This window comes from Streptomyces sp. NPDC007863, assembly GCF_040633895.1.
Taxonomy (GTDB): Bacteria; Actinomycetota; Actinomycetes; order Streptomycetales; family Streptomycetaceae; genus Streptomyces.
This window is the reverse complement of the sequence record NZ_JBEYEI010000008.1, coordinates 273,275-320,044: the sequence shown is the minus strand read 5'-3', so window position 1 is coordinate 320,044 and position 46,770 is coordinate 273,275. Positions and strand designations below refer to the sequence as shown.

The window sequence follows — 46,770 nt, the reverse complement described above, 5'->3', positions numbered from 1 at the left end:
GGGCCCTTCCGGCGTTTCCGACTCTATCAGATCCTTTCGGCGTCTGATTCCCAGTCAGCGGGGTTTGTCTTCCCGGCTGTTGGGCCGTTCCGACGTCTCAAACCTTAGCGGATTCCTTCGGCGACTCATAATCGAGTCGTTCGAATTGAATTTCGGCATGCCGGAATTCATCCCGTGAGGGAGATCGTGCTGGGTTGAGGTGCCGCTATCGCGGCGGGATGGCTGTCGCAGAACCGTTCCGGCTCCGTGACAACTCGGAGAACACTACGCGTCCCCCAGGGGGGTGTCAACCCCCCTCCGGTGACGTCCTCAGTCCAGGTCGGAGAGCCTGCCGCCGGCGTCCGGCTGGGTCAGCTCCACCCTGCGCAGGAGGCGGATCAGGGCGTCGCCGAGGAGGCCCCGCTCCTCGGGTTCGAGGTCCTGGAGGAGCTTCTCCTCGAAGTCCGTGGCCATGCGCATCGCCTCCAGCCACTTCGTACGGCCCTCGTCCGTGAGCTCGACGATCACGCGGACGCGGTTGTTCTCGTCGCGGTCGCGGGTCACCAGGCCCTCGCCGGCCATGCGGTCGATGCGGTGGGTCATGGCGGCCGGGGTGAGGCCGAGGCGCTTGGCGAGCTCGCCGGGGCCCAGTCGGTAGGGGGCGCCGGAGAGGACGAGGGTCTTGAGGACCTCCCACTCGGCGTTGCTGATGCCGAGGTCGGCGAGCTGGCGGCCGTACGCCACGTTCATCCGGCGGTTCAGCCGGCCGAGCGCGGAGACCACCTTCTCCACCTGGGGGTCCAGGTCGCGGTACTCGCGCTGATACGCGGCGATCTGCTCGTCGAGCGTCGGCTCCTGCGGCTCTTGCGAGGCGGACCGCTCCGGGGTGTCGGACATGGGGGCGAGTATTCCACGGTCCTCGTTGGCGTTGAAGTCCTTCTATGTGTACTGTTAAGGATCGAACTTTAGGATTTAAGTCTTCAGGGTTCAGGCGTACAGGGGTGAACCCGGGCCGGACCCGCGACCGAAGTGGGTGAGTGTGACCAAGGCGAGGGGCGCTGCGATGCGCCGGATTCAGGCAGGCAGCGCGCTGAGCGCGTTCGGACTCGGCTTCACCGTGCCGTACCTCTATGTGTACGTGGCGCAGGTGCGGGATCTGGGCGCGACGACCGCAGGTGTGGTGCTGGCCGTCTTCGCCATGGCCGCACTCGTGGTGCTGCCGTTCAGCGGGCGGGCGATCGACCGGCGCGGGCCCGTGCCCGTGCTGCTCGTCGCCTCCGGTCTCGCCGCGGTCGGCGCCGTGGGGATGGGGCTCGCGTCGAACGTGCCGGCGGCGGTGGGTGCCGCCGCGCTGCTCGGCGCGGGGACCGCGGTGCTCCAGCCGGCGCTCGCCACGATGATCGTGTGGTGCTCCGAGCCCGCCGGGCGGACCCGTGCCTTCGCGCTCCAGTTCTTCCTGCAGAACCTCGGTCTGGGTGTCGGCGGTCTGATCGGCGGCCAGCTCGTCGACGTGAGCCGGCCCGACAGCTTCCTGCTGCTGTTCTCGATCGAGGCCGTGATGTTCCTGGTCCTCGCCGCGGTCGTCGGCACCGTGCGGATGGCCGGTTCGCCGGCCTTCCAGGGCGCGCGGCCCGCCGAGGGCGGCAAGGGCGGCGGGGTCCGGGCGCTGCTCGGCCACAAGGCGATGGTCCAGCTGTGCGTGCTCGGCTTCGTCCTCTTCTTCGCCTGCTACGGACAGTTCGAGTCGGGTCTGGCCGCGTACGGCACCGAGGCCGCGGGCATCGCGCCATCGACGCTCGGCATCGCGCTCGCCGCCAACACGGCGGTGATCGTGCTGGCGCAGTTCCTGGTGCTGAAGTTCGTGGAGCGTCGCAAGCGCACCCGGGTGATCGCGGCCGTGGGTCTGATCTGGGCGGTGGCGTGGCTCATCGCCGGGTACGCGGGCCTCGGGCACGGCAGCCAGGCGATGGCGACGGCGGCGTTCGTGTCCACGTACGCGCTGTTCGGGCTCGGCGAGGCGATGCTGTCGCCGACCGTGGCCCCGCTGGTCGCGGATCTGGCGCCGGAGTCGATGGTGGGCTCGTACAACTCGGCCTTCGCCCTGGTGAAGCAGCTGGCGCTGGCGGTCGGTCCGGCGGTGGGCGGTCCGATGGGGGCGTCGCTGCACGGCCCGTACATCGTGACCTTCGTGCTCTTCTCGCTCCTCGTCACGGTCCTCGCGGTGCGGCTCGGCAAGCAGCTCACGCCGGTGCAGAACCAGCCCGCCCTGGCCGCCAAGCCGTCCCGGATCGTGGTGCGGCACGAGCCGGAGAAGGAGACCGCCGCCGCCTAGGCGCGCACCCGTCGCGTACGGGTCGCGTATCTACTCGCGGAGGGCGAATTCGCACCACACCGCTTTGCCGCCGCCGGGAGTGCGGCGGCTGCCCCAGGACGAGGCGATCGTCGCGATGATGGAGATCCCGCGACCCGCCTCGTCCTCCGTTTCCGCCCTGCGGCGGCGCGGGAGGTGGTCGTCGCCGTCGGTGACCTCGATGATCAGGCGGCGGTCCGTGCGGCGCAGCCGCAGGCGCATGGGCGGGGTGCCGTGCTGGAGGCTGTTGGCGACGAGCTCGCTGGTGGCGAGGACGCCGAGGTCGCGGAGTTCGACGGGGAAGCGCCAGGAGGAGAGGACTCCGGAGGCGAAGGCACGCGCGCGTGGGGCGGCCTCGACGCCGCCGAGGAGTTCCAGGGCGGCGTTGTGGAAGAGCTCGGCGTCGGCGCCGTCGCGGGCGGGGTGCTGGACGACGAGGACGGCGACGTCGTCGTCGTGCTCGGCGGTGACGCCGAGGGCGCGGAGGAGCCGGCCGCAGATCACCTGGGGGGTGCCGCTGGCGCCGGCGAGCGCGCGGGCGAGGGCGTCGACGCCCTCGTCGATGTCCTCGCGGCGGCGCTCGACCAGGCCGTCGGTGTAGAGGACGGCGGTGGAGCCGGGGGGCAGGGCGATGGAGCCGGAGGCGTGCAGCCAGCCGCCGGTGCCGAGCGGGGGTCCGGTGGGGTCGCCGGCCTTGCGGACGGTGCCGTCCTCGTCGCGGACGAGGATCGGGAGGTGGCCGGCGGAGGCGTAGACGAGCTTGCCCTCGTTGGGGTCGTGGACGGCGTAGACGCAGGTGGCGATCTGGCTGGCGTCGATCTCGGCGGCGAGGCCGTCGAGGAGCTGGAGGACCTCGTGCGGGGGCAGGTCCAGGCGGGCGTAGGCGCGGACGGCGGTGCGGAGCTGGCCCATGACGGCGGCGGCGCGGACGCCGCGGCCCATGACGTCGCCGATGACGAGGGCGGTGCGGCCGGCGCCGAGGGTGATGACGTCGTACCAGTCGCCGCCGACGGCGGCGTCGGCGACGCCGGGCTGGTAGGTGGCGGCGATCCGCAGGTCGTCGGGCTGTTCCAGCTCCTGCGGGAGGAGCGAGCGCTGGAGGGTGACGGCGGTCTCGCGGTGACGGCGCTCGCTGGCGCGGAGCCGCTCGGCGGCCTCGGCGTGGTCGGTGACGTCGGCGGCGTGGACGAGGACGCCGGCGCCGTCGAGGTGCGGGCTGTCGACGGGGAGGCAGGTGACGGTGTACGAGCCGCCGCTCTCGGTGCGGCGGGACTTCACGGTGCGGGGCTTGCCGCTGCGCAGGACCTGGTCGAGGAGGGGCAGCAGGCCGAGCTCCTCGGCCTCGGGGCAGGTGGCGGCGACGGTGGCGCCCGGGGTGCGGGGGCCGAAGGCGGAGGCGTACGCCTCGTTGACGTACGCGATGCGGTGCTCGGGGCCGTACACGAGGGCGACGAGACCGGGGAGGCGGCCGAGGAGGTCCCGTACGGAGAAGTCCTCCAGGGCGGGGACCTCGGTGTCCACGGTGGACTCCGCGTCGGCGGCGGTGCCCTCGGCGGGGTGCTCCGACCGGGGACCGTACTCACCGCGGGCTGCGGGCACGGAGCCTTCGGTCCCCCGGGCCGCGCGGCGCTGCGTGCCGGGGAGCCGGGCGCTCCAACGGGTGAAGTTCACGGATCTGTATGCCTCGTGGTGTCGGTGCCGTGCGGAGTCACGCTGTGCAGGTGTGAGCCCACCTATGGTCACACGTCCAGTGTGGACGAGTGCACTGACAGTGATGTCAGGAGGACGCCCCGTCGTTCCCTTCGGGGCGGGGTCCGGGGGGTGGGGGCGGGGGTGGTGCGGCCGCGAGTTCGAATTCGGCCCTGGGGTGTTCCAGGGAGCCGAGGGAGACGATCTCGCGCTTGAAGAGGCCGGAGAGGGTCCATTCGGCGAGGACGCGGGCCTTGCGGTTCGCGGTGGGCATCCGGCTGAGGTGGTAGGCGCGGTGCATGAGCCAGGCCGGGTATCCCTTGAGTTTGCGGCCGTACACGTGGGCGACGCCCTTGTGGAGGCCGAGGGAGGCGACGGAGCCCGCGTACGCGTGCGCGTACTCCTTGAGCGGGCGGCCGCGGAGGGAGGCGGCGAGGTTCTCGGCGAGGACCTTGGCCTGGCGGACGGCGTGCTGGGCGTTGGGCGCGCAGGGGGTGCCGGGTTCCTTCGCGGTGAGGTCGGGGACGGTGGCGGCGTCGCCGGCCGCCCACGCGTGGGGGGTGTCCGCGACGGTGAGGTGGGCGGTGCAGCGGATCCGGCCGCGTTCGTCGCGGGGGAGGTCGGTGGCGGCGAGGACGGGGGCGGGCTTGACCCCGGCGGTCCAGACGACGGTGCGGGTGGGCAGGCGGGTGCCGTCGCTGAGGACGGCGACGCGGTCCTCGCAGCCGTCGAGGCGGGTGTTGAGGCGGACGTCGATGTTCCGGCCGCGGAGCTCGCGGATCGCGTAGCCGCCCATCTCGTCGCCGACCTCCGGGAGGATCCGGCCGGCGGCTTCGACGAGGACCCATCTCAGGTCCTCGGGCTTGACGTTGTGGTAGTAGCGGGTGGCGTAGCGGGCCATGTCCTCCAGCTCGGCGAGGGCCTCCACGCCCGCGTACCCGCCGCCGACGAAGACGAACGTGAGGGCGGCGTCGCGGAGGGCCGGGTCGCGGGTGGAGGAGGCGATGTCGAGCTGTTCCAGGACGTGGTTGCGCAGGCCGATCGCCTCCTCGACGGTCTTGAATCCGATGCCGTGCTCGGCGAGGCCGGGGACCGGGAGGGTGCGGGAGACCGAGCCGGGGGCGAGGACGAGTTCGTCGTAGGTGAGGGCGACCGGGCCCGCGCCCTCCTCGTCGGTGGCGAGGGTGGTGAGGATCGCGGTGCGCTTGGCGTGGTCGATGGACTCGACCTCGCCGATGAGGAGGCGGCAGCGGTCCAGGACGCGGCGGAGCGGGACGACGACGTGGCGCGGCGAGAGCGAGCCGGCGGCGGCCTCGGGGAGGAACGGCTGGTACGTCATGTACGGGTCGGGGGTGACCACCACGATCTCGGCCGTGCCGCCACCGAGCTCGGCCCTGAGCTGCCGCTGGAGGCGCAGCGCGGTGTACATGCCGACGTAGCCACCGCCGACCACGAGAATGCGCGCAGGTTCGGTCACCGTCCCATGAGGCATCGCCGTCCGGGGTTTGTCCACAGGCCCGGCGAATTGTGTGACCGGAGGGGTGCGGAGGCGCGGGGTGGCGCGCGCGAGGCGTCCGCGTGCAACGGCGCAGGTCACGGCGGGCGTGGGTGGTGAGCAGGGTGGTGCGAAACGGGCGGCTCCGGCGCCTTGCTCCGATCGGGGGGCGCACCATCCGGAGCTGCCCCTTCTGAATTGACCCGGACTCAACTATGTTCGTAGTTCGTCGGGGTGTCGGGTCGGCGTGCGCGCGGACCGCTTGCGCACATCGGCCGGGAGCCCCGTATCAGGGCGGGGAGTCTCCGGGGGGAGACATCATGAGCGGGGGAACGCTTATGCAGATTCAGGATTCTCGTTGGCAGTCCGTCGTCGGCGCCGAGCGCGACGACAGGGTTGCGGGGGCCGTGGCCTCCGTGCCGGCGGCCGGTGGCGCGCTGACCGGCGGCACCGTCGCGGGCGCGGGCACGGTCGTGAACGGCGCGGCCGCCGGTGGCCGCGCGGCGCCGCTGCGGGTGGACGCGCAGCGCAATCTGGAGCACGTGCTCCGCGCGGCGCGCGAGGTCTTCGGCGAACTCGGTTACGGGGCGCCGATGGAGGACGTGGCGCGGCGGGCCCGCGTGGGCGTGGGCACGGTGTACCGGCGCTTCCCCAGCAAGGACGTGCTGGTGCGGCGGATAGCCGAGGAGGAGACCGCGCGGCTGACCGAGCAGGCGCGGGCCGCCCTTGGCCAGGAGGACGAGCCGTGGTCGGCGCTCTCGCGCTTCCTGCGGACGTCGGTGGCCTCGGGTGCCGGGCGGCTGCTGCCGCCGCAGGTGCTGCGGGTCGGCGCGGACGAGCCGGTGCCGCCGGTGGACGACACCGAGGGCGGGGCCCGGGTGCCGTACCAGCGGGGGCTCGGCGAGCAGGCCGACGCGCGCGTGGTGGCGCCCCGGGCGGTTCCGTCGGGCGAGCGGGACGACGCCGGCGCGGCGGAGCTCCTGGAGGTCGTCGGCCGGCTGGTCGACCGGGCCCGTGAGGCGGGTGAGCTGCGGACGGACGTGACCGTGGCCGACGTCCTGCTGGTCATCGCCACCTCGGCCCCGGCGCTGCCGGACGCGGCCCAGCAGGCTGCGGCCTCGGCCCGGCTCCTGGACATCCTCCTGGAGGGTCTGCGCTCGCGGTAGCGGCCGGCCGGCCGCCGGTCTCGCCTGCCGGTCCGCCGGGCCTCTGGGCCGGGCGGACCAAGGAGCATGACACGAACGCGTGAGCGGTTACGCCGGGATGCGGGAAGTCGCCCCGGACGGGTGGTATGTGGACGCGGCGCTTCGGCATGCCCGCGTCGTGTGGCACTCTTGCCCGGTGTTCGGGTCTGCGCAGGCGTACGGGGGCTTCCGCGATGAGCGGTGACGGTCGGGACGATCCGCTGAACGGCGGCGGCGCCACGGAGACCCCGGGCCCGGCGGCCGGGCACGTACCGAGCCAGGGAGGCCCCGGCGGCTCCCCTGGAGCACCGCACGGCCCGGGCGAACCGAGCGTGCCGCAGCAGCGCGAGGCGTCCTCCGCGGGCGCCGCACCCGTCGCCGTACCCGCGCCCGTCGGCCCGTCCGGCGGGGACCTGACGGATGACGACGGCGAGGGCGAGGGCGAGGGCGTGCTGCCGCCGCCCCGGGAGCTCGCGCCGTCCGACGCCGATCTGATCCGGCGCATGCGGGACGGCGACGACTCCGCGTACGAGGAGCTGTTCCGCCGCCACTCGGAGGCCGTACGCCGCTACGCCAGGACCTGCTGCCGGGACGCGCACACCGCCGACGACCTCACCGCCGAGGTCTTCGCCCGCACCCTCCAGGCCGTGCGCGGCGGCGCCGGGCCCGAACAGGCCGTCCGCGCCTACCTGATGACCACCGTCCGGCGGGTCGGCGCCGCCTGGGCCAAGACCCAGAAGCGCGAGCACCTCGTCGAGGACTTCGCCGTCTTCGCCGCCGACGCCGCCCGCTCCTCCGAGGTCTCCGACCAGACGGTGTCTTTCGGAGCGGGCATGGACCTCGGCGCCGAGGTCCGGGCCATGCAGGAGGCCGAACAGTCGCTGGCCATGCAGGCGTTCCGCTCGCTGCCCGAGCGCTGGCAGGCCGTCCTGTGGCACACCACCGTCGAGGAGGAGTCGCCCAGCGAGGTCGCCCCCCTCTTCGGGCTCACCGCCAACGCCACCGCCGTGCTCGCCAGCCGCGCCCGCGAGGGCCTCAAGCAGGCCTACCTGCAGGCGCACGTCAGCCAGGCGCTCACGGCCGGCGGCGACTGCGCGCAGTACGCCGACCGGCTCGGCGCCTACGCGCGCGGCGGGCTGCGGATGCGGGCCGAGCGCGGCCTGCGCAAGCACCTCGACGAGTGCGCCAAGTGCCGGGTCGCCGCCGGCGAACTCGCCCACGTCAACGCCGGGATCCCGGCGCTCCTCCCGGTCGCGGTCATCGGCTGGTTCGCCGCCGGGTACTCCCTCAAGGCCGCCGGCATCGTCGCCGGAGGCGCGGTGGGCGCGGCCGGCGCGGGCGCCGCGGCGGCCGCCACCGGCGGGACGACGTCCGGCGCCGCCTCCGGCGGGGCCGCCGCCGAGGGGCTCGGCGCGCCCGCGAAGGCCGGGATCGCCGCCGCCGCGGCGGTCGCCGCCGCGGCCGGGCTCGTCTGGGCGATGACCGGCGACCCGCAGCCCGTCGCCGCGCCGAAGCCGCTGCCGACGACCGCCGCCCCCACGACTCCGGCCCCTCCCCCGCCGCCGAAGCCCGCGCCCAAGCCCGAGCCCGTGGTTCCTCCCGCGCCGAAGCCGAAGCCGGTCGTGACGACGCCCCCGCCGGCGCCCGAGCCCGTCGTGAAGCCGAAGCCCAAGCCGAAGCCGGTGGTGAAGCCGGTGGTCAAGCCCTCGCCGACCCCGACGCCGAAGCCGACGCCCCCGCCGCCCAGCCCCACGACGCCGACCCCCACCCCGCCGCCGACGACGCCTCCCCCGCCGCCCCCGCCCGCCTTCTACCAGGTCGACGAGCTGGAGTACGAGGCCTTCGGCGACGGCAGCAAGCCCGAGGTCGTCCAGGAGGGCGGCACCTGGATGTGGACGCGCAACGGCATGTCGATCAGCGACAGCACCTACGCGTACGGCGTCAGCGTCCACGCCCCGTCCTCGCTGCTCATCCGCCTCAACCGGCAGTGCACCGGCTACGACGCGATGGTCGGCGTCGACGACCTCAGCGCCCCGCTCGGCCCCGGCGGCGTCCGCTTCTCCGTCTACGGGGACGGGGAGCGGCTCTGGCGCTCCCCCGTGCTCCGGCCGGGCGACCCGGCGCTCCCGGTCCACGTCGACATCGCCGGCCGCTCCACGATGCGGCTCGTGGTGGAGGAGCACACGCCCTTCGGGCGGGCCGCCGTCGCCGACTGGGCGGAGTCCCGGATCAGCTGCTCCTGACCGGGCCCCCGGCACCGGCGGCGTACGGTTCGAGCAGGGCCAGTACGGCCTCGGGGCCGAGGTCCGCGCCGGCCGCGCGGGCGGCGGCGAGTCCTTCCTCGCCGAGCGCGGTCCGGCAGGCGGCGGCGATCTCCTCGGCCTCGCGCCGTTCGGGCACCGAGCGGGGGACGTCCTGCCGCCAGGTGCCGACGGCGGCGGCCACACGCGCGCACCGGGCGGCGTCGCCGGCCCGGTGCAGGGCGTAGACGAGCCCCTCGCCGAGGCTGATCACGATGATGTCCGCGCAGTGGCCGGTGAGGGCGGCGCGCAGGACCTCGGCGGCGGTGGTGACGGCCGCCGCGCCCGCGCCCTCCTGGGCCTCGATGCGGGCGACGAAGCCGTCCAGGGCGATGGTGAAGTGCGGCGGCGGGGTGCCGCCGCGGACATGGGCGCCGGCCGAGGAGATCGCGGCACGCGCGCGTGCGGGGTCGTTCCGGTCGAGGGCGAGGACCGCGCGCATGAAGTCCACGTAGGCGAGGGCGTCCTGGAGCCGCAGCCGCTCGGACTCCCGGGCGGCCTCTTCGAGGCCGCGCTCGGCGGCGGCCGAGTCGCCGTCGCGGTAGGCCAGTTCGGCGAGCCGGGCGACGAGGAACGGGGCCTCGGCGTGGGCGCCGACCTCGCGGGCGAGCGCCAGGGCCTCCTCGTACGCCTGCCTGGCCTCCTCGCGGCGGCCCCGCATCATGTTGGCCTCGGCGGCGGCGGAGGCGACCTGGGCGCCCATCCAGCGGTCGCCGACCTTGCGGGTGAGGACGCGGAGTTCGGCGAGGTCCTCGTCGACGCCCTGCATGCCGCCGGGCATGTCCACGATCATGTGGGTGCGGAACATCAGGCTCACCCCGACCTCCCAGTCGCCGCCGTACCGACGGCAGACCTCGACGCCGGTGTCGAGGAGGGCGCGGACCGTCGCCGGCTCCTCGGTGAGGTACGCGGTGAACGGCCAGAGCAGGCCGGGGAAGCGGGCGGACTCGGGGCCGGGGTCCTCGCCGAAGGCGTCCCGGACGCGGCGGACCAGCGCGAGCGCCTCCGCGTCCTCGCGGAGGTCGCCGGTGTACATGTGCTCGTCCTCCATGCCGAGGAAGAACGACAGCATCCGCAGGTGCATGCGCGGCCAGTGGCGGGGGTCGGCCCGGTCGTCCGGGTCCTCCCCGAGGGCGAGGGCGCGCCGGGTCCAGGCCAGGCCCTCCGGGCGGTAGTTGCGCAGCCACCAGAACCAGCCCATGGCGAAGACCAGCCGGAGTCCGGCGGCCTCGTCGGGGGTCGCGAGGAGGGTGCGGTGGAGGGCGGCCCTGATGTTGTCGAGGTCCCGCTCGATCCGGTCGATCCAGGGCAGCTGCTCACCGGAGCGCAGCTTCGGCTCGGCCTCCTCCGCGAGGGCCGTGAAGTGCGCGGTGTGGGCGGCCTCGGCGGCGGCGAGCAGCTCCGGGGTCTCGGCGGCGCGCTCGGCGGCGTACTCGTGGATGGTCTCCAGGAGGCGGTAGCGCATGGCGCCGTCGTCGGTGGGTGCGGCGACGACGAGGGACTTGTCGACCAGGGCGCCGAGGGTGGTGAGGGTGGTGGTCCCCGGGGCGGGGTCGTCGACGGCCTCGGCCGCGGGGAGGTCCCAGCCTCCGGTGAGGACGGAGACCCGGCGGAGCAGGGCGCGCTCGGCCGGGTCGAGGAGGTCCCAGGACCAGTCGACGACCGCGCGGAGGGTCTGTTGCCGGGGCAGCAGGGTGCGGGCGCCGGAGCTGAGGAGCCGGAAGCGGTCGTCGAGCCGGTCCGCGATCTGGCGCGGGGTGAGCAGCCGCAGCCGTGCGGCGGCCAGTTCGATGGCGAGGGGCAGGCCGTCGAGGCGGCGGCAGATCTCCGCGACGGCCTCGGCGGCGCCCGCCTCGCGCGCGTGGTCCCGGTCGAAGGCGGGGTGGACGGCCCGGGCCCGCTCGGCGAAGAGCCGGTGCGCGGGGGCGGGCGGCAGGGGCTCGACCGGGCGGACGGTCTCGCCGGGGACGCCGAGCGGTTCGCGGCTGGTGGCGAGGATCCGCAGGTCAGGGCAGTGCGCGAGGAGCGTCTCGGTGAGGGCCGCGGCGGCGTCGACGACGTGCTCGCAGTTGTCGAGGACGAGGAGGAGGCCGGGGCGGCGGGCGAGGTGCTCGACGAGGTGGGCGGTGGGGTCGTCCTGGAGCGCGGTGCCGTCGCGCGTGATCAGGTTGATCTCGCGGAGGCGGAGCGCGGAGAGGACGGCGCCGGGCAGCGCGCCCGGGTCGTCGAGCGGCGCGAGCTCCGCGATCCACGCGTCGGGCCCGGCGGCCCGCCGGGCGACCTCCTCGGCGAGCCGCGTCTTCCCGGAGCCGCCGGGCCCGGTGAGCGTGACGAGCCGGAACCGCCCGAGGTCGTCCCGGAGCGCCGCGAGCTCGGGCTCGCGCCCGACGAAGGAGGTGAGCCGGGGCCGGATGTTGCCGTGCGCGGCGGGCGGTGACTGGGGGGCGGGTCCGGGGCCCGGGCCGGGGCCGGGGTAAGCGGCGGGGCCGGGGTAAGCGGCGGGGCGCGGGGGCTCTGTGGGTGCGGTGGGGGCGGTGTGGGTGGCGGGGGCCGTGGGGGTGGCGGGGGCCGTGGAGACGGTGGGTTCGGCGGGGGCCGGGTGCCCGGGGTGCTCCGGGGTGAGGAGTTCGCGGTGGAGGGCGGTCAGTTCCGGGCCCGGGTCGGTGCCGAGGGCGTCCGCGAGGATGCGGCGGGCCGACTCGTACGCGGCGAGCGCGTCCGCGTGGCGGCCCTCGGCGCGCAGGGCACGGACGAGCTGGGCGTGGAAGCCCTCGTCGTACGGGTGCGCGGCGGTGAGTCCGGACAGTTCCGGTACCAGTCCGTCGACGGCGCCGCGCCGCAGGTCGGCCTCGACGCGCCGGCGCAGGGCGGCAAGGCGCTGCGCCTCGGGGCGGATGCCCGCCGGTCCCCGCAGGTCGGCGAGGGCGGGCCCGCGGAAGAGCCCCAGGGCTTCCCTGAGGAGCGCGGCGGCCGACTCGGGGTCGCCCGCGTCGAGCCGGGCGCCGGCCTCCGCGGCGCGGCGCTCGAACACGTACAGGTCGATGTCCTCGGGGCCGGCGACGAGACGGTACCCGGGTCCGGGCGTGGCGGCGACGGCCTCCCGGCCGAGGACCCGGCGCAGCCGGCCGACGAGCGCCTGGAGCGCGGCGGGCGCGTCGAGCGGCGGCTCGTCCCCGTACACGTCGTCGACGAGCTCCCCGACCGGGACGGCCCGTCCGGCGCGCAGCGCGAGCGCGGCGAGCAGCGCGCGCAGCCGGGCACCACCCAGGGGCAGGGGGGTGCCGTCGGGGCCGAGGACCTCGGTGGTGCCGAGGAGGAGATACCGCACCGGCCCATTCTTGCCGCAGCGCACGGCGGGCGCCTCGGGGTTTCCCCGGGCGGGTCCCGGAGCCCTGAGGCGGTCAGAACGCGGCGGTGTCCAGGGTGAAGCCGAGGGGCGCGGGGAGCGGGACGTCGGTCCCCAGCTTGTGGATGGACTTGTGGGTGTAGTCGTCGCCGTCGGGCTCGGAACAGACGACGGCCTCGTGGGCCTCGCGGTCGATCATCAGATAGACGGGGATGCCGGCGCGGGCGTAGGCGCGGATCTTCAGCACGCGGTCGCGGCTCGCGGTGGACGGGGAGGCGACCTCGGCGACGAGGAGGACGGGGTCGGGGGCGTGCCACTCCTGCGGGGCGTCGAAGGAATCGCGGGGCGCGATCACAAGGTCCGGAACGACACGCACCGTGCCGTTAACCCCGGGGAGGGAGAGACCGATGCCCGTGGAATTCCGCAGGCCCTTGTCCGTCCGATGAGCGATGACCTGCTCGACCAGTTCGGTCACGATCTTCTCGTGAGGACCCTTCGCCGGAGGCACCACGTAGATCTCCCCTTCGATCAGCTCCACACGCCAGCCCTTGGGGGCCTGCGCACTGAACAGCTCGAAGGTCTCCTCGACGGTCGCGCCTTCGCGGTCGTCCGGTGCCCCGGACACGGTGTCCTCCGGAACGGGCAGCGGCATGGCCATGCTCGACCTCCTTCGCTCGGTGCGACGCTCCCAGCTTAGGACGGGCGTCGGGACCGGGTCAGGAACACGTTCACTCGAACGGGCGTGCTGTGACGTTTCACCGCGCCGGCAGCGACCGGGACGCCGGGATCAGGGGCCCCTGGACGGCGCGGGGCGCGCGCGGGGTGGCCGTGTCGGTCCAGCAGGAGCCGCGGCGGGCAAGGAGGCGGCGGAGCCAGAGTTCGGTGGAGACGAGGTCGGCGAGGCCGTCGAGGGGGACCCGCGCGCCGTCGGCGGCGGCGCGCAGCGCCTCGCGGACCGTGCCGGCCTCGATGAGCCCCGCGTCGGCGAGGAGGGGTGCCTCGAAGAGGGCCAGGAGGGTCGGGAGGGCGGCGCGCAGGCCCGCGCGCGCGGTGCCGGCGGGGACCGCGGGGTACGGGGCGCCCCAGCCCGGCGGCAGGTCGCGGATCCCGGTGTCGGCGAGGACCGTGCGCAGGACGCCGGCGCGGGCGTCGGGCTGGACGCGGAGCGCTTCGGGGAGGTCGCGGCAGGCGCGGACGACCTGGTTGTCGAGGAACGGCGCGTGCAGCCGCTGGCCGCGGATCTCGGCTGCCTGTTCCAGGACCCGGTGGTCGGCCGCCGCGCGCGCGAGGGCGGCACGCGCGCGTGCCTCGCCCGGACGCTGCACGGTCGGCGGCAGGGTGGCCGCCCGGTTGAGGCGCGCGGACACCTCGGCGAGCGCCTCGCCCGTCAGCCAGCGGGCCGCGGGACCCGGCCGGGACCAGGCGAGCGCGGAGAGCGAGGCGGCCAGCGGGCCATGGGTGTCGGCGGGGTCGCGGTTGGCGTCGAGGACGTGCCGGGCGGCGGTCTCCAGACCGGCCCGGTAGGGCGTACGGGCGAGCCTGCGCGCCGCGCGGTACACGGTGACCGGCACCAGGAAGGCGCCCGCCGACGGACCGCTCGCCTTGGCGAGGGCCGTCACCGGACGCACCAGGGAGCGGCGCCGGCGGTCCATCAGCAGGTCGGCGAGGCGCGCCGGGTGGGCGTCCAGGACCTGCCGGGCGCCGAGCCCGGTGAAGTGGTCGGCGCTGCCTCCGGCGAGGCGCCTGCGGTGCCGTTCGGCGGTGACGAGCGCGGGCCCCGGCTCGTCGGTGAGCGGTCCGTCGAGGGCTGCGTACGGGAGGGCCTCCTCGCCCGCCGCGACGACCACGTGGCGCAGCCGGGGGTCGGCCGCCAGCTCGCGGGCCCGCTCCAGTTCGGCCGTCCTGCCCGGGCCCGCCTTGGCCGCCAGGTCGTTGAAGGTGACCGCGAGCAGCCGCTCCCCCGCGTCCGCGCCGTGTCCGAGGATCGTGCCGGGTACCCCGGGCAGTCCCGCGGCGAGCAGGGCGAGGGTGGCGGAGGCGCTGCCGCCGGACAGGTCCGCGCCGATGCCGGGCACCGGGCCGGCGCCGCGGGCCGCCCGCCGGTCCGCGGGCCCCATCCCGGGGACCGGTCCGGGATCCGGCAGGGGCGCCTCGGGGGCGTGCCGGGGGGCAGTGAGCCGGGCCCGTACGGACTCCACCAGCGCGTCCCTGACCGCCTCGACGGCCTGCCGGGGCTCGGCCTGCGGCGCGGCGACGGCGAGCGAGGCCACCGTCTCGTACCCGGCGATCTCGCGGGAGCCCTCGCGCAGGATCAGCGCGTGGCCCGGCGGGACGCGGCGGACGCCCTCGTACGGGGTCGAGTCGCGCAGCGCCTCCGGGGACTCGGGGCAGGCGAGCAGGGCGGCGAGGTGGCCGATGTCGAGCTGGGCCTCCACGAGGTCGGCGAGCGGCAGGGCGGCGGTGGCGTAGGCGGTGCCGCCCTCCCAGGGGGTGTGGAAGACGGGCCGGGCGCCCGCGAGGTCGCCGGTGACCGTGACCCGGCGGCCGGCCTTGACGACGGCGGTGTAGCTGCCGGGCCAGGCCGTCAGGTGGCGCAGGGCGCCACCGCGCGCGGTGACGAGGCCGCGGCGGAGTTCGTCGTCGCCGGCGGCGCAGCAGCCGAGGACGGCGAGCCGGGTGCCGTCGTCGAGGGAGACCACCCGGACCTCGTCGGGGCGCCAGTCGCCGACCGCCCACAGCGGGTCGGGGTCTCCCCACAGGAGCTGTGCGCCCACCGGCTGCACCGTGCGCCCCCCGACGTGCCCGCCGCTCTCGGCGTAGGGGCGCGCCTGGGGCGGGATCTGGGGGTCGTACGCGCCGGGCGCGCCGTACGCACCGCGGGCGCCGTCGCTCGCTCCGGCGCGCGCCCCGGCCGGCGTGGCGTACCCCGCGGCGACACTGCTCCAGCCCACCAGCCATCGCATCGGCGCCTCCACGTCCGTTTCGGTGGGGCCATGCTGCCATGACAACGGCGCACGGGGCGGGGTCCGGGCGCACGCGCCCGAAAGCCGAATGCGCCCCTGGCATGCGCCAGTTGACCACCGGGGGAACGCGGGGTGGCGCGGGGCGCGGGGCTCCGGAGGCGGGCGGCGGCGAGCGCGCGGCGCGAAGGGTCCCGGAGGAAGGGAGGAGCCCGCCGCGGGGAGGGAGGGGGTCCGCCGTGGGGAACCGGACGGTCGCATCGGGGGCCGGACTCGGCGAAATCGGCCGATTCTCGTCCCTGTAAAGAAGTTTGACCTGTCGTCAGGCGCAGAAGGGATCACGGAAACGGCGGCCCGGCGTCTCGCCGCCCGCCCGTCCGCACCCTCGCCGGCGGATCGGCTCCCGGCAGTCCGGGAGGCGACCCGCCCCCCGGCGCCGTCCGCCGCCCGCGGGGAATGGGGCGGCGGTGTCCCCCAGCCCACCGGTGCGGGAACCGGAACATCAGGTGTTCCGTCTCCCGGCCGGACGGGCCGACCCACGCAGGACTCATCGAAGCGGCACCGCCCCCGGGCGGCGAGAGCGCACGGCCGGGCGCACGGCGCCACGGGCGGAGCACGGAGCGGCCGGCGGCCGCTTCCGGTCGGCTGGTCACACAACAATCTCGCCATACGGAACTCTGCCCCTTAACGGTGGGGATGCGGCGAACTACGCTGTGTTTACGAATGCCGCCTGCCTATGCCCGGCGTCGCGGCGGCCGTCTGGATGTCGAGGGGTGGCGTCATGTCCAGGGAGCAACGCGGGCCGAACGAGAAGCTCGGCGCCGTTCTCGCCCTCGCGGGAATCAGCAACGCCGGCCTCGCCCGGCGCGTCAACGACCTCGGTGCGCAGCGTGGACTGACCCTTCGCTATGACAAGACCTCGGTGGCCCGCTGGGTCTCCAAGGGGATGGTGCCGCAGGGCGCCGCGCCGCACCTGATCGCCGCCGCGATCGGCCAGAAGCTGGGCCGGCCCGTGCCGCTGCACGAGATCGGGCTCGCGGACGCCGACCCGGCGCCCGAGGTGGGACTCGCCTTCCCCCGGGACGTCGGGGAGGCGGTCCGCGCCGCCACCGACCTCTACCGGCTGGATCTCGCCGGCCGGCGGGCCGGCGGGGGCGGGATCTGGCAGTCGCTGGCCGGCTCGTTCTCGGTCAGCGCCTACGCGACCCCGGCCTCCCGCTGGCTGATCACCCCCGCCGACCCGTCGGTGGAGCGGAAGGCGGGCCGGCGCGGCGCCGGCGGCGGGAGCGGACACGGACCCGCCGATTCCGGGGAGCACGTGCGCGTGGGGCACAGCGACGTCGCCAAGCTCCGCGAGGCTGCGGAGGACGCGCGCAAGTGGGACTCCAAATACGGGGGCGGCGACTGGCGGTCCTCGATGGTGCCCGAGTGCTTAAGGGTGGACGCGGCGCCGCTGCTGCTCGGCTCGTACTCGGACGAGGTCGGCAGGGCGCTCTTCGGCGCGACCTCCGAACTGACCCGGCTGGCCGGGTGGATGGCCTTCGACACCGGGCAGCAGGAGGCCGCCCAGCGGTACTACATCCAGGCGCTGCGGCTCGCCCGGGCCGCCGCCGACGTGCCGCTCGGCGGGTACGTCCTCGCCTCGATGTCGCTCCAGGCCACCTACCGGGGCTTCGCCGACGAGGGCGTCGACCTCGCCCAGGCGGCGCTGGAGCGGAACCGGGGGCTCGCCACCGCCCGCACCATGTCCTTCTTCCGCCTCGTCGAGGCCCGCGCGCACGCCAAGGCCGGCGACGGGCCCGCGGCGGCGGCGGCGCTGAAGTCCGCCGAGGGGTGGCTGGAGCGCTCCCGGGACGGCGACGCCGACCCGACGTGGCTGGGCTTCTACTCGTACGACCGGTTCTGCGCGGACGCCGCCGAGTGCTACCGGGACCTCAGGATGCCGCGCGAGGTGCGGCGCTTCACCGAGCAGGCGCTGTCCCGGCCGACGGAGGAGTTCGTCCGCTCGCACGGGCTGCGGCTCGTCGTCTCGGCCGTCGCCGAGCTGGAGTCCGGCAACCTCGACGCGGCCTGCGCGGCGGGCACGCGCGCGGTGGAGGTGGCCGGCCGGATCTCCTCGGCGCGGACCACGGAGTACGTACGGGACCTGCTCCACCGCCTGGAGCCGTACGGGCACGAGCCGAGGGTCATGGAGCTGCGGGAACGGGCCAGGCCGCTGCTGGTCGCCCCGGCGTGACGGAGCGCGCGGGGGCGCGCGCGAAAGCGTGACGCGCATCCCACGACGTGGGCGTTTAGCGGGATTGTCAGTGGGCCAGTGCACTATCAGGGGTGGGAGGTGGCGCTGGTGTTTGACTGTGACGTGCTGGTGATCGGCGGCGGGATCGTCGGTCTGTCGACGGCGTACGCGCTGCAGCGCGCCGCTCCCGGCACCCGCGTCGCCGTCCTGGAGAAGGAGGACGGCCCCGCGCGCCACCAGACCGGGCGCAACAGCGGGGTCATCCACAGCGGGCTCTACTACCGGCCCGGGTCCCTGAAGGCGCGGTTCGCCGTCGAGGGCGCGGCCGAGATGGTCAAGTTCTGCGCGGAATGGGACATTCCGCACCAGGTGACCGGCAAGCTCGTCGTCGCCACCGAGCGCGAGGAGCTGCCCCGGCTGCACGCGCTGGTCCAGCGCGGGCGGGAGAACGGCATCCCGGTGCGCGAGCTCGGGCCCTCGCAGATCACCGAGTACGAGCCCCGGGTGCGGGGGCTCGCCGCGATCCACGTCGGCACGACCGGCATCGTCGACTACAAGGCGGTCGCGCGGCGGCTCGCCGAGTCCTCCGGCGCGGAGATCCTCTACGGCGCGGAGGTCACCGCGATCGACCGGCGCCCGTGGGGCGTCGCCGTGCGCACCGCCGACCAGCGGATCCTGCGCGGCAAGGTCCTGGTGAACTGCGCGGGGCTGCACTGCGACCGGATCGCGCGGCTCGCCGGGGACGACCCGGGCATGCGGATCGTCCCCTTCCGGGGCGAGTACTACGAACTGGCCGACCCCTCGCTCGTGCGGGGCCTGGTCTATCCCGTACCGGACCCCGCCTTCCCGTTCCTCGGGGTGCACCTCACGCGGGGCATCGACGGCAGCGTCCACGTCGGGCCGAACGCGGTGCCGGCGCTCGCCCGCGAGGGGTACGACTGGGGGGTCGTCCGGCCCGGCGAGCTCGGCGGCACGCTCGCGTGGCCCGGCTCCTGGAGCATCGCGCGCCGCCACTGGCGGTACGGCGCGGGCGAACTGCGCCGCTCCCTGTCCAAGCGGGCCTTCACCGAGTCGGTGCGGCGGCTGCTGCCGGGTGTGGACGAGTCCGACCTGCGGCCCACGGCGGCGGGGGTGCGGGCGCAGGCGGTGCTGCGGGACGGGACGCTGGTGGACGACTTCCTGATCCGCGAGGGTGTGCGCACGGTGCACGTCCTCAACGCGCCCTCGCCCGCGGCGACCGCGTCCCTCCCCATCGGCCGGGAAATAGCCCACCGCACGCTGAAGCTGCTGTAACCAGCCGCTCCTGTCGGCCGGCCTCCCGCCAGGACGACACCGTCGCCGCAGCCCCCCGTGTGGGCGAAGCCCGCGGTGGCGCGGGCGCGGGTCGTACCATGGGCCGCATTGTGTCTGAGCAGCGTGAGAACCACAGCGAGTCCGTCGCCCGCAGGGGCAGTCGTATGTTCGCGCCCGGAGAGGGCCCCAGCCCCGACCCCGCCGGCGCACACTTCGAGCGCCGGATCCGGAGCTTCCAGCCGCGCCGCAGCCGGGTGACGGCCGGCCAGGCCGAGGCGATGCTGAAGCGGTGGCCCGACTGGGGTCTGGACATCGACGGCAAGCGGGTGCTCGACCTCCACGAGATGTTCGGCGGACTGCCCGTCGTCCTGGAGATCGGCTTCGGGATGGGCGAGGCGACCGCGCAGATGGCCGCCGCCGACCCCGGCACCGGCATCCTCGCCGTGGACGTGCACACCCCGGGCCAGGGAAATCTGCTCGGCCTCGCCGACCGCAACGGCCTCACCAACGTCCGCGTCGCCAACGGCGACGCGATCATCCTGCTGCGCGAGATGCTCGACCCCGCCGCCCTCGACGGCTGCCGCGTCTACTTCCCGGACCCGTGGCCGAAGAAGCGGCACCACAAGCGCCGGCTGATCCAGCCCGAGTTCCTGACGCTGCTCGCGACCCGGCTGAAGCCCGGCGGGGTCCTGCACTGCGCGACGGACTGGGAGCCGTACGCGGAGCAGATGCTGGAGGTGCTCTCCGCGCACCCGGACTTCGAGAACACCGCCCCCGACGGCGGTTACGCGCCGCGCCCCGGCTTCCGGCCGCTCACCCGCTTCGAGGGCCAGGGCCTGGACAAGGGCCACGTCGTGCACGACCTGCTCTTCCGCCGGAAGTAGGAGAGCCCCCTCTCCCAACTCCGTCGCCCGTGTCGGTGGCGGTCGCTAGGGTCGAAGCGTGTCGTCACCCCTGCCGCCGTCCCCACCCCCGTCCACGCCCCCGTCCACCCCGCCCTCCACACCGCCCGAGTCCTCCTCGCCACCGGCGACCGGTCTCCTGCCCGCGCAGGCCGGGGCTCCGGCGGTCGAGAGCGACGTCCACGGCCACGTCCCCGTCCGCGAGGGGGACGAGCCGTCGTTCGCCGTGGCCGCCGACCGGCGCCAGTGGCGGTACCGGCCGCGGCGGGCCTTCTGGCGGAGCCGGATCGTCCGGGCCGTCGCCCTCATCACGCTGCTCGCGCTCTGCGCCCTGGTGATCCTGGCGCTGGTGCGCGAGCAGACCGGCACCGAGGGCTTCCTCGTCGGCCTGGGACTCGCGGTGTTCCCCGTACCGCTGCTCATGGCGGCGTTCCGCTGGCTCGACCGGGTCGAGCCGGGGCCGTGGAAGAACCTGCTGTTCGCCTTCGCGTGGGGCGCGTTCGCCGCCGCCCTGGTCGCGATCCTCGCGAACTCCTTCGCCGTCCGCTGGATCGCCACGGCGACCGCCGATCCGCGCTCGGCCGACGACCTGGGCGCCACCGTGATCGCCCCGGTGGTGGAGGAGTCCGCGAAGGCCGCCGCGATCCTGCTGCTCTTCCTCTTCCGGCGGCGGGACTTCCGGAGCCTGGTCGACGGGGTGGTGATCGCCGGTTTCACCGCGACCGGCTTCGCGTTCACCGAGAACATCCTCTACCTCGGCACCGCCTTCGGCGAGGACCAGGACCTCGGCGACGGCGGCATCGGCGCCGTCACCGCCGGCACCTTCTTCGTCCGGGTCGTGATGTCGCCGTTCGCGCACCCGCTCTTCACCGTGCTCACCGGCATCGGCTTCGGCCTGGCCGCGCTCGCCCCGCGCGGCAAGGTGCGCCGACCGCGCAAGGTGCTGCTGCCGCTCGCGGGGCTGCTGCTCGCGATGGGCGTCCACGCCCTGTGGAACGGCTCGGCGACCTTCGGCGGCCCGCTGGCCTTCTACGCGGTCTACGGCGTCTTCATGGTCCCGGCCTTCGGGCTGCTGACCTGGCTCGCCGTGTGGAGCCGGCAGAAGGAGCTGCGGACGATAGCCGGGGTGCTCCCGGCGTACGCGGCGGCCGGCTGGCTCTCCCCTGAGGAGCCGCTGGCGCTCTCCTCGATGCGGGCCCGCCGCACCGCGCGCGCGGTGGCGTCCCGTACGTACGGCAAGGCGGGCGCGCGGGCGGTCGGCGAGTACGAGTCCTTCGCGACGACCCTCGCCTTCCTGCGCGAGCGGGCCCGCCGGGGCACGGTCCCGGTGCCGGACTTCGCGGCCCGCGAGCAGGAGCTGCTGCACCACCTGTGGGCGCGCCGGACGACGGCCGCGCCGGCGCTCTCGTACGCGGCGCGGGCCACCGGCCGGGTGTGGGTGCCGCCGCAGTACCTCGACTACGGCGGCTACAACCCCTACAAGGGTTAGCCCTCGGGCGTCTCGGAGGCGGCCGTCAGGCGGGCCAGTTCCGCGTCGGTCAGCTTGAGGCCGGCGACCGCCACGAGCGCGGGGACCTGCTCGACCGTGCGGGCCGAGGCGATCGGCGCGGTGACGGTGGGGCGGGAGGCGAGCCAGGCGAGGGCGACGGTCGCGGGCTCGGCGCCGTGGGCCTCGGCGACCTCGTCGAGCGCGGCGAGCACGGCCCGGCCGCGAGCGGTCTCGGCGTGGGCGGAGGCGCCGCGGGCGCGGACGCTCTCGACGGTCCGGCCCGGCCGGTACTTGCCGGTGAGGAAGCCGGCGGCGAGACCGTAGTACGGGACGGCGGCGAGGCCGGTCTCGGCGGCGGTGTCGAGGAGCGGGCCCTCGTACTTCTCGCGGGCGACGAGGTTGTACTCGGGCTGGAGCGCCACGTACCGGGTGAGCCCCTCGGCCTCGGCGAAGTCGAGGGAGGCGCGCAGCCGCTCGGCGGAGATGTTGGAGGCGGCGACGGCCCGCACCTTGCCGTCCTTCACGAGCTGGTCGAGGGCGGTGACGATCTCCTCCACCGGCACGGACTCGTCGTCGAAGTGCGTGTAGTAGAGGTCGATGTGGTCGGTGCCGAGGCGGCGCAGGGACTCCTCCGCGCCGGCCTTGATGGTGGTGGCGGCCAGGCCCTTGAGGCGGGAGTGGTGGCCGACCTTGGTGGCGACGACGATGTCGGAGCGGTTGCCGCGGGCGGCCATCCAGCGGCCGATGATGGTCTCGGACTCCCCGCCCTCGTTGCCCTCGACCCACTCGGAGTAGACGTCGGCGGTGTCCAGGAAGTTGCCGCCCGCGGCGGCGTAGGCGTCGAGGACGGCGAAGGAGCGCTCCTCGTCGGCGCTCCACCCGAAGACGTTGCCGCCGAGGGCGAGCGGGAAGACGTTCAGGTCGGAGGTGCCCAGCGGGCGCAGGGGTGAGGACATGACGTACTCAACCCCCTGCGCCGCCGGGCGTATTCCGGTCGAGGAGCCTGAACCCCGGCCGGAACGCTCACGCGTCGGGGTCAGACCGACAGGCCCTTGGAGCGCAGCCACTCCGCCGGGTCGATGCCCGAACCGTCGGGGGTGTGAACCTCCATGTGGAGGTGGGGACCCGTGACGTTGCCGGTGGCGCCGACGCGGCCGATGGTCTCGCCGGTGGTGACGGTCTGGCCGGCGGCCACGGTCATCGAGGAGAGGTGGCAGTACCAGACCTCGGTGCCGTCCTCCAGCTCCAGGACGATCCGGTAGCCGTACGAGCCGGACCAGCCGGCCGACTTGATGGTGCCGCCGTGCACCGCCTTGAGCGGGGTGCCGGTGGGGGCGGCGAAGTCGAGGCCGGTGTGGTAGCCGGAGGACCACATCGAGCCGGACTGCATGTAGGTGGAGGTGAGCGTGTAGGAGGAGAGCGGCATGGAGTAGCTGGCGGCCAGCTGGGCGAGCCGCTCGGCCTCCGCCTTCTCGGCGGCGATGCGCTCGGCCTCGGCCTTCTCCGCGGCGAGCCGCTCCGCCTCCGCCTTGGCCTTCTCGGCGGCGATGCGGTCGGCCTCGGCCTTCGCGGCGGCCTCGGCCTGGGCCTGGGCGTCGGCGGCGGCCTTCTCCGCGGCGGCCTTCTCGGCGGCGAGCTTCTCGGCGTCGAGGGCGGCCTGCTGCTGCTGTTCGGCCTGCTGGAGGATGCGGGCGCGCAGGGCCTCGCCGGCGTCGGCGGTGGTGGCGGTGCGCTCTTCGGCCTCGGTGCCGGCGGTGGTGTCGGCCGGGGCGGTGTACGTGACCGAGGTGAGCGGCTTCGCGGCGACGCCGCCGGCCGGGGCCGGCGCGGACTCGCGGACCGGGGCGGTCTTCTCCTCCTCGCCGCCGGGCAGGAGGTCGCCGACGCCGGGAAGGTCGTGGGCGTCCGGCAGGCCCAGGTCGGGCAGGTCGGGGAGGGAGATGGCGACGGGGGCCTTCTCCTGCGCGGTGGCGAGGCCGCCCGCGCCGACGGCGGCGATGACGCCGACGCCCAGGACGGTGGAGGAGCGGGCGAAGTTGGACCGCTGCTTCACGACCCGGTGCCGGCCGCCGGAGCGGCTCTCGGCGCGCAGGGAGCCCTCGGTCGGGTTCCACTCGCCGGGGGCGGGGGTGAAGGAGGCCGTCTCGTACGCGCCGGGCGCGAAGCCGTCCGGGTCGTCCGCGCCGACGGCACCCGGGCCGCCGAAGGGTTCGAAGGGGGCTTCGGGTACGGGGGTGTTGGACGCCACGGAGGCGCGCTCCTTTCCTTCCTTCTCGCCTACCGGGTTAGCTGACGGGTTCGGAGCAGGAAGGTCTCCTACGGGCTCTTCGCACGGGGGAGGTGCGAGGGGCCCGATTCACCCCAAGGGTTGGTTCCCCGGTTCCCTTACGGGATTCGGCACGTGCGCACGGAGCCGTCTCTTGCGACGGCTGGGACGACCGCGCTGCGTTATCGAACGTTAATAGACACGGCACTCCTATTCCAAGCCGTTCCCCTTGATCATTCATTGAATTGGCAGGGAATCGCCCGAGTTGAGCGCCCTTCAGTGAGGCCTTGCCAAACCCTTGAAATCTGACGTTGTGTCAATTGTTATCTCTGAGGCACCTGCTGACCACGGACGGTGACACGCGGGTCAGCGGGGCGCCGGTCCCGGCGGCACCACCGGCATCGTCCGCCGCCGCTCCGGCGCGCCCGCCGCCGGCCGGGTCACCGCGAGCAGCGCCATGTCGTCCGTCGAGCGCCCGCCGGTGTGCCGCCGCACGTCGTCCACGAGCGCGTCGAGGAGCTCTTCGGGCCCCGGGAAGACCGCCCCCGCGAGCCGCGCCGCCGGATCGTAGAAGACCCCCTGCGCGTCCCGCGCCTCCGACAGCCCGTCCGTGTGGAACAGCAGCGTCGTGCCCGGCGGGTACGGCCACTCGTCGGCCCGGTCCGGCCCCACCGCCAGCTCCCCCATCCCGAGCGGCAGCGCCGCCTCGGCCGGCTCCAGCGGCTCCAGGCGCCCGTCCCCGTACAGCAGCAGCGGCGGCGGATGCCCCCGGTTCACGATCCGTACGACCCCGCCCTCGCGCGGGATCTCGGCGAGCACCGCCGTGGTGAACCCCTCGAAGGCGTCGAGGCCCTCGCGCCGCGTCCCCTCCCGGGTCAGCGCCCGTTCGAGCCGCGCCGCCACCCCCTCCAGGGCCGCCTCCTGCTCGGCCGCCTCCCGGAAGGCGCCGATCACCACGGCCACCGCCTCCACCGCGTCCATCCCCTTGCCCCGCACGTCCCCGACCACGAGCCGCACCCCGTGCGGGGTGTCCTGCACGGCGAAGAGGTCGCCGCCGATGAACGCGTCCGCCTGCGCCGCCTCGTACCGCGCCGCGCACTGGAGCCCCGCGATCCGCTCCGCCGGCATCGGCAGCACCGCCCGCTGCGCCGCCTCCGCGATCACCCGCGCCGACGCCAGCCGCTCGCCGCTGCGCCGCACCACCAGGTTGATCACCATCGCCAGCGCGGAGACGGTCACCACGGTGAGGGTCTCGGTGAGCGAGGGCACGTCGGAGAGCGTGTCGTTGTACGCGTGCAGCCCGACCGAGGCGAGGATCGCGGCGAGCCCGGTCAGCAGGGTCGTGAGCCGGGAGAAGAACGGCGCGGCGACCAGCGGCGCGGCGGAGAAGAGCGGCGCCGCCGTGTACGAGGGCGGGGTGGACAGGTCGAAGGCCACCCCGCCGACGATGATCAGCGGCGGCAGCGCCCGCAGGAACCTCCGGGTCGCCCCGAAGGCGACGGGCGGCCGCGCCTCGCCCCCGTAGGGGCCCCGGGGCGCACCGGTCCCGGCGATACGGCCGCCGGGCTCCTCGCCCCGAGGGTGCGCCACCTGAGAACTCCTGACCGGTCGGGGCCCGCCACCGGGCCGTGCGGGCCGGGGCCGGGACCCGCGGCCGCACACCCCTCAAGCCTCCCCGCCCCGCCGCCGCGCGGCGACCGGCGGGGGTCCGACCGGCGTACCCCGAGACGCCCCCCTAGGGCTTCCCCTGTCCCTCCGTCCGCAGCCGGCCGCCCCTCCCGAGCAGGCCGACCGCCGCCGCGCACCCCAGGCCGACCGCGCACAGGGCCAGCCAGGGGACCGCCGTCCACCCCGTGACGTCGAGCAGCACGCCCGTACCGAGGTTCCCGAGGGTGATGCCGACCCCGCACACGGTGTTGTAGAGCCCGTAGTGGGTGGCCACCCAGCGGCCCCGGGAGAGGGCGACGACGGTGTCCATCTCGTACGGGTAGAGCACCGCGTTCGCCACCGCGAGGACCGCCGCGCACAGCAGCAGCGCGGGCACGCCCCGGCCGAGCAGCGCCGGCAGCAGGAAGGCGCCGCCCATCAGGGCGAGTCCGAGGACGAGGCTCCGCTCGCGGGTGAGCCGGGCCGCGCACCAGGCGGTGATCCGCAGCTGCCCGGCGAGCGCGACGAGCGCGGAGACCACGAAGAGCGCGGTCGTCACGCCCGGGCCGCTCGCCGCGAGCGGCAGCGCCAGGTAGACCTGGAAGGAGAGGACGTACGAGCCGGTCATGGCGAGCGAGAAGAGCCAGAAGGTCCGGTTCCCGAGGACGGTGCGGAACTGCCCCCGGGTCCCGTCCTCGGCCCCGCCCTCCGCGCCGTCCCCGGGGACCGGCCGGCCGCCGCCCGCCGAGACCGGCAGGTGGCGCAGCTGCACCAGGGTCAGGCCCAGGAAGAGCACCGCCGCGACCAGGCACGTCAGCCGGAACGACACCCCGGTGAGCACCACCCCGACGAGCGGGCCGAGCAGGATGCCTGCCTGGTAGTAGGCGTTGAACAGCGCGAACGCCTCGACCCTGCGCTCCTCCCCCGCCTCCGCCGCCAGGCAGGCCCGGACGGCCGGGTTGAAGAGCGCGCCCGCGAGGCCGGTGGCGAGCGAGGCGGCGATGAGGAAGGGCAGCGACTGCGCGAAGGCGAGCGCACCGAAGCCGACGGTCCGCAGCGCGCACCCGGCGACGATGAGCGGCTTGAAGCCGAGCCGGTCGGCGAGCGCCCCGCCGACCAGGAACATGCCCTGCTGGGAGAGGTTCCGGACGCCGAGGACGAGTCCGACCGCCCAGGCCGCCAGACCGAGCCCGTCGGCCAGGTGGGCGGCCAGGTAGGGCATCAGCATGTAGAAGCCGAGGTTGATGGTGAGCTGGTTGAGGAAGAGCAGCCGGACCGCCGGGTCGAAGCCGCGGCTCCGCTTCCAGATCCCGCCGCGGGGAGCGGTGGGGGCGGGGGTGCCGGTCGTGGCGCTCATCGGGCGGCCGCCTTCCGGTCCAGGACCCTGCGGGTCCAGCCCTCGATCCCCTCCGGGCCCTCATAGGGCGCGGGTTCGTCCCGTACGGGTCCGTCGAGGAGGCCGTGGGCCGCGCAGTAGGCGTCGTTGAAGACGGTGTCGAAGTAGCGCTGCGGGCCGTCGGGGAAGACGGCGGCGATCCGGGTGCCGCGCGGGCGGGTACGGGCCAGCCAGCCCGCCACGAGCGCGACCGCGCCGACGCTCCAGCCGCCGGTGGCGTACTGGCGGGCGGCGAGCCGGCGGGCCGAGCGGACCGCTTCCGCCGGGGCGATCCAGTGGATCTCGTCGAAGGCCGCGTGGTCGACGTTGGCGGGGTGGATCGAGGAGCCGAGCCCCCGCATCAGCCGTTCCCCGGCGGGCAGGCCGAAGACGGTGGAGCGGATCGAGTCGACGCCGACGAGCTCCAGGGCGGGGCTGCTGGTGGCGCGCAGCGCGCGGGCGATGCCGGCGGAGTGGCCGCCGGTGCCGACGGCGCAGACGAGCACGTCGATCCGGTCGAGCTGCCCGGAGAGTTCGGCGGCGAGGCCGGCGTAGGCGGCGGGGTTGTCGGGGTTCCCGTACTGGTCGGGCCACCAGGCGCCGTCGAGGACGGCGAGGAGTTCGGCGACCCGGTCCTTGCGGGCCTGCTGCCAGCCGCCCCGCGGACGGGGCTCGGTGACGACGTGCACGGTGGCGCCGTGGGCGACGAGCATCCGCTCGACGATCGGCTCCAGTCCGGGGTCGGTGACGACGTGCACGGGGTGGCCGTGGAGGACTCCGGCGAGGGCGAGCCCGAGACCGAGGGTGCCGGAGGTCGACTCGACGATGGGGGCGCCGGGCCGCAGATCGCCCCGGCGGCGGGCCTCCTCGACCATGTGGAGCGCCGGGCGGTCCTTGATGCCGCCGGCGTTGAAGCCTTCGAGCTTGGCCCAGTAGCCGTCGTCCGTCCACAGGACGGGGGTGTTGCCGACGGTGGGGTGCGCGGGGGAGAACAGGGGAGCGTGCGGAGGCATGGCTGTGTCCTCGGAAGTGGGTGGTGCTCCGGGTGGTGCTTCGGAAGGAAGAGCGCCGGGCCGTCGCGGGCGGCGACGGGGCGGTCTCAGTTCCGGTCCACTCCGAGGGAGATGAGCAGCAGCCCGGGCTCGGGGCAGGGCCCGGCCCGGGTGCGGACGTGCCGGAGCTCCGCCGCGGGCGGCAGCGGGGTGGCGTGTCCGACGGTGACGACCGCGCCGGGCCCCGGCGGGTCGAGCTGCGGGACGGCGGCCGTCTGAGCGGGCGGCGGCAGCTCGGCGGAGTGCCCCTCGCCGTCCTGCCCGCAGCCGTGCGGCACGGCGCCGTGGGCGGGGCCGACGACGGCGACGGCCGGGCCGGTCGCCGGGTGCCCCGGCAGGGCGGGCCCGGCGGTCCCGGGGACGCCGTGGCAGAGCCCCGCGAAGAGCGCGAGGAGCGCGAGGAGCAGCAGGAGGACGGGCGCCCGTCCTCCTGCTGCTCCTCGCCGGTCCTTCACGGTCTCGTCACACATGGCGGTCACGACGTTACGTTCCGCGTTCGCGCCCGCGCAAAGAGGCGGGGCACGGAGCGGTACGGTTTCGGCCGCCGTTTACTTCGGACGCCGGGGACGCGCGGGCCTCACAGATTCCGCTCGGCCCAGACCGTCAGGGCGTCCCGCACCAGGACGGCGGTGCCCTCGCCGTGCTTGTCGTAGTTCTTGGTGAACCTCGGATCGTCCACGTACATCTGGCCGAGCCCGATCAGGTACTCCTTCGTCGGCGCGGTGGTGACCGACAGCCACTCGTACTGCCTCAGGGCCAGCGCCTGCACCTCCTCGCCGTCCGCCGCGAGTCCGGCCGCGGCGGCCGCGCCGAAGTCGCGGGCGATGGCCGCCTGCGTCTCCATGAACTCCTTCTTCTCCGCCTCGCCCAGCGAGCGCCACCAGCGGTCGCCCCGCTCGTAGGCGTCGCGGCCCCACCGTTCGGTGACCTCCGCCTCGTACCGCGTGTGATCGAAGCCGTCGAAGACTTCCTCGGCCATGAGCCGTTCTCCTCTCTCGGTCTTGTGGAGAGTGGTCCGCACGGCCTCGATCTGCCGCCCGATGCGCTCGCGCTCCTGCTGAAGGAGGGCCAGATGCGTGCGCAGGGCGGCCGAGGTGTCCCGCTGGCCTTCGAGGACCTCGGCGATCGCGGGCAGCGAGAGCCCGAGCTCGCGCAGCAGCAGGATCCGCTGCAGCCGGACGAGCGCCGCCTCGTCGTAGTACCGGTAACCGTTCGCGCCGATCCGGCTCGGCTCCAGCAGCCCCAGCTCGCCGTAGTGGCGGAGCGTGCGGCTGGTGGTGCCGGCCTTTCTGGCGACCTCCTGGATCGACCACTCCATGCCGAAAACGGTAGAACTTGACGTTGCGTAAAGGTCAAGCCGCAGAGGAAGTATCCGGGAACGCCGAAGGCCCGGATCGATTGGATACGATCCGGGCCTTCGGGCTACTGAGTAGCGGGGACAGGATTTGAACCTGCGACCTCTGGGTTATGAGCCCAGCGAGCTACCGAGCTGCTCCACCCCGCGTCGGTGAATATGACTCTACGGCATGGACGCCCGAATCCGAAATCCGATATCCAGGCAGCCGGTCCGGGCACCCCTGCCGTCTGCCGACAGACAGCCGGCAGACGGCCCGACAGGCCGCCGGTCACCGGCCTGTCAGCAGCCGCAGTCCTCGGCGTCGACCGGGGCCGTCAGCGGGTCGGCGGCCTTCTGCGCCGCCCCCTCCCAGGTCTCGTACGCGAAGCCCTCGCGCACCCAGTACTCGAAGCCGCCGAGCATCTCCTTCACCTGGAAGCCCAGCTCGGCGAGGGCGAGCGCGGCGCGCGTGGCGCCGTTGCAGCCGGGGCCCCAGCAGTAGGTGACGACCGGGACGTCCTTGTCGAGGAGCCGCTCCGCCTGCTCGGGGATGAGCGCGGTGGGGAGGTGGACGGCACCGACGACGTGCCCCTGGTCCCAGGAGGCGGTCGAGCGGGTGTCGATCAGCACGAAGCCGGGGTCGGCGCCGGTCTCGCGGGAGTCGGCCAGGACGGAGGCCACGTCCGAGACGTCCGCGTGGAAGGCGAGGCTGGCGGAGAAGTAGGCGGCCGCGGCGGCGGGGGAGGCCGGCGGGGTGCGCAGTACGGGGTTGAGGGGCTTGACCTGGTTGTCCGTCGTCGTCATGGTGATCAATCTACGGATGATGATCATCGCGCTGAAGTGGCATTCCACGGGGGCCGACGGCTTCGCCCGGGGAAACCCGGGCGATCGCATGCGTACGGCGTGGATCTCACGGGCCGAGACGTCGGCGGGTCACATCCGGTGATTCTGATCCGTCATGGGGACATGACGGGACGCGAAGGGGGACACGGGCGGATGGACGAGACGACGCCGGAGCGCGCGGCCGAAGACACGCCGGACGGCACGACCGGGACCAGGGCCGGGGCCTGGACCGGCACCGGGGCCGGTGACGCGGGCGCCGCCGAGGCGCTGGCGCGGCGGTTCGACGCCGACCGCGGCCATCTGCGGGCGGTCGCCTACCGCATGCTCGGCTCGCTCAGCGAGGCCGAGGACGCGGTCCAGGAGACCTGGTTCAAGCTCAGCCGCACCGACGTGAGCGGGGTCGCCAACCTCACCGGCTGGCTGACCACGGTCATCGGCCGCGTCTGCCTGGACATGCTGCGTTCGCGCGGCACCCGGCGCGAGGACCCCCTCGACACGTACGTGCCGGACCCGATCGTGCACGTCCCCGGCGCCGGCGACCCGGAACACACGGCCGAGCTCACCGAGTCCGTCGGCCTCGCCCTCCTCGTCGTCCTGGAGACGCTGTCGCCCGCCGAGCGGCTCGCCTTCGTGCTGCACGACATGTTCGCCGTCTCCTTCGACGAGATCGCGCGGATCGTGGACCGTACGCCGGCGGCGACCCGGCAGCTGGCGAGCCGGGCGCGGCGGCGCGTCCAGGACGCCGACCCGGGCCCCGGCCCCGACGCGCGCCGCCAGCGGGAGATCGCCGACGCCTTCCTCGCCGCCTCCCAGGGCGGCGACTTCGAGGGCCTGCTCGCCGTCCTCGACCCGGACGCGGTGCTGCGCGCCGACGGCGGCCCGCTCCTCGCCGGCGCCTCCAAGGTGGTGCGCGGCGCCGAGGAGATCGTCCGCCAGGCCCTCCTGTACGCGAGCTTCCGCAACGCGGCGCTGCCGCTCGTCGTCAACGGCGCCCCGGCCGTCCTCGGGGTCGTCGACGGCAAGCCGGCCTCGCTCCTCGCCTTCACCATCGTCGGGGACCGCATCGTCCGGATGCAGGTCCTGGCCGACCCGGAGCGCCTCGCGGCCCTGGACATCCCGGCGGAGGCACTGGCCCGCGCCGTGTACCCGGACTGACCCCGGCGGGCCGTACCGTCGGCCCCATGAACAGCCACGAACCGCGGAGCGGCGACCCGGCGGGCCCGGACCACCCGGCCCGCCGGGGCCTCCGGGACCACCGGGACCACCGGGACCACTGGCAGTCCACGTACACCGCCCACCCCGGCATGTACGGGGACGAGCCCTCCGCCCCGGCCCGGTACGCCGCCGGGCTCTTCCGGGAGGCGGGCGCCCTGGACGTCCTGGAGCTGGGCGCCGGGCACGGCCGGGACGCCCTCCACTTCGCCCGTACGGGATTCTCCGTACGGGCCACGGACTTCAGCGCCGCCGGCCTGGCCCAGCTGAGGGCGGCGGCCGAGGAGCGCGGACTCGGGGACCGGATCGCGACCGCGGTCCAGGACGTGCGCGAGCCGCTGGCCGCCGCCGACGGCACCGCGGACGCGGTCTTCGCCCACATGCTGATGTGCATGGCCCTGTCGACGGCCGAGATCCGGACGCTGACCGCCGAGGTGCACCGGGTGCTGCGCCCCGGCGGCCGGTTCGTCTTCACCGTCCGGCACACCGGGGACGCCCACTACGGGACGGGCCGCGACCTCGGCGACGACATCCACGAGCACGGCGGCTTCGCCGTGCACTTCTTCTCCCGCGAGCTGGTCGAGGACCTGGCCGCCGGGGGCTGGCGGCTCGACGACGTCACCGCCTTCGAGGAGGGCGAACTCCCGCGCCGCCTCTGGCGGGTGACGATGACCCGCGTCCCGTAGACCGGCCGCTCCCCTATCCGGCCGCCGCCCGGCCGGCCTTCAGCAGGGAGGCTCCCACGGCCAGGGAGGCGGCGCCGCTGGCGAGGCCGAGGACGGCGCCGGCGGCCACGTCGCCGGGGTAGTGGACCCCGGTGTGGACGCGGGAGTAGCCGACCGCCCAGGCGAGCAGCCCCAGCGGCACCGCCGCGGGCGGCAGGACCACGCCGGCCGCGGTGGCGAAGGCGACCGCCGAGGCGGTGTGCCCGGACGGGAACGAGGCCGACTCCGGCATCGGCACGTGCCGGCCCACCACCACCCGGGCCGCCTCCCGGTCCGGGCGCGGCCGGCGGACCAGCCGCTTGCCGAGGAGGTTGGCCGTCGCCGAGGCGATCGCGATCGCGCCGAGACCCGCGGCCGCGGCGCGGCGCGGGCGCCCCGGGAAGAGGGCGAGCCCGGCGGCGACGGCGAAGGAGATCTTGGAGTGGTCGGCGGCGTGCGACAGCCGGCGCAGCCCGACGTCCAGGGCGGGCGTGGGCGTCGCGGCCACCGCCCCGTACACGGCCCCGTCCACCATCCGCAGGTCGTGCAGCACGGCCTGCGCGGTGGAGACGGCGGCCCGGGGCCGGTCCCGCAGCCGCACGGGAGGCACGGTCCGCGTGCCGCCCGCCTCCTCGAACCCGTCGCCCGCCTTGTGCCCGCCGCCCTCCTCGAACCCGTCGCCCGCCTTGTGCCCGCCGCCCTCCTCGTGCCTGCCCCCGTCCTCGTACCTGCTCGCGTCCTCGCTGCTCATGCGCCACTCCTGTAGGAGTCCTCGGACGACGCCCGAGGACGGTTGATGACCGAACTGCTCGACACCCCGGCCCGGTACGGGTCGGGGAAGGCGATCCGTACGAGCCGCCGCCAGTCCAACGGCGGGGGCGGCGGAACCACTCCCGGCCTGACCCTCGGCACCAGCACGCGCAGCGCCCGCGGCCGCAGTTCGCAGACGACCGGCGTGGGCAGGACGAGCGCCTCCCCGTCCACGGCCACCGGCAGGGTCCGCTCCGCCTTCGGCACACCCGTGTTGGTGACCCCTCCGTGGACTTCGACGCGGTGCGCGGTCAGGACGTTGAGCGCGGCGGAACGATTGCCGAGGACGGCCAGCTCGGCGGCGTGCGCGGCGCCGTCGACGCGGATGCCGATGACGCCCAGCCGCCCGCCGTCCAGCCGGGTGCGGTGCCCGGCGCCCGCGCTGAACGGATCGGGCGCGGCGTACGGGTTGTTGCTGACGAGGAGGGCCTGCTGGCCCGGCAGCCGGGTGGCGTCGGCGGTCGCGTCGAGCCGGTCGCCGAGGCCGCCCCGCAGCAGGTCGGGCAGCGCCTCGAACGCGGTCTCGGCCTTGGCGTCGCGGTACTCGGGCCGCCGCACCACGTCCGCGTACACCCCGAAGGAGACGGTGTTGACGAACGGCCGCCCGGCGACCGTGCCGAGGTCGACGCGGAGCTCCTCCCCGTCGGTGAGCGCGTCCAGGCAGGCCGCCGGATCGTTCCGGTCGAGCCCCAGGTCCATCGCGAAGTGGTTCCGCGTCCCCGCCGAGATCACGAGAAAGGGCAGGTCGTGCTCGACGGCCACCGCCGCGACGAGGGCCTGGGTGCCGTCCCCGCCGGCGACCCCGAGCAGATCGGCCCCGTCGGCGACGGCCTTCCGGGCGAGCGCCGTGACGTCGACGGGCTCGGCCGGATCGAGCACCACGACCCGCGCCCCGAGCCGCTCCGCCTTGCGGACGAGCCCGAACCGCTCGACCTTCCCGCCCCCGGACTTCGGATTCATGATCAGCACAGGATGCCGGGGCCGCTCGGCGGCCACGGCGGGCGCGGGCGCGTCGGCCGCCTCACCCGGCCTGCGCAGCGCCGCCCGCGCACACCCCAGCGCCACCGCCCACAGCCCGAGCGCGGCCAGCGCGAACAGCCACAACCCCCCGACCACGTACAGCACGAGCACGCCCACCGGCGCCCCCACCGCCACCACACCCCCCGCGACCCGCAGGGCCCCCCGGTGCGCGACGAACCACCACAGCCCCACGGCCCCGGCGACCAGCCCCACGACCCCGCTCAGCAGCACGTAGAGCCCGCCACCGCCCAACGCCGACAGCAGCACGAACACCGCACCCGCGGCCGCCCCCAACGCCCACCGGGCCAACTCCCGGGCACCCCCCGCCCCGGCCCCGCCGCCCCACCACCGCGCATCCCCGTCCACGACCCCACCTCCACCTTCCAAGCCTCCCCCACCCTCCCCCGAACCACCCCACGACAGCAGCCGTTCGAAGGAAGATCACCCCGTCTCCCGCCTCCCGCAGGCAGGCCGGAGGCGTCAGCCGTGCGCCCGGACCGTCAGATACGGATCGCGCCGCAGCACCTCGCGGCTGCCGAGCAGCACGCCGACGGCGAGCCCCGTCGCGGGCAGGAGCAGCAGGGCGAGCGCCTCGTACGGTCCGGGAAGGGCGTCCGTGAGGGCGATGGGCAGCCCCAGGACGCCGCTGAGCGGCCCGGCGGCCAGCACCGAGCAGAGCACCCCGGCGCCCACGCCGGCCATCCCGGCCGCGCCCCCTGACAGGAGCGCCTCGCCGAGCAGGATCCGCCGCACCTCGCCGCGCCCCACGCCGAGGACCCGCAGCACGGCGAACTGCCCGAGCCGCGCCCGCGCGCTGTCCGCGGCCCGTACGGCTCCGAGGACGGCCGCCGCGACCACCAGCACCGGCACCCCGAACCGCATCCCGAGCGCGGCGAACCCGAACAGGCCGGGCAGTTGGCGGACCCGGTCGGAGACGGGGGCGGCGGCGAAGCCCTGCTCCTGGAGCGCCCGGGTCACGGCCGCCACCCGGTTCTGGTGCGCGACCACGACGACGGCGGACTCGGCGCCCTCCCGGTCGCGGAACGCCTCCGTCTCCTGCCCGGCGCGGGCCGCCGCGAGCCGGGCGGCGGTCGGCTCGGCGAGGTAGGCGACGTCCCGCCCGTCGCTCTGCCAGGAGGGGTCGTACAGCGCGACGACCCGCAGCCGGACGACGTCCGTCGTCCCCGAGGAGACCCCGGTGGCGCGGGTGTGGCCGAAGGCGACGGTCCGCCCGAGCAGCGGACGGAAGTCGGTGCCCTGCGCGCGGGCGGGCAGCACCACGTCCCCGGCGCCGAGCGCGCCGGGGATCCGGCCGGCGACGACGGGCAGGTCGTCGGCCGGGGTGAGCGTACGGCTGCCCAGGTCGTACGTGCCGTCCTCCGCCGCGTACAGCGTGGCGGGGTGGTCGGCGACGACCCGCTCGACGCCGGGCACCCGCGCGGCCTCCCGCAGCGCCGGCGTGGTCAACGGCCGTACGGAGGCGTCCTCTTCGAAGGAGGACAGTTCGATCTGGGTCAGCCCGCCGGACCCCAGCACGTCCCGCTCGACCGCCCCGGCGGCGCCGCCCGCGACCCCTGCGCAGAGCCCGACGGCGGCCGTGAGCAGGGCGAGCGTGGGCAGCGAGCGGCGCAGCGACCGCCCGTCCCGCCACCAGGTGTACAGGCTCCACCGGCTCACACCAGCCCCCCTTCGCGGACGGCGGCGAGGACCCCGTCCTCCAGCACGTACCGCCGGTCGCAGGCCGCCGCGACGACCGGGTCGTGGGTGACGAGCAGGACGGCGGAACCCTGGGCCGCGCAGGACCGCAACGCGCCCATGACCCCCTCGGCGTTCGCGGGGTCGAGCCCAGAGGTCGGCTCGTCGGCGAGGACGAGCAGGGGCCTCTTCACCGCCGCCCTGGCCACGGCGACCCGCTGCCGCTGGCCCCCGGAAAGCTCCTCCACGCGCGCGTGGGCCAGCCGTTCCATCCCCAGCTCGCGCAGCAGGCTCCGGGCCTCCTCCTCGTGCCGGGCGAACCGGGGCCCGAAGGCGGCGGCGACGTTCTCCCAGGTGTCGAGGAACGGCAGCAGCCCGAGGTCCTGGAGCACGATCCCGATCGACCGCAGCCGCATCAGGTCCCGCTCGGCCGCCGACAGCCCGGCCACCTCCGTACCACCGACGCGCAGCGTCCCGCCGGACGGGGCGAGGACCAGCCCGAGCAGCGCGACCAGCGTGCTCTTCCCGGAGCCCGACGACCCCTCGACGGCCACCGTCTCCCCCGCCTCCAGACGGAGATCGGCGCGCGCGAGCCCCGCGCCGGAGGCATAGCGGAAGGACAGCCCGTCGGCCTCGACGACGGGTGGGGCGGAACGGTTCACAGGACGTCCTCGGGGCTGGGGTCGCGGTCGGGACGGTCCCGACCGCCGGGTGCCGTCAGGCGAGAAGGAGGTACGCGGCCAGGGTGGCGTCCGCGGCAGCGGTACCGCCCGCGGCCTCGGCGTACAGATCGGGGTAGCGGGCGTCCCGGTGCCGCGCGAGCAGGGCGGGCAGCTCGTCCCAGAACGCCTGAGGGACCGTCACCCCGGCGGCGAGCGCGGCCCGCACCGCGTCCGAGGCCGCCACCAGGTCCCCGTTCCGCAGCGCCCGCCGGGCGAGTCCGACGAGGTCGGTGCCGTCGACCAGCTCCGCCGCCCGCTCCGTACAGCCGGCCTCGCCGAGCACGGCGGCGACGCCGGCCAGGTCGGGATCCCCGGCCGGCAGGTCCACGACCGTCGGCCGGCACCCCAGCCCGAACTCGGCACGGGCGCTCATCGCCCCGTACCAGCTCCGCCGGTTGGCCGGGGTGAGCCGCCCCGGCACCGCCAGCGCGGCCGCCTCCTCGGCCCCCTTCTCGGCCTGCGGACCGCACTCCAGCGACAGCCGATGACACGTCATGGCGAGCAGCACCCGGTCCGCCGGATCGAGCCCGTCCTCCGTCCCGAGCCTCCGCAGCCCCTCCACCAGCCACCCCGGCGCCTCCCCCGGCCGGCCGCCGGCGGCAAGGGCGCGGGCGGCGTCGTAGGTGGCGCTGAGCGTGCCCATCTGGGCGGGCGTCCTGGCGACGAGCCCGTCCGCCCCGACCCGGGCGGCCGGCGGGGGCAGTGCCGCCGCGGCCTCCGGCGCGTCCCCGCTGAGGGCCCGCCGGACGAGCCAGCGCGTCTGCGGATCGGGGTCGCTCAGCGCGGGCCGCAGGCACGCGCGCGTGGAGCGGTCCGACCGCCCGCCGAGGAGCGTCAGCGCGGCCCGCTGGACGGCTTCGAGTCCGGCGCAGTCGTCCGGCGCGCGGGACCCGGTCTCCCGCAGGACCCGGGTCGGCGTGGCCTCGACGCCCGCGGCCCGCAGCGCCTCCACCGCGTAGAGGGCGGGCGCGGGCTGGTCGCCGCGGGCGACATCGGCGGCGAGCCGTGCCACGGCCGCCCGCGGCACGTCCCGGCCCCGTCCCAGGCAGTCGAGGACCCGCAGGAAGGCGGCACGGGTCATCAGCGACGTCGGAGCGTCGTCGCCCCGGTCGGGCGCGCGGAGATAGGCGACCGCCTCGCGCTCCGCCTCCCGCCGGATCCCCGCCCGGTCGACCACGCCGCCGGCGGCCCGCCGGTCGCCGTCCGTCGCGAGACACACGTAGTACGCCCGCCAGGCGGCGGTGTCCACGGCGTCCCGGCGGACGACCTCGACGAGCGCGTCCCCGCGCACCGGCGGCACGGCGCCGCCGACGGCGGCTTCCAGCCGCCCGTACGCGGTCGGGTACAGGGCGGGCGTCCGCCCGACCTCGTCCCGCCCGGCCCGCACCAGGTCGTTGGCCCCTCGCAGGGCCCCGAGCTGCACCCCGAGCCCGCTCCCCGCCGCCCCCGGCCGCGGCACCTCGCCCCCGCCACCGAACAGAACCACGCCGAGCACCGAGGCCCCCACGACGGCCGCGACCCCACCGGCCCACCGCATGTGCCCCTGCTGCCGCATGAGCCCCGTCTGCCGCGTAAGCCCCACTCGCCGCATGAGCCCCACTCGCCGCATCCGGCTCGCCCGACGCAACGGCTCAGTCGTTCGCGCAGGCCGAGGCGAACGCCTTGACCCCGGACTTGAAGATGCTGCCGTCCGAGCAGGTCGTGATGCTGGTGTTGAGGGAACCGCCCGGATCCGCGATCCCGCTGATGTCCGCGATCCAGGAGTTCTGGTTCGTCCAGGTGACCTGCCGGGTGTTCTCGCTCACGGGCGTACCGCTGGGACTCAGCGAGAGGGTGGCCTGAACGCCGTTGGCCTTGACGGTCGCCACGTTGGTGATCTTGCTGACCGTGTACCGGGCGGACCCCTTCAGGGCCTTCGTGGAGGTCTTGAAGGAGCACTTGTCGGCGTAGACGTTGCAGTGCCAGGCGTTCACCTCGACCCGCGCACCCGTGCTCGGCAGCGCGGCCGAGGCGCTGTCGGAGACGGCCGAGGTGGGTACGGTCGCGGCGGCCACGAGCAACCCGGCCACCCCGACGACCTGCAGCGTCCTCATCATCTGTCTCTCCCCTGTGTCCGCGGAACACCCGAGCCTAGAGATCGCCGCCCGCCCGGAAGGTGGCCGAAAGGGCGCGAAGAAACGTCCACGGCGCCCGCGCGTCGAGCGCGCCGACGGTCACCCGGCCGACGGGACGATCTGCCCGGCACGAAGGAGCGCCGCCCCCACCCGTGACCCGTTTCCGGCCACTGCGCTGCCCCGCTGATTCACCCGTCCGCAGCAGTCGAATAATCCGTTGACGCCCCCGGGAGGCGCCCTGTTAGCTGGTGGGGTCGTTCTGATTCGTTCTGGGCCTGTGTGCCCTGGAAAAGGGTGTTGATGTCCCGGTCCGCGCCGAGTGCGCCTCGCCGTACCGCGTAACCGTCCGTAGCCTTCGCCTCCCGTCTCTGCGGGTGGCTGCCGGACGTGTTCTCCGGTGCTCTGAACCGCCTGTCGCCGCGCCACGCCACCGATCCGTGGCGCGTGATCGGGCTGCCTTCCGACGAGGCCACTCGGCCTGCTCTTGCTGTCTCGACCGACTTCCCAGCAAGGAGCAACCGGGTGTCCAACCACACCTCCCCCACCTCCCACCACACCCTCGGCCTCGGCACCTTCGCCTGCGCGTGGTGCGGTCTGACCGTGTCCGCGTACGCCTCCGACGGCGCGCCGCGCAACCACTGCCCGTCCTGTCTGCACTCCCGGCACGTCCTCGACCACGTCGAGGGCGGGGCGAGCCACTGCGAGGGCCGGATGTCGCCGATCGCCATCGCCGTCCTGCGCACCGGTGACTGGCGGGTGATCCACCGCTGCGTGCGCTGCGACGAGCTCACCTCCAACCCGGTGTGCGTCGACGACAACCAGCTCATCCTCATGCGCATGGCGGTCCGCCCGCTGGCCCAACCGCCCTTCCCGCTCGAAGCGTTCGGAACCCTCTGACCGCCCGGAAAGGGAAGGAGCACCGCCATGCCCCGCAACAACCACAACAACCACAACAACCGCACCAGCCGTGGCCGGCGCCGCCCGCAGCGGTACAAGGACGTCCTGCACACCCAGGGCGGGCACCGGGCCAACGACTTCCGGTGCGCGTCCTGCCGGCTCGACGTGTCCCTCGTCGCCCCCGGCACCGCGCACCGCAACCACTGCCCCCACTGCCTCGCCAGCCTGCACGTCGACCGGCGGATCCCGGGCGACCGCGCCGCGGACTGCCACGGCCGGATGGAGGCCCTGGGCATGTCCGTCCGCCCGGACGGCGAGTGGCTGCTCATCCACCAGTGCGCCTCCTGCGGCGAGCTCAGCGCCAACCGCGTCGCCGGCGACGACAACCCGCTCGCCCTCGTCCGCCTCGCCCTCCGCCCCCTGGCCGACCCCCGGGCCGCCGGCCGCGCCCTGCTCACCCTGTGACCGAGAGAACCGACGGATAACCGACGCCCACGGGGTCACCCGTGCCCAAAGCGCCTACCGCCCCGGGTAAACAGAACGACGAAGCGCCCCACCCGGTCCGGACCGGGTGGGGCGCTTTGCTGGCGGTAGGCCGTGTGGGACTCGAACCCACAACCAATGGATTAAAAGTCCACTGCTCTGCCAATTGAGCTAACGGCCCGTGTGCGAGCACTCCGTGCAGCATAGCCCGACGGGCCCGGGGAACCGATCGGGTATCGGAACCCGCCGCGCCGTGCGCAGGGTCAGTGAAGGGTGCGGAAGGTGTTCCAGCCGCCCGTGCCGATGAGCTCGCGGAGGCCGTAGCGGTCGCTGGTGCGGCCGCGGCCGTAGCTGTAGTAGGCGTAGAGGCGGCCGGACGCGTCGCGGGCGACGAGGTCGCTGTCGCCGTCGGCGTCGAGGTCGCCGACGCCCTGGACGGCCGTGTAGACCTGCCAGCCGCCGCCGACCCTCACGCGCGGGGTGACGCCGCCGGACGGGGTGCCGAAGTAGGCCCACAGGACGCCGGAGCCGTCGATGCCGAGGAGGTCGCCGCGGCCGTCGCCGTCGAGGTCGCCCGCGCCGGTGATCCGCTTGTACAGCTTCCAGTTGATGCCGATCCGGACCCGGGGCGCGAGGCGGTGGTCGGCGGTGCCGGCGTAGAAGTACAGGTCGCCGGTGGTGGTCTGGCGCGCGATCAGGTCCTGGTGGCCGTCGGCGTTGACGTCGCCGGGCGGCGTGAGCACGTCGTACTGGGCCCAGCCGGCGCCGAGGGCGGTGTACGGCGACGAGGCCGTGACGACCTTGCCGCAGCCCGGCCGGTAGGCGCGCAGCTCGTTGCCGACGCGGCCGAGGACGTCGGCGCAGCTGTCTCCGTTCACGTCGCCGAAGGGCACGAGGAGGGTGCCGGCCGGGAAGGCCGCGCCGGTGGCGGTGGCGCGGGCGGAGAGCCCGCCGAGGCCGTTGCCCCGGTAGAGGGAGACGGCGCCGGACGTGTTCACGCCGAGCAGCTCGCCCTGGGCGTCGGCGCCCGCGAGGTCCCGGAAGGCGGGCCGGCTGCCGGAGACCGTGATCCGGCCGGAGGCGTACAGGTCGCGGCCCTTGCCGTCGGCGGTGAGGGCGCGCACCTCCCACGCGTACGGCCCGTTCGGCGCGGGCAGGCCCGCCGCGTTCCTCCCGTCCCAGGTGACGTCGATCCGCCCGCGGGTCTCGGTGCCCCGGAAGGTCCGCAGGGGCTCGAAGCTGTACGCGTCCACCACGTTCACCTCGTACAGGGAGGCGGGCTTCGACAGCGTCCAGGACGCCTTCCAGGTCCCGGGCATCCGCAGCCCGGTCGGGGTCGAGGCGGCGGCGGTCCTCAGGTCGGAGGCGGGGATGTCGGTCCAGACGACGTGCACCCGCTGGTCGGCGCCCCGGTAGGCGACGGCGCCGCCGAAGCGGTCGACGGTCCAGACCGTCCGCCGCGTGCCGTGGACCTCCTCGGCCGGGGTCAGGGCGAAGGGCACGGCCGCCTTCCCGCTGGAGAAGTCGATGACCCGCAGGAACGCGCTCCGCAGCTCCACGAAGTAGCCGTCGCCGAGCAGTCCGCCCCCGCGGACCCCCTCGGGCAGCGCGATGCGGACGGGAGCGGACGGGTTCTTCAGGTCGAGGATGCCGTGCTTCACGTACTGCCCGCAGGACCAGTAGAGCCAGCGGCCGGCGGCGACCTGGAGCTCGGTCAGGGGGCAGCCTGCGCCGGTCGCGACCGTGCTCAGAACCTTGCCGGTGGCCAGGTCCTCGCGGACGACGTCGCCCGTGGTGCCCGTGCCGCTGAAGAGGGTGTCCCCCCAGAGGGCCGCCGCCGCCTGCGGCCGGCGCGCGACGATCTTCTGCGCGTCCATGTCGAGGAGAAGGGTCTCGCCGCCCACGGCGAGTTCGCCCTGCCAGGTGGTGAAGCCCGTCTGGACGACGGTCCAGCGGCCGAAGGCGTCGGCGATCCAGGCGTCCCGGCCGCCTACCACGACCCGGGTGGTCTTTCCGATGTCCGGGCCGCTGGTCCTGCGGGAGACGACCGTCAGAGGGGTTTCCTGGATCCTCGGGAGCGAGACCGTCCGGCCGTCACCGGTGTCGAAGAGCGGCATCCTGTCGTCCCATTGCGCGCCTGCCTCGCCGCCTGCCCAGGCCGCCGCGGTCTGGCCGGTGTGGAGCGGGCCGACCGACAGGGAACGGCTCTGAAAACCGGGGCCCTTCGAGCCGTCCTTCTCCAGTGTGGTGAGCCGGCCCATCCCTGGCGCCAGAGACCCCACCTCGGCCGGCAGCGGCGCCACCGGGCGCAGCTTCTCCAGAGCCGGGGCGGCGCCGCCCTTGCTCGGTACGGCCCTGAGGACGGCCCAGTCGGTGGCGGACGTACCACCGACGACGGCCACGCCCGACCCGTCCGCGATCTGTGTGATCTGCTCCTGCGCCCCCGCGAGCAGCGTCTCCCGTACGCCGGCAGGGCTCACGGCGACCAGGCGGCGGGTGAGCACGCCGCCGGCGGTCGCGGACTCGGTCGTGGTCAGGAGCCAGTCGCCGACGAGCCCGATCCGGGCGCCGTTCAGACCGGCCGGCAGCGGATAGGTCGTCCCCGGGACGTCGAGGTCGGCGCGCTGCCGGATGTGGACGTTCCGGTCCGGGTCCACCCACGCGATCCGCTCGGCGGTGACGGCGACGCCCGAGAAGGACTCCGCGTACGCCCCCGTCGGCGCCGACAGCACCCGCATCCGCCCGGTGGCCAGGTCCACGAGCCCGAGGACAGAGTCACGGACCGCACCCGAGGTCCCGACGGTGAACCGGAGTACGGCCACGTCCTCCGCGCCGGCCACCAGCCGCGCCCCGTGGAGGTCGGCGCCGACGGGCCAGCCGGTGACGGGGACGGAGGCGCCGTCCGGGGCGCTCGCGGCCCGGAGGAAGTACCCGCTGGTGGCGCCGAGCGACGTACCCGCCACGTACTGCTGGAAGAGCAGCCGGTCGCCGACGAGCCCCCGGTAGGAGGCGTCGTCGGGGACGGTCAGGGCCGTCGTCGTACCGCTCTCCAGGTCCAGGACCCCGTGTTCACCGAGGTTCGGCGCCACGTACGCGTACCGGCCGCCGGTCCCAAACTGCGCGAAGGAGGCGATTCCGTCGCCCAGCGACCGGCTGGTGCCACTCGCGAAGTCCGTCCACTCGACGTCTGCCCCGGAGCCCTCGGTCCGATGCGCGTACCCACTCGCACCTGCGGCCAGCACGGTCTCCGCACGGGGCTCCGCCCGCCAGTTGGGCTCCACGTCCACCTGGTCGATCCCCACCACCGGCGCCCCGGGCGCGGCCATCGCCCCCGGCGCGAGCCCCCCACCGGTGACGGCCAGGACGGCGGCCAGCAGAGCGACACGGGTACGAGCACGACGCACGGGCGCGGATGCGGTACGAGACAAGAGGGCCCCTCCCCAGGGTCCAGCGCTGTGGCGGGCGGTGCAGGCGATCGGACACATGAGCGTCCCACGTATCCGTGTACGAGACCGGTCCGGCCCCGTGATGGTTGTACGGGAACGGACCGGCCTCTCATCGATGGCGCGGGATCGTCAGGAGAGCGTCCGGTACATCTGCCAGCCGCCGCCGATCCGCACGCGGCCGGCGAACTGGCCGGCGCCCGACCCGGCGTACCGCCACAGCACCCCGGCGGTGTCGCGGGCGACCATGTCGGCCCGGCCGTCGCCGGTGAAGTCGCCGACGCCGACGAGGGCGTTGTACGTCTGCCAACCGCCGCCGATCCGTACCCGGGCGCCGAAGTTGCCCTTGCCGGTGCCGAGGTAGCGCCAGAGCACACCGGTGGTGTCGCGGGCGACGAGGTCGCCGTGCTTGTCGCCGGTCAGGTCGCCGGTCCCCACGATCCGGTCATAGGTCTGCCAGCCGCTGCCGATCAGCGTCCGGGTCTTGAACGCGCCGCTGCCGTTGTCGGCGTACATCCACAGCTGGCCGGCCGGGGTACGGGCGAGCAGGTCGGGGCGGCCGTCGCCGGTGAGGTCGCCGGGGGAGGTGAGGACGTTGTAGATCTGCCAGCCGCCGCCGATCGTCCGGCGCGGGCCGCCGGGCACGAACGCCGTCTTGCCGCACGAGCCGTCGTGCCGGGTCAGTGTCCCGGCCGAGTCGCGGACGAGCAGGTCGGCGCAGCCGTCGCCGGAGAGGTCGCCGAAGGGCACGGTGACCGAGGAGGCTGGCCACCCGGAGCCGACGGCACCGGTGCCGAGCCCGCCGGTCCCCGTGCCGGTCCGCACGGCCAGCTGCCCGGCGGAGGTGAGGCCGAGCAGATCGCCCTTGCCGTCGCCGCTGAGGTCCCGCCAGGCGGGCTGGGGCGCGGGGGCGCCGCCGGACACCGTCAGGGAGCCGGTCAGCGAGAGGTCGGCGCCGATGCCGTCGGCGGGGCGGGCGGTGAGGGTCCAGGTGTACGCGCCGTTCCGCGCTGCCTTGCCGGAGCCGTCTTTCCCGGTCCAGCCGGCGTCGATCCGGCCGCGCGCCTCGGCGCCCGAGACGGTGTGGACGACCGTCCCGGTGGCCTTCTCCTTCACGGTGACCTTCCAGGCGCCGGTGGGCTTGGAGGTCCACCAGCGGCCGGACCAGCCGGCTCCGGAGGAGGCGAGGTTCAGCGCGGCGCCGGTGACGTCGGAGTCGATGACGTTGACGGGCGGCGCGGCGACGCCGGTGCCGACGATGCGGACCCGCTGGTCGGTGCCGGCATAGGCGACGTGTCCGCCGAAGCGGTCGACGGTCCAGCCCCAGCCGGCCCCGTGCCGTTGCCCCAGCGCGGCAGCCCCCACAAGGACGCGCGTCGGAACCGCCGACCCGGTGGCGGGCAGCCCGGCGGACAGGTCATGGAGCCGCAGCCCGGCCGTTGCGTCCTGCTGGACGAGGTAGCCGTCGCCCAGCAGGACGTTGCGGAGGTTCCGTCCGGGCACGGCCATGGTTCGTCCGGTCTGCCGGTCGTAGACGCCCGACCCCTGCTCGGGGCCCCACTCGCTGTCCTCGCACGACCAGTACACCCAGCGTCCGGCGGCCTGGAGTTCGGTCGGCAGGCAGGAGTTGGGCGTGCTGAAGGAAGCCCCGGCCGCACCGGTCGTCAGCGACTCCGAGGAAATCTTCGGGCTGCCCTTGTCGACGCTCCAGAGGGTGGCCCCCCAGACCGCGGCCAGACTGTCGCCGACGCGTCGCGTGACGGTCGCGTCGCCCGCCCCCTTGAACCGGACGACGGACGGCTCGTCACCGGGCACATCGGTGACCACCACCCCGAACCGGCCGGAGAGGTCGGTCAGCCGGTCGCCGGTCGTCGCTGCGTAGGGCCCCCAGTCCCGTTCTCCGTTGCGGTACAGGACGGTGTACCCACCGTTGAGGGTGGTGCCCCGCAGCCCGTGGGTTCCGTCGCCGCTCGCAGTGATCCGGTCGTAGAGTCGCTGCCCGGGGGGCTCGTAGCCGCTGAACTGCGTGCTGGTCATCGGGGCGTCCACGGTCGTCCTGACGGGCTGCGGTTGTCCGGCGCCCGTGGACATCCAGGTGGACCGGTAGACCCCGTGGACGTCCCCCGGGTAGAAGTGTGTGCTGTTCACGGCCGTGGTGAGGATGCCGCTGCCGAGGGAGAGACCGAAGATCTCGGCGGGCATCGGCTCGATGGTGCGAAGGCGGTGCTTGGTCACGCCTCCGTCGGCGGTCGGCGAGATCCGGAAGATGGCCCAGTCGACGTCGCCCGACGGTTCGGCGGTCTCCGCGCCGGCGACGAGCGCGTCACCCTGCGGGGTCAGGACGATCTGGGTGTACGCGCGCTGCAGCAGCGGCTTCGACAGTCCCTCGCCCGCGTCCGGCAGGTTCCACAGCTCCGTACCCCGGTACTCGTTGTTTCCGGGGTTCTGCGGATCGACGGCGAGGACCGCCCTGCCCACCGGGGCGAAGGTCGTGTTGTACCTGCCGCCGGAGCCGACCGCTCGTATCAAGGTGTGCGGAGCCGCGCGGTCCAGGATCGCCACTCCGTCCCGCAGGATCGTTCCCGCGCCGAGACGGAAGCCGCTCACGGCCCAGGGCTGTTCCGGATCCGGGCGGTCCGGAAGCTCCTTCGCCACCCCGTCGGCGATGTCCACGATCCTCCACCGGTTCCAGGTCTCCCCAGCGGATTCCTTGTAGCGGAGGACGAGGGAGGTCGCGTCCGCGTCCTCCAGCCCGCCGAGCACGGCGCCCTCGGGGAAGCCGGTGATCGGGCCGGCCGTCACCTTCCCGGTCGCGGAGTCGTACCGCAGCAGGTGGTAGGCAGTGGGCGCCTCGGCCGTGCCCGTACGGGTGAGAACGGTGTCCCCGTAGGTTCCTACGTACTCCTGCCCCAGCGGGATGACGATGTCGGCGAACACCGCGCCCGCGCCCTTCTGGAGGGTGACGTGCGGAGCGGGGGTGGCGGAGTGGACAGCGACGGTGTCGGAGCCGTCACCCCAGTATCCGGTGTCGCCGAGCGACAGCGACCGCTGGTTGTAGTCCCAGTACCCATCCACGTAGTTGAAGCGCGGCGCCTCGGGCAGGGTGACGGAGAGCGGGGTCGCCCTGCCGGTGGCGTAGTCGATCCACTGGAGGCGGGTGTCGCCCTCCTGAGCCAGCAGGTATCCGGTCTTACCGGCGTTGAGGATCGAGGTGGCGCGCGGCGAGAAGCGCGGCGCGGCCGGGAGCACGGTGGTCTGCGGCGCCGTGTCGGCGAGCGCGGGCGGTGCCACGATCCCGGCGGACGTCGCCGCCGTGACGGTCGCGAGCGCCAGGACGAGGGCGGCGCGGGCGCGCGTCCGCCGCGCGGGTGCGGTACGAGACAAGGAGGCCCCTCCGGGGGTGGTCCATGAGTACGGGGGGCGGGCTGGACGCCTGAGCGTCGCGCGCGCCCGCGTACGAGACCGCCGGAGGCCCCCGATGGTTGTACGCCGGACGCGACGAACCCCCGTGACGGTCGGTGTCACGGGGGTTCGTCGGTGTGTCAGGTCACGCGGGCTCAGCCGTTGCGCTTCCAGCGGGGCTTGTCGTCGCGGCGGCCGCCACCGAAGGAGGAGCCGGACGGGCGGTGGTCGTCGCGGCGGAAGCCACCGCCGGACGGGCGGTCGTCGCGGCGGAAGCCGCCGCCCGAGGGGCGGTCGTCGCGGCGGTCGCGGTTGAACGGACGGTCGTTGTCGCGGCGGAAGCCACCGGACGGACGGTCGTCGCGACGGAAGCCGCCACCGGAGGGACGGTCGTTGTCGCGGCGGAAGCCGCCCGACGGACGGTCGTCGCGACGCTCGAAGGAACGGCCGCCACGGTCGCCACCACGGTCATCGCGGTCGCGGAAGGACGGACGGTCGTTGTCCCGGCGGAAGCCGCCCGACGGAC

Annotated in this window: 33 protein-coding genes, 2 tRNA genes, 1 pseudogene and 1 riboswitch; of the genes and pseudogenes, 11 read left to right on the top strand and 25 right to left on the bottom strand. The window is 74.9% G+C overall.

Going from position 1 to position 46,770, the window contains the following annotated elements; translation table 11 throughout:
- Nucleotides 1-309 precede the first annotated feature (309 nt).
- The gene (locus ABZ621_RS15845) at nt 310-876 is read right to left on the bottom strand and encodes a MarR family transcriptional regulator (protein ID WP_360604667.1); all 567 of its coding nucleotides are present in this window, start codon (nt 874-876) and stop codon (nt 310-312) included.
- Nucleotides 877-1,042: 166 nt separating this feature from the next.
- Between ABZ621_RS15845 and ABZ621_RS15840 the strand changes: the two genes are divergently transcribed.
- Nucleotides 1,043-2,311, top strand: coding sequence for an MFS transporter (locus ABZ621_RS15840; RefSeq protein ID WP_360604665.1), 1,269 nt, complete (start codon nt 1,043-1,045; stop codon nt 2,309-2,311).
- A gap of 30 nt (nt 2,312-2,341) precedes the next feature.
- Here ABZ621_RS15840 and ABZ621_RS15835 read toward each other — a convergent pair whose 3' ends face one another.
- Nucleotides 2,342-4,000 carry a SpoIIE family protein phosphatase gene (locus ABZ621_RS15835; protein ID WP_360604663.1) on the bottom strand — a complete coding sequence of 553 codons (1,659 nt, stop codon included), beginning with the start codon at nt 3,998-4,000 and terminating at the stop codon, nt 2,342-2,344.
- A 106-nt stretch (nt 4,001-4,106) separates the two neighbouring features.
- Entirely contained in the window at nt 4,107-5,510 is a 1,404-nt protein-coding gene (locus ABZ621_RS15830) for an NAD(P)/FAD-dependent oxidoreductase (protein ID WP_360604661.1), read from the bottom strand.
- A 323-nt stretch (nt 5,511-5,833) separates the two neighbouring features.
- Here ABZ621_RS15830 and ABZ621_RS15825 point away from each other — a divergent pair, with 323 nt between their 5' ends.
- Complete coding sequence (locus ABZ621_RS15825; protein ID WP_360604659.1) at nt 5,834-6,679, top strand: helix-turn-helix domain-containing protein; 846 nt, start codon at nt 5,834-5,836, stop codon at nt 6,677-6,679.
- A gap of 212 nt (nt 6,680-6,891) precedes the next feature.
- A complete protein-coding gene (locus ABZ621_RS15820; protein ID WP_360604657.1) occupies nt 6,892-8,940 on the top strand; it encodes a sigma-70 family RNA polymerase sigma factor in 2,049 nt (682 codons plus the stop codon).
- On the opposite strand, the gene ABZ621_RS15815 is transcribed toward ABZ621_RS15820, so the two are convergent.
- The 3 genes from ABZ621_RS15815 to ABZ621_RS15805 form a co-directional block, all read right to left on the bottom strand.
- The gene (locus ABZ621_RS15815; RefSeq protein WP_360604655.1) at nt 8,927-12,325 is read right to left on the bottom strand and encodes a BTAD domain-containing putative transcriptional regulator; all 3,399 of its coding nucleotides are present in this window, start codon (nt 12,323-12,325) and stop codon (nt 8,927-8,929) included. The two genes, ABZ621_RS15820 and ABZ621_RS15815, sit on opposite strands and share 14 nt — an antisense overlap.
- Nucleotides 12,326-12,398: 73 nt before the next feature.
- A complete protein-coding gene (locus ABZ621_RS15810) occupies nt 12,399-12,995 on the bottom strand; it encodes a Uma2 family endonuclease (RefSeq protein ID WP_360604693.1) in 597 nt (198 codons plus the stop codon).
- 103 nt (nt 12,996-13,098) lie between these two features.
- Complete coding sequence (locus ABZ621_RS15805; RefSeq protein WP_360604653.1) at nt 13,099-15,306, bottom strand: asparagine synthase-related protein; 2,208 nt, start codon at nt 15,304-15,306, stop codon at nt 13,099-13,101.
- A gap of 778 nt (nt 15,307-16,084) precedes the next feature.
- On the opposite strand from ABZ621_RS15805, the gene ABZ621_RS15800 reads away from it, so the two are divergent.
- The 4 genes from ABZ621_RS15800 to ABZ621_RS15785 all read left to right on the top strand — a co-directional run bounded on the left by ABZ621_RS15800 (nt 16,085) and on the right by ABZ621_RS15785 (nt 21,223).
- Complete coding sequence (locus ABZ621_RS15800; RefSeq protein ID WP_360604651.1) at nt 16,085-17,539, top strand: MFS transporter; 1,455 nt, start codon at nt 16,085-16,087, stop codon at nt 17,537-17,539.
- A 108-nt stretch (nt 17,540-17,647) separates the two neighbouring features.
- Nucleotides 17,648-18,832: an L-2-hydroxyglutarate oxidase gene (lhgO, locus tag ABZ621_RS15795; protein WP_360604649.1), complete on the top strand. Its 1,185-nt coding sequence runs from the start codon at nt 17,648-17,650 to the stop codon at nt 18,830-18,832.
- 164 nt (nt 18,833-18,996) lie between these two features.
- The gene (gene trmB / locus ABZ621_RS15790; protein WP_360604691.1) at nt 18,997-19,716 is read left to right on the top strand and encodes a tRNA (guanosine(46)-N7)-methyltransferase TrmB; all 720 of its coding nucleotides are present in this window, start codon (nt 18,997-18,999) and stop codon (nt 19,714-19,716) included.
- Nucleotides 19,717-19,960: 244 nt separating this feature from the next.
- Nucleotides 19,961-21,223, top strand: a complete 1,263-nt coding sequence (locus ABZ621_RS15785) for a PrsW family intramembrane metalloprotease (protein WP_360604689.1) — start codon at nt 19,961-19,963, stop codon at nt 21,221-21,223.
- Here ABZ621_RS15785 and ABZ621_RS15780 read toward each other — a convergent pair.
- From ABZ621_RS15780 to ABZ621_RS15740, 9 genes are all read right to left on the bottom strand, one after another.
- A complete protein-coding gene (locus tag ABZ621_RS15780) occupies nt 21,220-22,179 on the bottom strand; it encodes an aldo/keto reductase (protein WP_360604647.1) in 960 nt (319 codons plus the stop codon). The genes ABZ621_RS15785 and ABZ621_RS15780 overlap by 4 nt on opposite strands.
- Nucleotides 22,180-22,259: 80 nt before the next feature.
- Complete coding sequence (locus ABZ621_RS15775) at nt 22,260-23,471, bottom strand: M23 family metallopeptidase (protein WP_360604645.1); 1,212 nt, start codon at nt 23,469-23,471, stop codon at nt 22,260-22,262.
- Nucleotides 23,472-23,482: 11 nt separating this feature from the next.
- Nucleotides 23,483-23,633: riboswitch (cyclic di-AMP (ydaO/yuaA leader) on the bottom strand.
- Between the two features lie 222 nt (nt 23,634-23,855).
- A complete protein-coding gene (locus ABZ621_RS15770; protein WP_360604687.1) occupies nt 23,856-24,962 on the bottom strand; it encodes a PP2C family protein-serine/threonine phosphatase in 1,107 nt (368 codons plus the stop codon).
- Nucleotides 24,963-25,224: 262 nt separating this feature from the next.
- The gene (locus ABZ621_RS15765) at nt 25,225-26,493 is read right to left on the bottom strand and encodes an MFS transporter (protein WP_360604643.1); all 1,269 of its coding nucleotides are present in this window, start codon (nt 26,491-26,493) and stop codon (nt 25,225-25,227) included.
- Entirely contained in the window at nt 26,490-27,524 is a 1,035-nt protein-coding gene (locus ABZ621_RS15760) for a PLP-dependent cysteine synthase family protein (RefSeq protein ID WP_360604641.1), read from the bottom strand. Before ABZ621_RS15760 ends, ABZ621_RS15765 begins: the two co-directional genes overlap by 4 nt.
- Nucleotides 27,525-27,610: 86 nt before the next feature.
- Entirely contained in the window at nt 27,611-28,042 is a 432-nt protein-coding gene (locus ABZ621_RS15755; protein ID WP_360604639.1) for a hypothetical protein, read from the bottom strand.
- Between the two features lie 98 nt (nt 28,043-28,140).
- On the bottom strand, nt 28,141-28,881 hold the full coding sequence (locus ABZ621_RS15750; protein WP_360604637.1) for a MerR family transcriptional regulator: 741 nt from the start codon (nt 28,879-28,881) through the stop codon (nt 28,141-28,143).
- Nucleotides 28,882-28,993: 112 nt separating this feature from the next.
- A tRNA-Met gene (locus ABZ621_RS15745) sits at nt 28,994-29,067 on the bottom strand.
- A gap of 132 nt (nt 29,068-29,199) precedes the next feature.
- On the bottom strand, nt 29,200-29,703 hold the full coding sequence (locus ABZ621_RS15740; protein ID WP_360604635.1) for a rhodanese-like domain-containing protein: 504 nt from the start codon (nt 29,701-29,703) through the stop codon (nt 29,200-29,202).
- Nucleotides 29,704-29,895: 192 nt separating this feature from the next.
- On the opposite strand from ABZ621_RS15740, the gene ABZ621_RS15735 reads away from it, so the two are divergent.
- Both ABZ621_RS15735 and ABZ621_RS15730 read left to right on the top strand, forming a co-directional pair.
- Nucleotides 29,896-30,897 (top strand): sigma-70 family RNA polymerase sigma factor, encoded by a 1,002-nt coding sequence (locus tag ABZ621_RS15735; protein WP_360604633.1) that lies wholly within the window; start codon nt 29,896-29,898, stop codon nt 30,895-30,897.
- A gap of 26 nt (nt 30,898-30,923) precedes the next feature.
- Nucleotides 30,924-31,640 carry a class I SAM-dependent methyltransferase gene (locus tag ABZ621_RS15730; RefSeq protein WP_360604631.1) on the top strand — a complete coding sequence of 239 codons (717 nt, stop codon included), beginning with the start codon at nt 30,924-30,926 and terminating at the stop codon, nt 31,638-31,640.
- Between the two features lie 13 nt (nt 31,641-31,653).
- On the opposite strand, the gene ABZ621_RS15725 is transcribed toward ABZ621_RS15730, so the two are convergent.
- The 6 genes from ABZ621_RS15725 to ABZ621_RS15700 all read right to left on the bottom strand — a co-directional run bounded on the left by ABZ621_RS15725 (nt 31,654) and on the right by ABZ621_RS15700 (nt 38,001).
- Complete coding sequence (locus ABZ621_RS15725) at nt 31,654-32,409, bottom strand: phosphatase PAP2 family protein (RefSeq protein WP_360604629.1); 756 nt, start codon at nt 32,407-32,409, stop codon at nt 31,654-31,656.
- On the bottom strand, nt 32,406-33,854 hold the full coding sequence (locus tag ABZ621_RS15720) for a diacylglycerol kinase family protein (protein WP_360604627.1): 1,449 nt from the start codon (nt 33,852-33,854) through the stop codon (nt 32,406-32,408). The genes ABZ621_RS15725 and ABZ621_RS15720 overlap by 4 nt, the downstream gene beginning before the upstream one ends.
- A gap of 114 nt (nt 33,855-33,968) precedes the next feature.
- On the bottom strand, nt 33,969-35,165 hold the full coding sequence (locus tag ABZ621_RS15715) for an FtsX-like permease family protein (protein WP_360604625.1): 1,197 nt from the start codon (nt 35,163-35,165) through the stop codon (nt 33,969-33,971).
- Nucleotides 35,162-35,845, bottom strand: a complete 684-nt coding sequence (locus tag ABZ621_RS15710) for an ATP-binding cassette domain-containing protein (protein WP_360604623.1) — start codon at nt 35,843-35,845, stop codon at nt 35,162-35,164. The genes ABZ621_RS15715 and ABZ621_RS15710 overlap by 4 nt, the downstream gene beginning before the upstream one ends.
- A 55-nt stretch (nt 35,846-35,900) precedes the next feature.
- Complete coding sequence (locus ABZ621_RS15705; protein WP_360604621.1) at nt 35,901-37,460, bottom strand: hypothetical protein; 1,560 nt, start codon at nt 37,458-37,460, stop codon at nt 35,901-35,903.
- A 76-nt stretch (nt 37,461-37,536) separates the two neighbouring features.
- The gene (locus ABZ621_RS15700) at nt 37,537-38,001 is read right to left on the bottom strand and encodes a hypothetical protein (protein ID WP_360604619.1); all 465 of its coding nucleotides are present in this window, start codon (nt 37,999-38,001) and stop codon (nt 37,537-37,539) included.
- A 540-nt stretch (nt 38,002-38,541) separates the two neighbouring features.
- Between ABZ621_RS15700 and ABZ621_RS15695 the strand changes: the two genes are divergently transcribed.
- Together ABZ621_RS15695 and ABZ621_RS15690 are read left to right on the top strand one after the other, a co-directional pair.
- On the top strand, nt 38,542-38,916 hold the full coding sequence (locus ABZ621_RS15695; protein WP_360604617.1) for an RNHCP domain-containing protein: 375 nt from the start codon (nt 38,542-38,544) through the stop codon (nt 38,914-38,916).
- A gap of 27 nt (nt 38,917-38,943) precedes the next feature.
- Nucleotides 38,944-39,381: an RNHCP domain-containing protein gene (locus tag ABZ621_RS15690; protein WP_360604615.1), complete on the top strand. Its 438-nt coding sequence runs from the start codon at nt 38,944-38,946 to the stop codon at nt 39,379-39,381.
- A gap of 126 nt (nt 39,382-39,507) precedes the next feature.
- Here the strand turns inward: ABZ621_RS15690 and ABZ621_RS15685 are convergent.
- From ABZ621_RS15685 to ABZ621_RS15670, 4 genes and pseudogenes are all read right to left on the bottom strand, one after another.
- Nucleotides 39,508-39,580 (bottom strand) — tRNA-Lys (locus ABZ621_RS15685).
- Nucleotides 39,581-39,662: 82 nt separating this feature from the next.
- Entirely contained in the window at nt 39,663-42,803 is a 3,141-nt protein-coding gene (locus ABZ621_RS15680) for an FG-GAP-like repeat-containing protein (protein ID WP_360604613.1), read from the bottom strand.
- A gap of 171 nt (nt 42,804-42,974) precedes the next feature.
- The gene (locus ABZ621_RS15675; RefSeq protein ID WP_360604611.1) at nt 42,975-46,226 is read right to left on the bottom strand and encodes an FG-GAP-like repeat-containing protein; all 3,252 of its coding nucleotides are present in this window, start codon (nt 46,224-46,226) and stop codon (nt 42,975-42,977) included.
- 173 nt (nt 46,227-46,399) lie between these two features.
- Nucleotides 46,400-46,770: pseudogene (locus ABZ621_RS15670) on the bottom strand (RNA helicase); the annotation flags it as partial.

Coding starts and splice junctions, on each gene's coding strand:
- ABZ621_RS15760 (WP_360604641.1), bottom strand. CDS start 27,524: ATGCCTCCGCACGCTCCCCTGTTCTCCCCCGCGCACCCCACCGTCGGC.
- ABZ621_RS15820 (WP_360604657.1), top strand. CDS start 6,892: ATGAGCGGTGACGGTCGGGACGATCCGCTGAACGGCGGCGGCGCCACG.
- ABZ621_RS15690 (WP_360604615.1), top strand. CDS start 38,944: ATGCCCCGCAACAACCACAACAACCACAACAACCGCACCAGCCGTGGC.
- ABZ621_RS15805 (WP_360604653.1), bottom strand. CDS start 15,306: ATGCGATGGCTGGTGGGCTGGAGCAGTGTCGCCGCGGGGTACGCCACG.
- ABZ621_RS15810 (WP_360604693.1), bottom strand. CDS start 12,995: ATGCCGCTGCCCGTTCCGGAGGACACCGTGTCCGGGGCACCGGACGAC.
- ABZ621_RS15700 (WP_360604619.1), bottom strand. CDS start 38,001: ATGATGAGGACGCTGCAGGTCGTCGGGGTGGCCGGGTTGCTCGTGGCC.
- ABZ621_RS15765 (WP_360604643.1), bottom strand. CDS start 26,493: ATGAGCGCCACGACCGGCACCCCCGCCCCCACCGCTCCCCGCGGCGGG.
- ABZ621_RS15705 (WP_360604621.1), bottom strand. CDS start 37,460: ATGCGGCAGCAGGGGCACATGCGGTGGGCCGGTGGGGTCGCGGCCGTC.
- ABZ621_RS15845 (WP_360604667.1), bottom strand. CDS start 876: ATGTCCGACACCCCGGAGCGGTCCGCCTCGCAAGAGCCGCAGGAGCCG.
- ABZ621_RS15780 (WP_360604647.1), bottom strand. CDS start 22,179: ATGTCCTCACCCCTGCGCCCGCTGGGCACCTCCGACCTGAACGTCTTC.
- trmB (WP_360604691.1), top strand. CDS start 18,997: ATGTTCGCGCCCGGAGAGGGCCCCAGCCCCGACCCCGCCGGCGCACAC.
- ABZ621_RS15825 (WP_360604659.1), top strand. CDS start 5,834: ATGAGCGGGGGAACGCTTATGCAGATTCAGGATTCTCGTTGGCAGTCC.
- ABZ621_RS15830 (WP_360604661.1), bottom strand. CDS start 5,510: ATGCCTCATGGGACGGTGACCGAACCTGCGCGCATTCTCGTGGTCGGC.
- ABZ621_RS15735 (WP_360604633.1), top strand. CDS start 29,896: ATGGACGAGACGACGCCGGAGCGCGCGGCCGAAGACACGCCGGACGGC.
- ABZ621_RS15750 (WP_360604637.1), bottom strand. CDS start 28,881: ATGGAGTGGTCGATCCAGGAGGTCGCCAGAAAGGCCGGCACCACCAGC.
- ABZ621_RS15840 (WP_360604665.1), top strand. CDS start 1,043: ATGCGCCGGATTCAGGCAGGCAGCGCGCTGAGCGCGTTCGGACTCGGC.
- ABZ621_RS15730 (WP_360604631.1), top strand. CDS start 30,924: ATGAACAGCCACGAACCGCGGAGCGGCGACCCGGCGGGCCCGGACCAC.
- ABZ621_RS15740 (WP_360604635.1), bottom strand. CDS start 29,703: ATGACGACGACGGACAACCAGGTCAAGCCCCTCAACCCCGTACTGCGC.
- ABZ621_RS15725 (WP_360604629.1), bottom strand. CDS start 32,409: ATGAGCAGCGAGGACGCGAGCAGGTACGAGGACGGGGGCAGGCACGAG.
- ABZ621_RS15800 (WP_360604651.1), top strand. CDS start 16,085: ATGTCCAGGGAGCAACGCGGGCCGAACGAGAAGCTCGGCGCCGTTCTC.